The organism is Viridibacillus sp. d25.2 (genome assembly GCF_055456015.2).
The window spans coordinates 2,825,489-2,883,159 of record NZ_CM196652.1 but is presented as its reverse complement, the minus strand read 5'-3'; the positions used below and the strand labels follow the sequence as shown (position 1 = coordinate 2,883,159).

Genomic DNA, 57,671 nt, shown 5'->3' with positions numbered 1-57,671 from the left:
AAGAGGTTTTAAATGGACTAGTGGTGACATGCCACTCTCTTTTCAATAAATTGATAAACATTATTTGTGAATTCCTCAGGAAAACATAAATATGTAGTGTAATTTTACAATTATTTTAACAAAAGTTGTTGTTTTGTGTAAAATTAATATGTATAATAACTTTTATATTATATAGGGGGTGAGTGTAATTGCATTCAAATAATTTAGAAAAGCGAGTAAATGAGCTAGAGCAAGAGGTTTCTATTTTAAAGCAAGAAATGGCTCAGCTAAAAAATCAAATCGTTTCACCAATCCAAAAAGTAGAAAAAGCTAAAATTATAAATTCAGAAAAAACTGCAATTAAGAAAGAAGTACTTGAAAGGACGTATGTCCAGAATGTAAAGGTGAATGAAACACCTCTTCAAAAACCTAGAAAAGAAAAGACTTTAGAAGAGATGCTAGTATGGTCATTACCGAAAGTTTTCATGATCATGATCGTATTTGGTGTTTTATGGGGACTAAAATTAATTAGTGATTATGGCATTCTTGCAAATGGCTTTAAAATTGCATTAGCGTATGTATTCTCCCTAGCCCTAGTTGGCCTGGCATACATTATGGAATATAAAAAGAAACGTCAAAAAGCGCTGTATATTACGCTATACGGCGGTGCGTTTATCATCGGTATTTTAACGACGGCGGCAGGGGCCATTTTGTATGATGTTCTACCATTACTTATCGCACTACTGGTTGCACTTCTATATATTACATACGGAATTGTCATAAGCTATATGAAAAAAAGTGAAGTGCTAACGATATTTGTAGTATTCACAACGTTACTTCTTCCATATTTACTAGAATATATGGCATTTGGTGAGACCATTATATTAGGCTTTATCGTCTTATTATTTGCAAGTATACAAATTGTTATTTGGAAGCATCATCAAAAAATTGCACTGTATACAGGGTTGTTTTTTTCACAAATGGCGGTTTTAATTGTTGGGTTTATGAATAATTATTCTGAATTTGTATTTGGTTGTACATTTTTAATTGTATTAGGTATCTTCATGTACAGCTGGATTCGTTTTTATGAGGCAGGTCAAAAGTCATCGACGTTATTTGAGGGTATAGTGTTTGGTATTAGTATGATTAGTTTATTTTTCATTAATTTAATAGCTGATGATTATAGTAGCTTGTTCTTACTGATTTACATGAGTGGTTTTATTGGTCTTGGAAGTTATGCTTATTTGAAAAAGAATAGTAGACTTGTTGATATTTTCTATACCGTGGCGTTAGTGGCTGCGATGAATTTCATCATTCAATTGGAATTAGCAACGAATTTGAAAGAATTCATTCTTCCATTTACTGCATTTATCAGTTTGCTTTTAGCACTTCGTTTACGTGCTAGCTTGATGAAAGTAACAAATTCTTTGTTATTTACAATTGTAGTTTTATTAGCCTTTTTAGACGGTTCAGTCATTCCATTCTGGAGTTTCTCAAATATCAATCAATTAGTCATTATTGTTTATATGTTCGTCTTATTTATATTTGCAATGCGTCCCAAAAATATATCAGGTCGTTTTGAAAAAGCTATGGATGAGATAGCAATATTAGAGATTGTGCCTATTTTAATTAGCTTATATGTATTTTCCTATATTGCAAAGTTAGATTATGAGTATTTCAATGTAGAAGGTGAATTACCATACTTATTATTAATTGTATTAGCTATTACAACTGTTGCAATCTTATTTATAAAGGAGAAATTTATCGGAAGATTTTTGCCGATAATATTCCTACTTAGTTTCTGTTTTTCCATGATTTTTGCTTTATTAGTAGAAGATTTGTCTGACCAAGTAGTAGTTTATAATTTTGTCTTTAGAATTGCTTATACTATTATCTTTAGTTACTTAATATATTCAATTTGTAAAGGGAAGAATTACTTTAGAAAATGGCAAGTGCAAATAAGAAATTTTGTTGAGCAAGTTATTTCTATCGGACTTGTTGTAAATATGATTGCAGTTATCACATTGATATCGCAAATTCATACAATACATTATTTTGGTGTAAGGTTTTTATATACAGGTCATACGATAATAATCCTCATCACAGCATGTGTTGCATTATGGCTTAGTGCACAGAGGAAGCAAAAATTCATTCGATCTACAGGATTCAGCTTGTTAGTCTTTGGTATTGCAAAATTAATCTTCTTTGACCTTTCTTATTTAGATTTACTTATTCGTGCAATCCTCTTCATCAGTATTGGTGGGTTTGGCTTATGGTTGTCGAATAAGTTATTACAGAAGGAAGATTTTGAGTAGGGAATTTGAATTTTTAAGCTAACTTCAGTAATATATTTATAACAAAAATCAGGCTAGCTCATGAAGAGGAAATCATGAGTTAGCTTTTTGTTTGTGTATCTTAATGTTCACGTGTTTACTATGTTTGTAGGATAAATTATTAATCTATTTCTAAAAAAATAATTTCATATGAATAAAGTTATGGTAAATTAATACTATATTTTGATATAATGATGTATAATTCTAGATAAAGATTGTTAGATAATAATCGATTAAATTCCACATATTTACTTATTTTATATTTTGAATATTAATAATTACCGAAATATATATAAATAAATAAGGAGCATTTTTTATAGCATTACATAAATCAAACTAAAGGTGTGAGAGTAAAGTTGGGGAAAATACTAGGGTTTATAAATTTCAAAACTGTAAGAGCTAAAATATCATTTGGCTTTATGATCGTTGTTATTATGATGACGGGGTATAACGTTTATAGTTATGTTATGCAGCAAAACTCAACAAAATCAACGAAGGAGATTGTAGAGTTTGAGTTAGAAATTTTAGCAGCAGAGGATAAGTTAGCTTCATCATTTGCAAATCGAATGGCAGCAGCAAGAGGATACATTATTTCTGGTGACAGTAAATATAAAGAAAAATTTAATGATTATACAGTTATCGCTGAAGAAAATGAAGCAATTGTTAAAGAATTAACATCTTCGATAGAGTTAGATGAAATAGTGGAAAAAGCAAGAGTGTGGCGTACATATGTAAAAGAAGATGTATTTGCAGAATACGATCGTGGGAATAAGATACTAGCTGCAGATAACTTGAAGTCTGTAGACGAACAAGCCAGTGAAATACAGAAAAACTATGAAGAGTTAGCAGCAACACGTGAAGTGGCAATTAAGAAAATAGGTAAAGAAATGATTGAAAATGGGGAGAAAAATCAATTAGTAAGTATTATTTCGTCTATAGTACTTACAATCATTTCATTATTCGTGGCTTATATTACTGCTCGCTTAATCGTAAAACCTATCAAGCTGGTAGCAAAACGTATGACAGATATATCACAGGGAGATATAAGTCAGCCAGAACTTCCAAAAACGACTAATGACGAGATTGGACAATTAATTGAATCTACAAATGCGATGAGCAATAATGTCCATGCAATTTTGAGTCACATTCAATCTGTGTCTCACCAAGTTGCATCAAATAGTGAAGAACTTGCACAATCCGCATTAGAAGTAAAAACGGGCAGTTCACAAATAGCAATAACTATGCAAGAGATTGCTGAAGGAACAGAATCCCAAGCAAGTAACGCTAGTGATTTAGCAACAGTTATAGAATCATTTAGTCAAAAAGTAAAAGAAGCAAATTATGAAGGCGATAAGATGAACAATCACTCTTCGAATGTTCAAAGTCTTACAAATGAAGGTAGCAGACTAATGATAGCTTCAACTGAACAAATGCGTAAAATTGACGATATCGTTCAAGCTTCAGTGCAAAAAGTAGAGGCCTTGGCAGAGCAATCTTTAGAAATTTCAAAATTAGTATCTGTCATTACAAGTATTGCAGATCAAACAAATTTACTTGCTCTAAATGCGGCGATTGAAGCAGCTCGTGCTGGAGAACAAGGAAAAGGATTTGCTGTAGTAGCTGATGAAGTACGAAAGTTAGCTGAACAAGTAACGTTTTCAGTAACAGACATTGCAGGTATTGTTCAAAAGATTCAACAAGATACAAAGAATGTGACGACATCATTACGTAGTGGGTATGAAGAAGTAATTCAAGGAACAGAGCAAATCGCTTCAACGGGTGAAACGTTCAACAATATATCAACTGCTATTGATAATATGGTTGATAATATGTCTGTCATTACAAATAATTTAAGTGATATATCACAAACAACTTTACAAATTAATCATTCAGTCGACGAAATTGCATCTATCTCTCAGGAATCTGCAGCAGGGGTCGAAGAAACAACTGCAACTGTGCAGCAAACAACAAGTTCGATGGAGGAAATTTCAAATAGTTCAGATCATCTTGCTGAACTTGCAGAAGAACTCAATTTCCAAGTTCGGAAATTTAAATTATAATATGCTTAAAAACCAGGTTCTCAATGGAGAACCTGGTTTTTTAAATATATATATAAGACCGTTGATTTCCGCTACGGTAGACGCTTTCCGCGGGCGGGCGCCAAGCCGCTTCGTCGCTACGCTCCTGCAGGGTCTTGGACTGTCCCGCTTTTCCCGCAGGAGTCGCCACCTCCGCTCCAATCAACTACAAATGTAATAAAAACAAATATTTTGAGGCGATGAAAAATGATGACGAGACCCTTTCAGAATGTAGACAAAGTCGAAGAAATACGAATTTATCTACAGTCTTTTTTCTTTTATAAAAAGATAAGACCGTTGATTTCCACTACTGTGGACAAATTCCGCGGGCGGGCGCCAAGCCGCTTCGTCGCTACGCTCCTGCAGGGTCTTGGACTGTCCCGCTTTTCCCGCAGGAGTCGTCACCTCCGCTCCAATCAACTACACATGTAATAAAAACAATCTCTTGAAGCGATGGAAAATGATGACGAGATTCTTTCAGACTGTAGACAAAGTCGAAGAAATCCGAATTTATCTATAGTCTTTTTTCTTTTATAAAAAATAGATAAGGCAGTTGATTTCCGCTACGCTAGACGCTTTCCGCGGGCGGGCGCCAAGTCGCTTCGTCGCTACGCTCCTGCAGGGTCTTGGACTGTCCCACTTTTCACGCAGGAGTCGCCACCTCCGCTCCAATCAACTACACATGTAATAATAACAAATATTTTGAGGCGATGAAAAATGATGACGAGATCCTTTCAGACTGTAGACAAAGTCGAAGAAATCCGAATTTATCTACAGTCTTTTTTCTTGGCTGTTTTCTTAAAGATTGTTGCTTTTAATTACTTAATTGAACAATAGTCAATGACCGAGTTCAATTAACCTGCCCCACTGCCGTAATTTTGCAAGTTGAAATTGCAAATCTAAATATATCAGAATTTATTTGTAAAGTACCTAGCACTATGCCAAGACCTGTTTGTTCCACGTTAAAATTAGTTGCAGTATCACCATCAATTACTAAAAGATTCACTGTAGAACCGATAAGTGTACCCAGCAATTGTCTAATTGGTCGTTCACGACAATCACATTCGCACCCAGAACCAACAGGTGGCAACAAGTTAATTGTAGGTCCCGGCGTCAAAAATCCTACCCCTATAACATCAGAAATATTTACCGCATAGGTTGTTGCCCCATCTGTAACAGTAACTAAAAAATCATTCACTTTAGTAATAGTGAATAAAAAAAAGAAAGGCGGTGCATTTACCTGGTCTACAATGGTGGCAAGAATTACAGTTTGCCCAACAAGTTGTTTTAAGACGGACTGAATCGGGGAAACACAACAGTCACAAATACTCAAAGAGGGGGCGGCTGGAGGACAACAACTATTAAGTGCTTTGTACTTAACCGGTGGACACCATTCGTTAGGTTTCATTCTAATAATTTTCTTTTTTTTGGACATAAATCCACCTCCACATTCTTATATAATATGTTTTTTTAGAAGTATGAGATGAGCGTAATGCCTAATCAGGTTCTTGTTGAACGAACCTGCAACGTTAGTTGAATAGCAATAATCTTTTCGAAAACAGCCTTTTTCTTTTATAAAAAATAGATAAGACCGTTGATTTCCGCTACGCGCTACGGTAGACGCTTTTCGCGTGCGGGCGTCAAGCCGCTACGTCGCTACGCTCCTGCAGGGACTTGGACTGTCCCGCTTTTCCCAGCAGGAGTCGCCACCTCCGCCCGAATCAACTACACATGTAATAAAAACACATCTTTTGAGGTAATGGAAAATGATGACGAGGGAAAAATCCTGAAAGAGATCAAATTGAAATGATTGCTTTAGATCAGCTAGTACCTCATGAACATCTTGTGAAAAAAATGGAGTCTGCGATTAACTCAGAGTACTGCGGACCTAGAAAGTGGATATTATGTGGAAGATGAACGTACAAACACTTTGCATATTCTTTTCACACTGCAGCCGACAGAGAAGGATAATCTATCGTAACACTAGGAAACGTGCATGATAGTTATATACTCCGGTTCTCAATGGAGAAGCTGATTTTTATTATGAGAATAAGTGTGAAGCTAAGTTGTTAGAATGTTGATCCTTTATCATTTGAAATTTCATGAGAAAAATAATTTTAAGTAAACGGTAAGGTACATTAAAACACTCCTTCAAAAAAGCCGCTGATGTGAATATGAAATGAAGTCTCGATGATTATAAAAAGGTTGCGACGTTTATAAAAAAGATGAACCGAAAACTTTCTGTGATTTTCGGTTCTTTCATAATGGAGTTAATGAGTCAGGTTAGTTCAAGTCAAGAAAGAATCTTTTATGATTCAGAAAATAAACCCTTTTAAGCGAAGTAGAGCAAGAAATTGTGGATAGTGATGATTAACTGCTAAACTAATTTTATAGTATTCTATTTTTAATGACGTTTATTGAAAGGTTTAATCGGTAATTGCTAAAATAAAGAATATTATCCAATAAATCATTTAATTGCTCTTCTGTTTTTGCACTTGCTTTTAACAAATAACAGCCTTCCCCCGAAATCTTATGGGCTTCTAAAACATCATTCCTATTCTTTAGAAAATCTTTAAAACTAGTATGATTGGTTGTTTTCATAAAAACTGTTATAAAAGCTAGAAAAGTATGATTACCTAGTTTCATCTCATCAATAATGATGGAATAGGATTTAATAACTTCATTTTCTTCTAACTTTTACGGGGGTTTTTTGTGGTATGACAGGGTGAGGAGTGACATTTTGGAAATTGGCGCTACTGAGAAGAAGATTATCACTACTCGGAGGGGGATAGGCACTACTGAGAAGAAGACTATCGCTACTCAAAGAGAGATTGGCGCTACTGAGAAGAAGATTATCGCTACTCGGAGGGAGATAGGCACTACTGAGAAGAAGATTATCGCTACTCGGAGAGAGATTGGCGCTACTGAGAAGAAGATTATCGCTACTGAGAAGAAGATAGGCGCTACTCAGAGGGAGATTGGCGCTACTCAGAAAGATTATCGCTACTCGGAGAAATCAGAAAGACTATCGCTACTCGGAGGATGATTGGCGCTACTGAGAAGAAGACTATCGCTACTCAAAGAGAGATAGGCGCTACTCAGAAAGACTATCACTTTCAACAACTTGAAATCACAACATTCATTTGTATTCACAAATTAATTAATCTGTCTAACCTACAAAATGCCATGTGAGAAATGTTCTTCACATGGCATTAATTTAAATTATTTTATTCAATATGGATTTTATAATCTTCAGATTTAATCATTTTAAGATTCGTTGAGAAGATGCGTAGTAAGACTACATTTAAAACGGTTGGTATGACGAAAAACATTGCAATCATAACCGTAATATTCGATGTCGTCCAGCCATCAGGTGTTAAGTTGATATAGTTTAGTGGTCCAATAAGTCCAGATAGGCCAAACCCTGCGCTCATAGATGTACCTTGTACATTTAATATACCTGCAAGTGCTCCTAAAATTGCTGCTGTAATAAGCATTGGAAATGCTATTTTTGGTTTCATGAAGAAGTTTCGCATTTGAATTTTTGGTGAACCAAGTACATGAGCTAGTGCTGTACCCAATGAATTTGATTTGTAGCTAGCGATACATAGACCAATACCTGCTGAAACAATACCTAAATTGGCCGCACCAGCACCAATGCCAGATAGCATAATGACGGTAGCCACACCTACAGTTGAGAGTGGAGACAAAATAAGTACACAGAAAATAACAGCGATAGTTGCTCCCATTACAATAGGTTGAAGATCTGTTAATTGTTGAATCCCTAAACCAATAATGCCTGTTCCTGTTTGTACATAAGGTAAGATCAAGTACCCAAATAAACCAGGGAAGAAAATAGTTAAAGTTGGTAGTAAAAGAATTGTGTAATCTTTTAATTTTGCACCAATATATTTAACAAAAAGTACAGCTAAACCGGCTGTAACACCTGTGTTTAAAACGACACCAATCCCTTGTAATGTCATGACACTTTCATTTATTTGGACTACTCCACTACCAACAACTGCAGCTAAGCCGATACTAGCTGTCTGAATAGGTGTTAATTTAAATGTCATACCAACAGTAACACCAATCATTATTGGTAACATACTCATAACTAAAACGGATATATATAGTATTTGTTGTAAAGCTGGAAAATGGGGAATGAGTATTTTTAATAGTTCACCTACAAGGGCGTTTGGTATTAAGGATACAACAATCCCAATACTCATTCCTGTTAACAGCTTATTAAAGAAATCTTTCAATAAAATCCTCCTCTAGTAAAATCATGATGTAATAAGACTTTGTTACTGTAGTTTATCGCTTTAAAGTAACATAGTAAATAGAAAATTCAATATTGTTACTTAAATTGTTTTGGAAATATAGTCAAATAAGTTTTGTAAGAGGTTATATTTTGTGGGGATTTGGGAAACATAATACAACTACGGAAATACTTTTCATACCTTTTAAAAGGGGATAGAGTAATGAAGAAACTTCTCATGTTGTTTTGTATTTTGTTCGTTCTAAGTGGCTGTATGGAATCAAATAATGTAATTGAGTTAGGAAATGTAACAGAGAAAGGCAATGTAGTTGTAAAAAAATCAATTGAAACTGAACCGAAGTATAAAGAACTGATGGACATTTTTAATAATGGAACAAATTTAAAATTAAGCGATGATGAAGTGAATAGTCTACCTTATCAATATATACAATTTAAGGATAAAACGCAGAATCTAATTGTTGTGAATTATAATATGTGGTTAGATGAGGAAAATAAGCGCATTTTATATTCTGATTATGTAGCAAAAGTACCACTTTATTATGTAATTGAAGATGAAGAATACAACAAATTATTAGATGTATTTGAAAAAGATACACTGCAAACCTTTGCTGAGTAATATCAAGCTTTGATGACGGTAAAATTAAAAAAGTACATCACTTATATGAAGTGATGTACTTTTTTCGTCTGTTCAGGTACTTGTATATGACTTCGAAATGTTGATTTATTTAAGCGTCTGCAATAAAAAAAGGACAATATCCCTAAGTCATTCGACTTTTAAAGATACCGTCCTTTTTATTTTAGCGTGTTGTTTTAAGAGAGTTGTTACGTGTAGAAGTGCTGAGATGTTGAATTTGCTCTTCTAAGACAGTACTTGCTTTTCCAATAAATTGTGAAATGAGAGTAAGTTCATCAGGTGTATAAGAAGAAGCCAGTTCAAGCATTGCTTTATGAAGAGGTTCATACGTTTTACGTACTTCTTCTTTACATTCATACTCTGGAACTATGATGACTCTGCGACGATCTTTAGGATCATTTTGTCTGCGAACATAACCGATTTTTTCAAGACGGTCTATTAATGCGGTAATGCTACCAGTAGTAAGCCCGGTTTTTTTTGATAGTTCTCCAGCGGTAATAGGACCCGTTTCGCGTAGAATATCTAGAGATTTAAAATCCATATTATATAACCCAAGAGAGGCAGCTACATTTTGTTGATGTAATAAAGTTCGGGTGCCTAGTCCACGCATAAGTGAGGTGAAATGCTCTTGCGGATTTGCAGTTTGATCATTTTGCTGACTTGACAAAAAATAACCCTCCTTTTAAAATAATTAATACCTTGATGGTCAAGATATTAGATAAACAAGATATTTGATGAGTGTGTTATTATTCAAGTTCATTCTAATGGAGTCATTAATAATTTGTAAAGGGGTTTATAGATGGAAGCATCAAATAACAATATAAAGTTAGTTGTGACCGGCCTATTACTGGCGATTTTTATGTCAGCAATTGACAATACAATCGTAGCGACTGCTATGGGAACGATCGTATCGCAACTAGGTGGGATGGACAAGTTTGTCTGGGTTACGTCCGCTTATATGGTTACAACAATGGCAGGTATGCCGATTTTCGGGAAATTATCCGATATGTATGGCAGAAAGAGATTCTTTATTTTTGGTTTAACGGTATTCGTAATTGGTTCGGCACTTTGTGGAGTTGCTCAAACGATTGAGCAACTTAGTATTTACAGAGCTATTCAGGGAATTGGTGCCGGTGCTTTAATGCCAATCGCATTTACTATTGTATTTGACATTTTCCCACCCCAAAAACGTGGGAAAATGACTGGTCTTTTGGGCGCGGTATTCGGTATTGCTAGTGTTGTTGGACCGCTTTTAGGTGCGTATATTACTGATAATATTGGTTGGGAATGGGTATTTTATATTAACTTGCCAATCGGTATCGTTTCACTCTTATTAATTATGAAGAACTACAAGGAATCTCCAGTACATACGAAGCAAAAGATTGACTGGTGGGGAGCGGCAACGCTTGTGCTCGCAGTTATCAGCCTTATGTTTGCGCTAGAACTGGGTGGTAAAGAGTATGATTGGAACTCGGCACCGATTATTTCGTTGTTTGTCAGTTTCGCAGTTTTCTTTATTGTGTTCTTTTTCGTAGAGCTAAAAGCAGAAGAACCAATACTACCGTTCTTCCTATTTAAGCGTCGTTTATTTGCATCTTCGCAAATTTTAGCCTTTTTATATGGTGGTACCTTTATTATTTTAACAGTATATATTCCTATTTATGTGCAGGCTGTTTATGGGGCTTCAGCAACTAATGCAGGTCTAATCCTAATGCCTATGATGTTGGGTTCCGTTGCAGGAAGCGCATCTGGCGGTATTTTCTTAAGTAAAATAAGCTACCGTAACTTAATGATTATTTCTGTTATTTCGTATTTCGCAGGTATGTTCCTACTGAGTACACTAACACCAGATACTGCTCGAATTCTTCTTACGTTCTATATGATTCTGGTAGGTTTTGGGATGGGCTTCTCATTCTCATTGCTACCAACTGCTTCTCAGCATAATCTAGATGCACGTTATCGTGGTACTGCGAATTCAACTAACTCATTCCTTCGCACGCTAGGAATGACGATGGGGATTACGATTTTTGGTACGATTCAAAACAATGTATTTACTAGCAAACTAACTGAAGGTTTTAAAAGCATGGGTGAAAGTGCCAATTCAGCAATGTTTAATGTTGGTGATATAAGACAAATTTTTGAACCAAGTGTACGCGAGAAAATACCTGCTGAGATTCTTGAGGTCATTGTAAACGCAATGTCTAGCTCAGTTACGCATGTTTTTCTGCTCGCACTCATTCCAATTGTCATAGCAGTGGTTTTCGTTTTCATGATGGGGAATTCAAGAGTAATGGTTACAGATAACCAAGATAATACAAAAAATTAATCAAAGAAATAGTGCGATTTACATTTTGGAATATAGTCCTCCGCATACGTAATATTTTCTCGGCAATTACCGAGAGGCTGTATATGGTGAGGAGGATTTATATGAAAGGTGCCATTTTAATTAAAGGTGCTTGGGAAAACAATCTAAAAAATGTGTCACTTTCGATTTCAAAATAAAGGCTAGTTGTTCTAACAGGACCGTCTATCTGTAAAGTTATGGCGGTAAACTTGTAGTTAATCGCACGCCTAAGCAATTAGCCGAAGGACCAGCTCCTCATATAGGGAAGGGGTCGGGGGTTCAAATTCCTCCTGGGACGTAATAAATATACGGTGTGAACGTTGATAACCGATGGCTATTATACAGTTATCACATATTACAAAGATGGCACTTTAGAAATCACTGAATTGCTAGACAACACACAAGATGGCTTGGTAATTAATGCTATAGTAACTGATGAGTCAGGAAAATTTGATTTCAAAGTTGTTATTGAAAAAGATGTGTAAATGAACTATGTATCAGACATAACTGGCGAGTTAACGCAAAATGAAGAAGCAATTGAGCTCGACTAATGCAGTCGGGCTCTTTCTTTTTATCAATTCAAAAGGAGAATTTAAAATGAATAAATCAAAACTAAACAATCAATGCAAAGTTATGCTTATTCTCATGTTTATGATCTGCCAGATGCAAACAAGCGTTATTCCTTGCGGTATTTAGTGTAAATAAAATCCGACTCGGCTAATGAAAGTGGGGCTTCCTTATCGGGAACCCGAATTTTTGTATATGGAGTGAAATTAAAATTTTATAATCTGTTCTTCAACTGACAAAAGATTAGAAGAATAGCGTTTTATATTTTTAACAATAGATTAGTTTTTTGGAGAAAATTATTTTTATTAAAATAAAGTAAATTTTATTATCTTCAAAATTGGTATATTATGCTATATTTATATTCGTGAAAATTTAAAAAGTATACTAGGAGAAGATAATGGACAAATTCAATAATGCAGATTTTTTATCCTGGGCAAATGAAAAAGATCTTTTTTACAAAAGGTTTTCATTAATTGCTGATAGAATTCAAGGCTTTGTAATCGATTATGTGTTAAATAGTGTTGACAGGGCAAAAGAAGTTGCTGTACGTCTAGAAGATGTTATGAAAAATTGTGATGAAATCACATATGATGAGTCAGGTGCAGCTGAAGCATATGCAATACTACATTTTTTAGATAGATATCATCGCTTCCAGTTAATTTACAAAAAAATGATAGAATTAAATGTAATCTCTATTCGTAAAATATTAAATAATATGGATGTTGGGACAGGGCCAGCTCCAGCTCTTTTTGCTCTGTCTGATATTTACACCTTAATTAGGGATTATTGTATTGAGAAAAATTTAGAAACACCTGAACAAATAGAAAACCAATATGTTGAGAAGAGTGACGGATTTAGAAATTGGTTACACCATTTTACAGAATACGCCAATTATATTGATAAGGAAAACGTATTTTACAATGTTCCGTATCATCACGGCAAATTTAATGATTTTAAGGGAATAGATTTTAATAAAGTTAATTTTTACTGGGATTACAATGATGATGGTGATCAATATTTTACTCAATCAATAGATAAAACTAGAAATAATCTTGTTATATTTAGTAACTTCTTAACGAATAATGATACCGTTAATAATTTTTCAAAGGAATTGTATAATTCAGCATTATTCTTAAGAAATAAGGGGATATTGTTGGTTGTTGGAGCAAGGAGTAGCTCAGATAAATACAAGGGAGTTTATACAAACCTTGATAATATTATTACAAAAGGAAAATTTACTAACAATAGATTTATTGGTAGTTGTAAAAGAATAAAATTAGAAAACCACACAATGTCTTATCGCTATAATACTCTAGAAGGAGAAAGAATAAAGCTCTTTTTAAAGGAAGTCCTTAGTAAGTTTGATGAATTAGGTGTCATTAATCAAATTCCAGAAAGTGTATTAGAACGGTTACAGAAAGCTGTGAAAGAGGAATATGATTATGAAGTAATATGGGAGATACATTTATATCAACGGTTTTCAAGATTTCGTCAGAGATCAAACTTCAAATATGAATGAAAATATAATCCATATTTGCTTAAAACATAATGTATTATATTCCTTTAACAAGTTGTAGTTCATAAAAAAATCATCAAAAATATTTTACATTTAAAGTTTCAACAATCGGGAGAAAGCTTTAAAGGAGATTATAAATCTTTCTTCCTAAACTGCGGAAACTTTTAGTGGAAAAAGAAACAAGCTAAAATCAAGTATAGTGTGTTTCTTTTAGTAAATTATTGTTGCTATACAAACCTTATATATAATATTGAATTTATTATATATAAGGTTGACTTAGAGAACGAATTTTAATCAATCAGGCGAACTGTTGTGAAAATGTCTTTTAAGTTTGGTTTAGACAAAAAATTTAATTAAGAGCTTTTGCTATTAAAATGGAACAATATAAGGAGGAAGAATTATTAAAATGACAATTCTTTTTCACATAGTTTAAAAAAATTTGAGAATATGGAAGGCTTAATGAAGCAAGAAGTAATAAATCAATTAAGTAGTTATGAACTCTTTTTGCTCCATATGTTTGGATATTTACATGATTGTGCGATGGCGTTGCCATCATGGGAACATAATCTTTTAGTGATGACAGAGGGAAGAGAAGGTTTTACGAGAAATAACATAAGAAATTCGTTAGCTAATGATGGAAAAAAGCCATTCAAGTTATCTAAAGCGATAGATATTATTAAAGAAAATGCTGAAGATTTATATGGAGATTTTAAAAATAGTAAATAATTTGTCCGATTGAAGGAGGACTTGATACCTGATTGAAGGCGCTCCAATGCTTGTTCTAACATATCATGGACTAGTTTATACACTGGGCGATTCATTACCGTGTAGGCAATGATTTCACTATTGCAGAGATCAAGTACCGGTGATAAATAGCGTTTCTCACCAAATAGATGGAACTCTGTCACGTCTGTTACCCATTTCTCGTTCATTTTCTCCGCTGTAAAATCGCGTTGTAATATGTTTGGAATAATTTTCCGAACGTTTTTACGAAAGGTAAAAACAGACGCAATTGATGCGTATCAGTTGTGTGTGCTTTATTACTAAGAAGATTTTGAACCTCATAAAAACAGAGGAATCCAACTGCTGAACCTTAGAAATCTTTCAAGACAACAGGAGATTGTGACGAATATGTATGTGGAAGCTAAGCTGCAGTTTCACACTATTTTAGATCAAGTATTTCCAGAATACCGTAAGGTTTTTGGTGATCTTTATTGGGTTTTTGGTGATCTTTATTCGAAGGTTTCTTTATTGATGTTAAAGAAATATCCTACTTCAGAAGATGTAATAGCAGCTGGGGAAAGTAAGCTAGCGGAGTGTGTGATGGAGTTTTGTCCAAGGCGATCTAGTCTATGGGCGTTGAATAAGGCAAAAAAATTAATGGATTCCGCATCTCGAAACCCATTTCAAAAAGTGGTATATCATAGTAACTTAATCAATCTCCAAATGTATATTGAGCTGCTTTTTCAGTACCAAGGACACCTTTCAGAGTTAGAAACTCGTATAGTGACCTTGGCAAATGAATTGGAAGATTACAAGTTTGTCCAATCGATTCCAGGAATAGGAGAAAAAATCGCTGCCACGATAATCTCTGAGATTGGTGAAATTGATCGGTTTAGTCATCCCAAAAAACTGGTTGCCTTTGCAGAAATAGATCCCAGTGTTCACTCATCAGGAAAGTTTACTGCCACAACCAATCGTATTACTAAACGAGGTTCAAGTAGATTACGCCATGCTTGTATCTTGCCGTATTGTGCGGTATCAGAAGTTCACGAAACAAAAAGCTGAAAGAATTCTATGATAAGAAGAAATCAGAAGGAAAGCCTGCCAAAATAGCGATAGTAGCTTGCATAAACAAACTATTTCATTGGATTTATGCTTTATTAAATAGATAAGTCAACCTTCCAAAAGGTTTTTGGATGGCTATTTATCATGCTCAAAATAGTATAACATAAGGTTAATTAGAGTTTTAGAGAAAAATATTGACATCCTATTAGCTGGTTTAGTGGAATAAGGAGATTTAAAATAATGAATCTTTTTTATATGCAGTAAAATCAAGGGTTTAGAGTGATTTATAATCAAATTTTATTCTAAACCAACAGGTAAAGGTTAGACAGTTCTTCTCGGAACTGAAGAATTAAATGATGAGATAACGCCCTGAAGAGTTCTCTCTTAGTCGAATGGCACTGGATATTGTAAGAATGATAGTGTTATAAGCTCGGTGAAAAGGCGTGCGAATTTAGTTGATTTCGAGTGAAAAAGTTGCTTTATTGGAAGTGGAAAGAGCTGGTCATAGCTTGTCGACATTGATTTTAGAGCAAGGAAGCCTCACAATTTTAATAAAATTGTGTAGAGTTATTATTAAGGGAATTGGTGAAGGAAAATAATAGTTGGTTAAGTACATCACTAGAAAACATAGGTTTAAAAATTCTGAAATTCTAAGAGTGAAGCATAGCAATGTTAGCTATATTAATCGAGCATCTAATATTTGTTTGAAACTAGTTTCTGATTAATATAGTTGCATAAAAAGGAAGTAAGAAGAATTTTACTTCCTTTAAATTGTGTATTAAATACTTGCTTCTATATTAGGCAGTAAACTTTTGTATCGAGAGTGTAAATATTCAATACCCTCTTCATTATTTATAACTTCAAGCTCTAATTTCTTTTGTAAAAATTGATATTTCCCTTTTACTTCTTGTATAATTTGATTCCATTCCTGAACCCAAATTTCTATATTTTCAGATTCATAAACTAAACCATAGGCCCTTCCTGTTTGTTTCATCTTTTTCTTTGCAAAGTCATCTAGTTTAATTCCTAATAGAATAAACTTCCATTTTGTTTTTTCCTTATCAAAATGAGTGTTATCTTCTACTGCAAAGGCATAAGATTCAATTTGCTGAAGTTCTTTTTGCCCAATATTACAAGAAGGTCTTTTGAGTTCTATTACTAAATTTTCATAACGATCAGAATCGCCAATTATCACCTGCCTAGACAGCCCAATATCTGGAATGTCATTTAAACCTTTTATATTTTTAAAATCAATTTCTTTAGCTATTTCGTCTCTATCTAATATATTTAAATGTTGCTTTAATACATTCTTTAATGTTATATCGTCATAGCTATATTGATATTGATCACCAAAAATCCAAAGTTCATTTAAAAGTATCTTGTGTAACTGGCTTCTTTCTTTGAGTACTTTTTGGTATTGTTCACTATAAAGAATTTGCTCTAGACCATTAATGAATTTAATTCTATCTGAAATTAACTTGGTAGTATTAATTATAGAAGAAAGAGTTGTTTTTTCCAATAACTCGGCTAATTCATCTTGTTGCTCGGTAGCTAAATTCAAAACTTCTTTTAAAATAGTATTTATACTTGTTGGGTTTCTTTCTAGTGCTTCTTTTAACAATCTATAAGTAACTTTTTTTGAATCATCATTCATTTTATTGAAGTTAGGCATATATTCATTAATTTTATATGCACATATATCGAAAACTTGTCGTTCAGCCTTTTCTAATTCTGTTTTAGGTTTTCCTTCATATGGATATATTTTAGAATCCTTAATTTTTTCGACTTCATAAGAAGCTTCAGCAGCTAACTTTTCTCTAGTAATATCTTTTAGAATCTGATCTACTTCAGACATTAATAAAATATAGTCTTCATTAAAATTACAGGAGAGTATGCTGTTACTATTCCAAAATTCATCAAAAATATCACATTTTAAGTAAGCACTATGTGAACAATTGTTGAGTTTTAGTTTAGTTGTTCCTTTTAAGTAAGCATTAGAGTTTACGCCATTATAAAATAAATCTTTATACTTTCCTTTTTGCCATACAATAAAATTCAAAGTTGCTTCTAAATTTTGTTCATTTTCTTTTTTTATTTCGATTTTATAAGGTGTTGTGCTATCAATAATATCATTAGGATCTATATTAAAGCCATCTACGGAAAGCTTGATACTAGGATTTGCTAAAAGGTAAGGGCTAAATATTTCTGTAATATTATCAACAGTACTATTTAAATCTAGAAAGTCGTCTACTTTTTCGATATATAGGTCTTCAATTATAACTTTTACACCACAATTTATATTCGGGGAGACTTCTTCTGAAGAAATATACAAAGATTTTAGAGAAGTACGTCTACCTTCAAGATTAAATTTGTAAATACTGTCTTCTTTTTTTGAATAAGTGCTATGCCATTCAACACGTTCTCCTAATACAAATCCAGAAAACCTCCCTTGTCCTTCTTTTCCTTGATAAATTCGCCCACTAGGGCTGTATTTTTTTTTAACCTTATGTGAATCTCCCAGTTGGCCGAAATCATTATTTATTGTATTATAATTAATCCCATGTCCATTATCACTTACAGTAATTCTTTCAATACCTTCTAATTCATTTCTTGTGAAATTTATTTTAACTTCTGTTGCGTCTGCATCTAATGCATTCCATATTATTTCGCTTAGTGCTTTTATAGGTGTTACTTTCAATAGCTTTTTCATATGATCATTCGTCAATTGAACTTCTAGACTTGTTGCATTTACCATATAGTACCCTCCAAATAAAAAGTTGCTTAATTTAATGATATCCATATAATTGTTCAGATACTATAACTCTTATTTGCTATTAGTTGTACGTATTTGATTTATATAAGTTTAGACTAGTTCTTCCTGAGTTGATTTTTTCGTTTCCGTATTTCTTTAATATTCATTCCAACAATAGTAACTAATTGGTCCCACTTAAGGTGCAGTTTCATCACAGGTCTTGCAAATCCTTAAAAGGGATTTTTTGACGCATACTAAATGCTGCATCGATATACTCTGAAAGAATGAAGGTTATTCTATTAACAATGATTGTGTTATCTAACTTCCTCTTATTGCTAATTTCATCATTTAAAGCAGCGAACAACACGACATCAATTTATGAAGAAACTCGTATTCAGCTAAACCTCTTTTACAAACACTGCTGATACAGTTTTATTTAATGACTCATTAAAGCCGAATGTTATTTATCTGCAAGAAGAATTTTTATGGAGAAATGTAATCGGTAATTTAAAGAAGGAAACATTAATAAAATTAGAGAAAGAAAATATTATTACACACTTTTAAAAATGTCCCGCTTAAGAAAAATTCTTAAGTGGGTACTTTTAATTAAACAGAATATTGTTTATAGTACCATCGTTATATAGACAAAATGAAGAAGCAGTGTAAATTAACGTTTACACTCTAATTTTATATTGCTCTTTTCTATAAACTCGTCTATTATTGAAAGTATATAAAACGTATGAGTAAATAGAATAGAGGATTATTATGGGAAGAATCATAGGTTATTGTCGAGTTAGTACAGAAGATCAGAATCTAGATATGCAGGAGCAAGCTATTGAACGCTATGCTAAAGAAAAGGGACTAGAACTTATTTTATATGTTGAAAAAATATCAAGTCGTAAAGAAGAAAGAGTAGAACTTGAACATGCGATGAAAGCCGCAACTAATGGAGATCTATTTGTTGTGTATAAATTAGACCGTTTAGCTAGAAGCACAAAAGAGCTATTTAAATTAACAGGGGAACTAAATGAGAAGGGTGTTGAGTTTGTTTCAATTAATGATGCATTTGATACAACTACTCCAACAGGTAAAGCGATGTTTGGCATGTTAGCTGTGTTCGCAGAATTTGAAAGAGATATTATACAGCAGAGAACTAAAGCAGGATTAGAAAGTGCAAGGAAGCGTGGGAGAGTTGGTGGACGACCAGCCATTGATGAAAAGATAAAGAAACGTATTCGAGCTTTATTTGAAGCAGGGGAAAGTGCGAAAGATATTGCTAAAGAATATGGAATAGGGAAAAGCACTATTTACAAAATTTTAAAAAATTACGATATTTAAACTTCTTGTAGGTGTTATGATAAATGAGAACACTATTTAAAAAGAGGTGAAAAGCTAATTGAATATTAAAGAGCAATTATCAAATCATTTATAGAGCGTGTGAAAATTCAAAAGCGTCATACGCTGTTTCTATTAGTAAGTTTGATTCAAAGGATGAACAAATCCCAAGCCCTTTTTTTGAGTCTACAGGAGCATTAAATAGGGCGGTGTATTCGATATTTGAGTATAACTATAAGAGGTCATATCACTGCCAGCCTATCGCACAGAAATAGGCTTAAGAAACGAAACGATAAGATTTAGGAGAGATGGATATTTTAAGGGGATTAATGACAGGCGGGAGTGGGAATAGTTGAAATTATATATTGATATAAATAACATTACCGATGCACCTATTGATAGTGACATACTAAAGGACACAATTAATAATAATTTAGTTAATGAATTACTATTTAGTAAGCCTACTACTTATCTTGTATCTGGATATAGAGGAGCAGGGAAAACTTCTTATATTAAGGCTTTAAAAAAACAATTAAAAAATAAAAGTGATAATATTCTTTATGTACATATTAATGTAGGGAAATATTCTAATTTCTCTACTTTTTTGAGAGCCTTAATCCGAGAATTATATTGGGAAATAGAGGGTAGCGATGCAAAAGAAAAAATTAGGGAAAATAACCCGAAATTAATATATGATATAGATTTAATTTTCGATAGAACATTTAATAATCTTGAATTTAAACAAAATAATAAGAATTTAATCGAAAACGAAACAAGCAAAAGTTTGAAAATAGATTTATCACAGTTTATTACTCGTCTACTAATAGGCGGGGTAGGTATAACTGCCATTTTGGGCTATCTGAAAAATGGTAATGTGTATATTTATGTGTTGCTTTTAATTGCATGTGGTTTTTTACTATTTAATTTTGAGAAGAAAAAAATTAATAAAAATAGCTACTTGACAGAGATTAATAGAGCGAATATATACGATGATGAGATTGCGGAGCATCAGCTTAATAAAATAATAAATGAGTTAAATAAAGCTGGATATAGAATTACATTTGTAATAGATGAGTTGGATAAGATTGAAAAAGAAGATGAAATAAATAATTTGATTGGTGAATTGAAACCCATAATGTTATCTGGAAATGCTAATTTTATACTAATATCAGGACAAAGATTATATTATAAATATCAATTAGCAGATACAATTGATGATGATATTCTTTCGAGCTTATTTTCAAGAATAGTACACGTTCCTCTTATTTCTGTAGATGATTTAGTGACATATTTTGAAAGATTGTTAATAAATAATCCTGATAAAGATACTTATTTAATACACTCATACCTCAAGTCCAAGATTTTATTATCACATAGAATTTTGAGGAAATTTATCAATTTAATTAGGCAGGATATGAAGATTGAGAATAATGGTGACTGTTATTTAAATATTTTAGAAAGTAAAAAAGCTATATATGAAACAGATGCTAAATTGATTAATATATTGGATGAAATCGAGGATAAATCTATAGATCCCGATTATTACGAAGATGGAATTAAAGATTTAATTATATCTCAATTATATATAGCAATAAAAAGTATGAAAAAGTTAAGACCTTTAGATTTTCAACTCTCTGATATTATAAACAGTGAAGATCTAAAACAGTCCGATTATACATATCAATATTTTAAGCATATTAGTAAATTCATTAATATACTGCTAGAAAATATGGTGAAAGGAAATTTGCTTGAAAAAATTGTTATTGATGAAGATGCAGAAATTTATAAATATAAATGGAAAGAAGAAGTTATTTTAGAAAGATCTTTAGACGAAATGGAATATATGGGGGAATTTATCTTCATTGAAGTTATGATTAGAGATATTGTTGATGGTTTAATTGAGAATCATATTATTAGTCACTTTAAAAATATCTCCAATAAAACGGTGTTGCCACTTAATGAGAATATAAAAATATTAAAAGAAAATAAAGTAATGAGTGATGGGATCATAGAGGAATTAAAACCATTACAGTATGTAAGAAATAATATAGCTCATGGTAAAAAAATAAATAAATTAGAAGAAATAAGGTCTTACTTCGCTGGGAATAACCTGCGTAAGATGAAATATGAAATTTTTGAAGAATTTTTCTATTTCCTCTTACAGGATGTTAGTCATGACTATAAAGTAATCAGAGAATATGAAGTTTTTGACTTTTCAATAGAAAATACAGCTGTAGAAATCAAAATATTTAAAGATGTCAGAGCGTTTCGGTCCATTTTGCGTAAGATTGAAGAAAAATTCAATTCTCTACACGTAAAATATAATCGACTAGTAGTAATAGGTTTATACCAAAATGCTAAAATGGATGAACTTGAGAAAGCCGAAAGATTGGTAAATGAAATGAATATTAGTAATAATATAAATGTTAAAATAATAAATGGAATAGATGTAAAAGAATTGGTGAATCTAATAAAAGAAGATATTATTAATGATATTAATCAATTGACCTTTAGTAATATAGGTAAAGTTTAATGTATAGATTAATAAATTGTTAAAGTAATGTATATGTAAATATTGGATCTCCGAGCCAAGTTCGTAAATATTTTATACTCTAGATGATAAAGCCTCCTATGTTACAACATCTTGGAGTGTAGACGCTGGAGAATCGAAGTTTTTAGTTGGTGGTACGACTATTGTCGCCTCAACAGAGCTTTAATACATAGGTTGGTAGGTAACTTCACAAAAAGCTATAATTTGTTTATAACGGTAATAATTAAGAAATATCGAGAAGTGGTATTCCTATACAGAATTATGAATGAACGGCTCTGTTACACGTTATGCACTCCAAATTACAGCGATGTTCTTGACTACAGGAGTTGTAGTTGAAGACCTTCCTGAACCAGCTGGTGCTGAAATGGGCTGCATATTCAGATATAGTGTGCATAGGCGGGGGTAAATAACACATTAACATCCTCTCTTTCCTAGCTAAAGGGCGGTAGTAGATGTATCCACACGTCATGAAAGTTTATAAAGACGATTTGCGTTAGAAAACATTATTATGGACGGCAGAGGCAAGATTAAACCCTTAGCCTCAATCAAACTGAATCTAAAAAATGGAAGAAATAGATTGGAGGACATATGTCAGGGATTAAATTCTATTCTGAGTATGATATGGCTTGTGGTTGGGAACTAGAAAAAATAATAGAAAAAGTTAATAATGAGGTTATTGATACTGAATGGGATATCACTGATTTGTTAGAATTTCATAATGTTTTAAAATATATAAACATTGAAAGGTTTAGTGACCATATCGTTAAAGAGACAAGTATTGACATAAAAGCTTATGAGAAAAAAATAAAACAAAAAACCGGTACCTTCATGGGCTTTTACAAGGATGTCTTCCTCAATCTATATGATGAAATTGTCTTTAATACCAAAGATGATTTTTTTGAAGTTCTTGAAGTTTACAGGTTATATCAAAAAATTGAAATTAATGATTTTAGACGATTTCTTGAAAAGAGAAATATACATATTTATATAGTACTCAAGTTTAAGAGATTGACTGAGTATTTTAATGAAGCAGTTAAAGATGTGTTATTATCTGACTCTAGGAATGTAGAGACAATTCTATCAAAATATCTAAAAGAAGAGGATTTATATTTGCCACCATCTTTGAAAGTAACAGATATATTAAATTTGATTGATGAATATATTGATTCACCGCTAGTTAATATAAATGTATTGAGACAAATCATTGACTTACCAACAAATAAGGGGTTAATTATACCTGATAAAATCAAATTGCATGCCAAGAGGAAAGCTAAAGAAGAGGAAGAGAAAATTTTTAATAACGGAACGGGTTTTGAATCGGGAGTAATAATTTCTTATCCGCAGGAACAAGAAGAAGCTATATTAGTTACTATGGATGTTAGAACAGCAGGCATCAAGATAAGTCGAAAGTGGATTGAAAAAAATATTGATTATCCTACACTTTGGAATAATTTTATTTATCTATTTGGATTTGTTGATGGGGAGATGAGATTAGCAATAGATTCTAAAAGAAGTGAAAGCGGTACTCTAGAGACAGTATTTACACCACAAGCAGAATATTTGTATTCCAAAACATCCTCTTTTTATTTCAAAGAAATGTTGTCTAATGCTGAGATATATAGTTATGTTAATGTGTTAAATGTTCTTGGTGTAAGATTGGAAGAAATGATTGAATGGTTTTTTTGTGCATATGTGAAAGAAGAATTTCAAATTAATGATTTCATCGTTAAAATGCCTTCGAGTGAAGCATCATATTTCGAAAAGTGTAGAACCATTCTTCCTGAGATAGATAGAATTTTTAAACAGTATAATACACTGATTGAAGATGGGATGATAGACCAGGAATTAATTCAAATGTCATCTTCAAGTTTTAAAAATAAAGATATTAAGTCATTTAATAGAAAGAAGTATGTTTACTCTTCTAGTGACTGGTATAAAACGGCTTCATTTTTATTTTTCTCTGACCAGAGTAGCATATTCTATTTACCAAATAAAGAAGAGAAATATGAGGATTTTTTCAACTTGATGATTTCTGAAAAATTAACTAGAAGTGATTTTCAAGAGTATCAACTGAGAAGTATGCAATGGTTATTCGATAATAACTTAATCTGTGAAAGTAACACGGGGCACTTAGAGTTTGTTGACCAAAGAGTCATATATGTTCTTAAGGAACTATATTATAAAGAAGTAATTAGTTATTGGAATTGTCCTGAGGATATACAAGTATTGATAGAGGAGTTAAGTACTCGTAATCTTGTTGATTTTGAAAACAGCCTGTTTTCAAGAAATGAACAAGATTATATTGACTATTATCTCAATAAATCAAAATTCACCAATGGTCATGATATTCGAAATAGATACTTACATGGAACAAATACTAATGACGAGAAACAATACGAGTTAGATTACTACTTGATTCTTAAATTGTTTGTCATAATAGTCGTGAAAATAAATGATGATTTATGTATTAAAGAAGATAAATGCCGATAAATGGTTGTTTTTTAGCGCCAGTGTTTAGGGGATAGCGCGCAATGAGTAATAATTGAAAAAATCGTAATTTTTGAAATTTAATGCCTGGTGACTTTGTTAGCTGAGTTCTACCGCGAGAAGTGGTTAGTGAAAAATGAATATGAGCAATACATCATTATATTAGTGTTTCTAACAACAGCAGTAGCGATAGTTATTAAAATAAATCTATTATTTGAGTCTATATTTTGGATTCTTTTTTCATTATGCAACTATATGGTATATACTAGTCCACAGAAGGTCATTGAACCAAGATCGTAAATATGTAATACTCCCTAGCGAGTAAAACCGTAAAATAAATTAGTATGGAAATGGCACAAACGCTTATTGCTCTAGACTTCGGCCGCGAACCTAATAGACAATCTACACGCGTAGATGCTTAAGTGTTAGGGCCTTTGGACGCGGGTTCGACTACCTTTGAAGTCAAAGGTTGAGATCTTAAGGTAAGCACATACTACGATGATTTTGTTCAGCAAGTAGCAACTAAAGTAAATGATTATTGGATATTTATTTATGTGTGGGGAATTTATAAAAATTTACTTGGAACATTCTTGTAGTAAATTTTAATTTAAAGAGCTAATAATTCAATTACGCAGCATGTTTAAAGGTAGAATAAATATTCATTCGTTTTTCTCTACACATTTTCTACACATCATAAATGAAAATCTAGTAATATCAATGCTTTAGCAGGATACTAGATTCCCTCCTGGGACGTAATAAGGTTCAGATAGATAAAGTTTGAACCAACTAAAAAGCACTGCAAATCCTTTGGTATCGAGGGTTTGAAGTGTTTTTTTCTTTTCGTAAAGAAGTTTATGAAAACTTAAAGATTTATAAAAAACAAATTAAGACAAATAAATTCACCTCATAGGAAAATGAAAGAAAACGAAAGAAAACAAGTGGAATATGAAGGGATTTACATTTCCTAAATTAGGTTATTTGTCATATCATAGATTAAAAGGAGATGATTCTATGGGCACGAAGCACTAAGAGAATTTGAAAGATTTAAAAAATAGATCAAGTATTAGCACTTGCTAACAAGGCTCATACAATTCCAGGAGATATTATTAAGGACTTAGTAGCGCCCAAAAAATTATTGCTGCTAACAGCTGTTGCAGGAGGTGGAGCAGTGAGTGCAAGTTTATCTGGGACGGGGGGTGTTGGTGCTGGAGTAGCAGGAGGTACGCGGGTTCCACTCCCACCGCCAACATATATAGTTTTTCCTTTGGGATTAATATGAATGTAAATTCTCTTTCTACACATTTTCTACACACCTTAAGCCGGAAAATCAATAATATCACCGTTTCTAGCGGTTTTCCAATTCCCTCCTGAGGACATATCAAGGATCATATAGAATAGGTTTGAAGCGCTAAGATGACGAATGATATATATATCTATTTGAGAATGGGTTAACTTCTGTTAAAGCCATATGATGCAAGTAGTAAGAAACTTGATCAAACAGCATTGAGTACGCTTGAATCAATTGCTAACATTCCAACGAGCATGAAGGATTATAAGATCGATGATATGACGGTTTCATAATTTTATGAAAAATTGGTGGCACATATTACGGTTACTAAATAAAATTGATAACTTGCGTACAGATGAAGTAGATACTAGTGGTTAGATATTTTCATGCTAAATAGAAACTAAGAGGTGAAATGAAGGTATAAATCACGAGGTATCTTTTAACATAAAAAGCACTTCAAGAGCCAGATATTTGGCTTTTGAAGCACCTTTTTAATGAGTATAACTTTCTATTACTTTTACTTGAAAATCTGTTTCTTAAGATGATGTTCCATATGTTCGTAATAATCTTGAATGAGCCACTCTAATGTTTTAAGTTCATTATTTCCTATGTCACATAGATAGGAGCGTTTTTCATCAGGAATATTATTAATAATCGTGATGATCTGCTTATTTAAAGCGTAAAATAGAGTTATTATTTCTTCGATAGGAGTATCTTGATAATTCTGGATAGCAACCCATTTATCTTGATGATAAGTGGGAATGACAAATGGCTTTTTTTCATACTGAATTTTAATGAATCGTTCAATATTAATAATAGCTGAATCACACAGATGCCCTAATATTTCTTTTTTCGACCATTTAGTTGATGAAGATTTTTTAGACACATCTACTTCAGACATTCGTTTAAATTCTTTCGGAACATAATAAATCCAATAATTGATACCATCTATCACATTATTCACCTCAATCATCCTCCATAATAAAATCTTTCTATGTATATTCAATAGTATGATGGATATTCCTAAGTGTGAATTTTTCTTTTTCGTAATGTGATAGTATTCTAACCACGGACTTATTAGCTATTTATAGTTGTTTCTTCCTTTATAGCTATACCACTCTCTCGCATTCCTGCAATCAAATCTTCAATCGAAGCAGCAATCATGCCGTTTTGTTTGATTAAACCAATGACAAAAAGATTGCGGTAAGCAAACTGGTTTTCTGTTCCATCTGCGATTAAAGCATCGATTTTTTTTGTATTATCTCTACCTTGTTGGCGTGTATCAGAGTATAGTGCGAAAATAGGGCGGTCTAGCATCGAAAATGCACCAATTTCAGCAGCAACACCAGAGTCAATTTCAACACCATCAATGACAGCGATTAAGAAATCACTTGCTTTTAGAGCCTCAATATCTGCACCTGCAATTGCTAAACTATTCGCATAAGACGACTTATCATTGATTGCCATATTTTCTTGAGGTACATATAAATCCACACCTGGTACTGCCTCGCGTACTGCCTTTGCAACCATTTCATTTACTAAGCGGTCGCCTAATCCAAATAGTCCATTTGCTAAATAACCTTTTGTAGTCATTGTAATACCTCCAATAAATCATTTCATTCTTATGTAGTATATCAAATTTGTATATTGTAAGTAGATTAGGATAAAAGCAAAAAGAATATATAAGGCTATTCAGTGAACCCTATTTAGAAAAAGAGCTATCTGTACTACAATTATGTAAGCGCTTAGTATTTGGAAAAAGGGGATAGCACAATGTCTACTCAACTTGAAACAATTCTTGTAAGCAATGATATAGCGGAAATTCAACATCAATTACGCATTTATTTAATGAATCATCCACAAGACAATGACGGTGAATTAGCAAAAGCTGTCGCTAAAATCAATGAACAACAGTTAGCTGTTTGGATGGCCCATGATGGCAAAATTCTAATAGAAGACAAAACAAAATGGAATCAAAGCTATTTAGCAGATCAGCAAATTGAATTACATAATAATTTTTCAGAAAAACGCTTTTTGCATATGATGACAGTAGCGAACTTCTTAGCAAGTGATCCATCAAATGAGGCGCCTCCAGAACCGTTTAAATTGTACGGTGCATCTATGGGGACGATTATGACAGTGGGTGTCATTATTTTCTGTATCATTGCTATTACAATGGTCGTTTTCATACGGAATCAATATATTTAATTAAATTTCGTAAGGATTATTGAAAGTCATATTTCTTCAAAATGAAAGTTATCAGTTTTATTTTGATAAATAAAAAATGATCAATATTTTATTAGAGTTTGATAAGAACGGCCTCTTAGAATATTTTGGATTTAAGAGGCCTTTTGGTTTGATCTGACCAAATAAAGTTAGACAAGAAGTTTCGGCAGCTTCCAAGACCTGAGTTCGGTATTCGACTGGACTTAGGTCTTTTAATTTTGCCTTCAAAATTACTTGCTTTGTTTTTGTTTGTAATTTTCCCTGCATTTGAACTAAAGTGTTCAACTTTTTTAGATAGGCATCCTCCATTAAATATTAAACGTAGTAGCGACATCAATTAAGGATAATCCCGTTTCGTACAAATAATTAAGTACATTCATAATATGCTCTTTGTTTAGTTTGTCTTCACCTTAATTGTAAAGGAGATTAGCTTGTTTTCAGAATACACCTCAATTACCAAATTTAAATATAATGTATAAATAATGTATAATTAGTAGAGGAATAAGTCTATTTTATTTTTTTGTTGGGGAGAGGGTAATAATGCCTTGGACACTATTAGGAAATGAAATAAAAAAGATAAGAACATCCAGAAAGATATCACAAATTCGTTTAGCTGAAGGGATTTGTCACCAATCTGAAATTAGCCGTATAGAATCAGGAAAGACCTTGCCAAATTCAGATATATTATATGGTATCGCAAAAAAATTAAATCTTAATTTAGATTATTGGTTAAAACTCATTGTATCGGAAGAATCAAAAGAACAAAAAAAATTTAGAGATAAGTTAGAACGGATAACAGAAAGGAAAAATTACGAAAAATTATATGAGATTACGAAAAAAGAGTTATATAAAAACTATGATATTGAATTTCAACAGTATCTACTATGGAAAAATAATATAGCAGCCTTTGAGTTGAGAAAAATGAGTTTCGAAGAGTTTAATGAAAACTTAAATGAGATTCTCAATATGAATTATATAAGTACTGAATTCCATCAGGAAATCCATATATTAAACGCTTTAGCAATCTCTAATGTTAAATTCGGAAATATAGAAATAGCTATTCAATATTTTCAACGGATACTAAAAATGGATTATCTTGATTATAGTTCAGAGATTTATATAAAAGTAACATATAATTACTCTAAACTTTTGTACGACATAGAGGATTATACTCAGGCATTAAATGTGACTAATACAGCTATTGAAAGGTCAATTGAACAAAAATCGATGATTTTATTGGGACAACTCTATTACCAAAGGGGTGAATGTAAGGAGAAGTTACTTTATCAATACAATAGTATTGCAGAAGATTTTGAAACCGCTTTAATAATGTTTAGAATCCAAAATTTGTCATTGTATATTAATATATTATTTAAAAATAAATCTGAATATTTAAAATTTGACAACCAACTTAAAAATTAGGTATCCACTATCATTTCTCTTTGTGATTGAGGATGTAAAATATGTTTTTGTAGATTGCCATTCCTTTTAGTTCCTATGATGCTAAAAGGAATGGTAGTCCGAGTTATGGTGACTATTGAAGAGATTTAGATAGCAAGAGAAATTAAAAAATGAACGAATCACCTCATTCTATTGAAGTAAGTACATCATAGTAATCTTTTACTCTAAACCTCAAATAATTCTCCATGTAAATTCTTTTTCTATTACCTGTTTTGATTTATATATTCATACGGAAGATCTGATCCAAAATTTGGTGCCATTAAAAAACAGCTTAGTGAAACTATCATGAAAATTATCGAAATATACTTCTTCATAATATAAATATACACCTCCTTATCGTAATTCTATCATCCATTTAATCAACATACTTATGCAATCATGCATATTATAAATTAGTTATTGAGTTTAATAATCTACTAAACTTATACTAAAAAAAAGCCATTAGGCATTACACACACTTACTTGTAAATTTATTACTTAATAGTATTATATTTGATTTAAAAAGGATGTAAATTTTTATGTTGATTCTTATCACTGCGCAATAAACTTATTTGAGAATCGATTACATAAAGGAGGTGAAAGACATGAAAAAAATCAAAGTTAAAGTATTACCAAAAGTAGGTCTACCAGCTAACCGTGCATGTACATGATTTGATAATTGAAATTACATAAAGGAGGTGAAAGACATGAAAAAAATCAAAGTTAAAGTATTACCAAAAGTAGGTTTACCAGCTAACCGTGCATGTACATGATCTTTTTTGTAGGAAAAGAGTCCACTCTAAGGGGGTGCTGCACCCCAAAAGTTAGAGTAATAAATCTAACTTTTGGGGTGTTTTTGTATGGCGAAATATAGCCAAGGTTTTAAATTAAAGATTGTTCAAGAGTATTTAAAAGGGAATCTGGGATACCTATTATTAGCGCAAAAATATGGTATTCCATCTCCAACTCCAATCAAACGTTGGGTTAGAGCATATAAAATTTTTGGAGAAGAAGGTTTACAACGGAAAACAAAGCATGAAGAATATCCTGTTCAATTCAAATTAGATGTATTAAACTTTATGAAACAAACAGGTGCTTCTTACCAAGATACAGCAATTCGATTTAACATGAATGATCCTAGTTTAATCGCAACTTGGAACAGTAAGTTTTTAAAAGAAGGAGTAGAAGGCCTGAAACATGCGAAGGGAAGGCCATCTATGTCTAAAAAATCAGAAGCTACAGTGAAAAAAACAATGTCTCGTGAGGAGCAGTTAGAACGTGAAAATGAACTACTTCGTCTAGAGGTTGCGTATTTAAAAAAGTTGAAGGCTTTTCGAGAGAACCCGGATGCCTTCCTCGAAAAGCACAAGCAGCAATCGCCTTTGAACTCAAAAAAGAAGGGTTCCGATTAAAATACATCTTTAAACAAGTCGATATTCCAGAAGCAACGTATCACTATCACATCAAGCAAATGAAGGATGAAGATCCAGATCAAGCGTGGAAAACGTTGATTTTAGAGACTTTTGAGCAACATGAAGGGCGATATGGATATCGTCGCATTCATGCGGAATTAAAGGGACAAGGACATAAAATCAATCATAAAAAAGTACAACGAATCATGAGTGAATTGAATTTAAAATGCGTGAAATTCGTGCGTAAATCTCGCTATAAATCGTATAAGGGTACTGTAGGGAAAGTCGCGAGGAATCGATTAAACCGCCGTTTCCATACAACGTACTTCTTACAAAAACTCGTGACAGACGTAACAGAATTCAAATGTACAAACAACGAAAAACTCTATTTAAGTCCGATTATGGATTTATATAACGGTGAAATACTGAGCTTTAGTATGTCTAAACGCCCTACACTTGATTTCGTAATAGACTCATTGAAACAAGCACTCCCAATTATTCAAGAACATGCCCTATACCGTACAACGATTCACTCGGATCAGGGCTGGCACTATCAACATCATTTATGGGTGAAAAAATTAAAGCGAAACAAGATTTTCCAAAGCATGTCTCGTAAAGCAACCTGTGCAGACAATGCGACCATGGAGAACTTCTTTGGCTTACTCAAACAAGAAATGTATTACGGAGAAGAATTAATCTCCTATGAAGCGTTAAAGAAGAAAATAGAGAAGTATATCTATTACTATAATAACGATCGAATTAAACAAAAATTGGCCAGCATGAGCCCGGTAAAATACCGAACTCATGCCAGCCAATTAGCTGCATAAATAAAACTCTAACTTTAAGGGGTCACTACCATTATTAAAAAAAATGTAGAAAGGAAGAGATAATTATATGTATAAGATTAGTAAGAATTCTATAGTTGAAGTACATAATATTGAAACATACCCAAGTGAAAAGGATTCTATTACTATTCGACGTATTGGTACTTCAGATTACTTATCACTAGATGTAGACACCCTTAATATCTATCATTCCTTTTCTCAGGATAAGACAATAGCCGAAGTAACATCTATGTATAGTGCTAATGATTATCAGGTAGATGACATAATAGAGTTTGTTGAAGTTTTAGTTGATGCAGGCTATGTAAAAAGTATTAATGGTCATCTTATATCAGAAAGTTTACTTGATAGTCCCAAATTAAATGTTAAGCATAGTAAAATTTTTCAGATATTATTTAGTAAGGTTGCCTGGGTATTTTATCTGTTAACCATGTTTGTTAATTTGTTTTTGTTTTCTACATTCGAAAATATACGACCAAAGGGTTCTGATTTCTTTGTTAGTAATTCTGGAATTGCATCAATAGCTATTATAATTATAAGTACATGGATAGTGATATTTTTTCATGAATATGGACATATATGTGCTGCCAAAAGTGCTGGAATTGGGGCTAAAGTTAAATGGGGATATAGACTAGTTTTTCTAGTCCTTGAAACTGAAGTAACTGATATCTGGTCGGTTCCTAGAAGAAAAAGATATGGAATTTACTTAGCAGGTTTAGCATGGACAAGTGTATTGATATTATTGTGTTTAATTATGCAGTTTTACTTTTCAAATGAGATTTTAATTAAAATACTTAAGTTTTCAGTTTTAATGCAACTACAGACCACAGTGTTCCAAGCACTATTATTCTTGCGTACAGATTTATATTATGTACTAACCAATTTTTTAGAAATTGATGATCTTGATGAATCGATGAAATTTATTTTTAAGAATATATTTACTTTAAGAATAGGGAAAATAAGAAGTAAATTAAATAGTTTACCAAATAAAGAGAAGAAACTCGTTAAAATATACAGTCTTTTGAGCTTTATGGGGATAATAATTTCGTTATATTTATTTTTCGTAATCGACATACCTATCGCATATTATTCTGTCAAACAAACTCTTGAAAAAACTTTAAGAGATCCTCTATTTTCTATGTCATATTGGGACGGCATTGCGATGGGAACTCTAACGCTGTGTCCAATAGTTATTTTAGTTGTATATGTATCGTTAGATTTAAGAAAAAAAATGAAAGCGAGAAAAATAGAAAAGTTAGAGGCTATTACTAAAAACGGGGAAGTTGCTTGATGATAGACGCTAAATAATATATGTTGCTGAAACACAATAGTTAGGAGTGTTAGCATGGATTTGAAAAAAGGATTCATTTTTGTGTTTTTTATTTTAGTATCAATTTCTTCCACATTAGTAGCTTTAAGTTTATATCTAAGAGCTATTCTTAATTAATAATAGGGGTGAATAATATTATATTAAAAAATGAACTTTTTTATTTAAGAAGTAAGGAATACAGCTTACCTGAAAGTTTTAATTATGAAGATTTAATTGGAGAGATGTTAGTTAATATTGGATCTACAGATAGCGAATTAAGAGATGATCTAATTTATATGACTTTATCACACTTGATACTTGAAGATTTTCTTTCTAATGATGAACTTCAAAGTATGTTAAAGACCATTTTGGATAATCGACATCTTTTTCATAATATTGGGGAATCAAATACGGACTCAGTGTTTACAAGGTCATTTTCCATGCTGGTTATTCCACTAATACTTATGGTTAATCAAAAAAACAATTTCCTAAACTATGAAGATATTTTAGAAATTAAAGACAAGCTAGTATGGTACCTTCAGCATGAGAAGGATTGGCGAGGTTTTGTTCCGGGTAAAGGGTGGGCACATGCTCTGGCTCATACTGCTGATGCAATAAATGAGTTAGCTAAATATAATTTACCTATAGAAGTACAATTAGAAATTCTAGGTGCCATTAAAGGTGTCATATGTATAAAAGAAACAGTATACACCAATTTAGAAGATGAAAGACTGATAACAGCTGTAATAACAATATTGAAAAAAGGTTCAATTGACATAAAAGTAGTTGAGAATTGGGTTACAGATTTCACCCATTGGAAAAAAACTGAATTATGGCATGAGGAGTACAAGATTATAACTAATGTTAAAAATTTTTTGGGCAGTCTTTACTTTCGTTTAGAGCAAGAAATCGATCAGCAAATTGTTGCTGAAATTGTAAAAGAAAAATTGACTGAGATGATGAACATATATACTTAATTCATTTAAAGGAGAGAACGCTTATGAAGCCAAAATTCAAAGATTTTTACCCAGTTATCTTGGTTGACTCTCATACAATTCAAATTGGAGATGAACCGAATAACGCATATGAGATACAAGATCCAGATGGGATATTAACAAAGGTTATTCCTTTATTGAATGGTGAGTTAGATACAAACCGAATTTTAGACTTACTTGAAGAACCGTCCTTAAGCTTATCTGAACTTGAAAGTATTATTGAAACATTAGATGAAATTGGTTTAATAGATGATAGTTCTAAGGAAACTTTACAAGAGCTAGAAGAATGGCAATATAAGAGATATAATAATAATCTTAACTTTTTCAATATTTTTAGTAATTTAGACCGAACTAAGTCATCTTACCAAAAAGAACTTATAGAGACTAAGGTTTTGGTTTTAGGTATGGGAGGGTTAGGTAGTAACCTTCTAATGCAGCTATCTGGGCTAGGTGTAGGACATATAAAATTTCTTGATTGTGATGAAGTAGAATTGAAAAATTTAAATCGTCAGGTTTTATATTCTGAGAAATATATAGGACAGAGGAAAACTAAGGTAGGTTTTGAACGGTTAAGTGATTTTAACACATCCATTGATTATGAAATGATTGATAAAAGAATAACTTCACCTGAAGATCTAGAAAACATTATTACTGGAGATTTAGATTTTGTGTTTTGTGCAGCTGATAATCCACCATTAATAATAAATTCTTGGGTAAATGAACTATGTATTAAAAATAGCGTTCCTTTTATTTCAGGAGGAGTTGGCTTAACTTGTGGTAGTTTTTATACAATTATGCCATCAGAAACAGCTTGCTTAGAGTGTTATTATACTTTTATCAAAGAGAATTTCGGACAAGTTCTAGATGCTTACGATAATCCGAACATCGATTATAATGCTGCCATTCTTCCTAATATTAGTCTTATAGCATCGATGATTACAACTGAATTTTTGAGGATCCACCTTAAAATAGCAGAACCCATATCATTAGGAAAAAAAGCGATAGTTAACTTCTTAACTTCAGAAACAACATTTGAGACTCCTTGGATTAAAAACAACCAATGTAAGATTTGCTCAACAGAAAAATCAATGTTATCTAATTAGTTCATTTCGGATTAGTTCCTTATCCAGCTTCTGATATGGAAACCTGTGTAGTATAAACCTCAGCTAACAATCATTAATGCAAAAAAATTATAAAATGAGTTGGTAGTTACTAGTTGCGATAGATATGAGGGGAAGAAAGAGAATTGCATCACTGGTCATAAAGCATGTTTAGAACGATCTACGTTTGATCTGACACAATAAAGTAGACAAGAAGTTTAGGCAGCTTTCAAGACCTGAGTTCGTTATTCGACTGGACTTAGGTCTTTTAATTTTGCCTTCATTCGTTTGTGAGTGTAATAGTAAATGTATACTTCTAATTCTCTTTAAATTGCTCGATACTTTCAAACCCCTTAGTTCAAAAATTACTTGCGCTTTGATTTTGATTACAGGGCTTCTGTACAATTTTCTTTCGCCAATGCCGTATTAATCCACCACGTCACCAATAAACCAAATTTCACCCTCATGATAATAGTCCTCATCTGAAATCTGTTCATTAAATCCTAGGATTTGTAAATTTGAGGGAACGGACAAACCCATTTCTCTTTGTAAATCACGTTCATCGGATAGAAGTGTCCATTTTTGCTGTTCGTCATTCCTATCAAAGAATCCTTTGTAATGTTCCTCGCCTTTAAATACAATTATTTGAGAACTAAATAATCGTGGCCAATTGATAGCAGCAACAACCCTTAAAGTTTGCTCGGATTTAGGTTTAATACTGATCAAATGCTCAACTTGAGTAATCAAAGTTTGCATGCAAAGTCGTTTAATGCCAATGGGAGTCATATTTGAGTCAATGAATGCCTCACTAACAGGTAAATGCAAATGCCAATAACCACGATAATAATCTGTTGGAAATTCCATTGTTTCTTCTTCAATCTGTTTAATCATACTATTTATTTTTCGCTTTAATCCTCTAGCCTTTTTTGCTCGCATTGTAACTCTCCTAAATAGGGTACTTTACTATTTTAGTATAAAAGAAGAGGCTGATTTTATTTTAAATATCGACGCGCAGACACTAGTTCATTTTGATAAGGCTGAGTTTGTAATAAGCGAATTTCTAAACTTCGATTATAGTTAGGTGAATGGATTATTTGTCCTTTACCAATATACATAGCAACGTGATGGATTTTACCTTTGCCATTATTATTGGCAAAAAATAATAGATCACCAGGTTTTAAATTCTTTAAAGAAACGGGCTTGCCTTTCACTGCTTGAACTGATGAATCACGTGGGATTAATATACCATGTTGTTTGTAAATACTATAAACAAATCCAGAACAATCAAAACCGTAAGCTGAAATGCCACCCCACAAATAAGGAAGACCGAGAAATTCTTTACCTGTTGTAATGATGTCCTTTGCAGTAGGATTTGGGATGCTAGAATAATTACGATATTTAAGAGCTGTTGCTTTTTTAATATAACGATGCTTACCTGTTGGTGTTTGGATTTTATACCATTTTTTTGTTTCATCTATGATTGGTAGAATTGTATTGAAGCTAATTTGCAAAGATTTCTTCCTGTTTTTAGTCGAAGGGTATAGATTTGCTACTTTTTCTTTTACGATAACAATCTTGCAATTAGAAGTGTCCTTTTTTGATTTGATAATGTGCGAAGCAGGAACCCATCCTCTATAACCTTGCTTGCTTTTTGGAGAAAACTGATCAATAACAGCAATTTTCAGCCAACCCTTTTGTTTCGCTATTAATTTCACCTCTTGGCCATATAAAGCTTGGGTATCAATACGTCCTAATGTATCGAGTTTTTGGTAATAAGATAAGCTTTGGTTCCATAAGCTTACATTAGCGTTTTTCTGTAATATAAGCTTATCCATAGGGCGTACTTGAACAGGTGATGTCCATAAAGTAGTAACGGGAACGTTAACAAGGTATTTTGTTTTATTTACTCCATTAATACAAGTCTTACTTTTGTCTAGTGTGACAGCATTAGCTTCTTTTAATTGAGATGGTATAAAGCCATAGAAGAAGATAAAACAAATAATTGCAAATAGGTGTTTTTTCAAAATAGTGCCCCCTTGTCGTTATAAAAATAAATCTTTTTTCCTGGATTATATCATTAAAATGTAAATTTAATAAGCTGTTAATCTTGCTTGTTGCAATTTTGCTATTTAAAAGCCTTTTAACCTATTAAATGTTACAATGAAAGAACATATATACGTATTGAGGGGGTAGATGAATGTTTGAAGAAGCACAACATTTGCTAGGGAAATATTTTGGTTATGACGAATTTCGCGAGGGACAAGCACAAATTGTTTCGAATGTTTTAGAGAGAAAATCGAGCTTATGTGTGATGCCAACAGGTGGAGGGAAGTCAATTTGTTACCAAATTCCAGCCCTGTTACTAGAAGGCACGACAATAGTTGTTTCACCTCTTATTTCCCTTATGCAAGATCAAGTAGACACACTACTTGAAGCAGGTATTTCTGCGGCATTTATTAATAGTACATTGTCTGTAAGTGAATTACGTGAAACAATGGAAAACTTACATGAAGGAAGATATCAGCTTTTATATATTGCGCCTGAACGACTTGAATCGCCTCAGTTTTTGTCTGAGCTAAAGAATATACAAGTGCCATTAATTGCTGTAGACGAAGCTCATTGTATTTCACAATGGGGACACGATTTCCGTCCAAGCTATCGTGCTATTAATCGATTAATGACTATTTTTGAAGAGAAACCCGTTGTTTTAGCACTAACAGCGACTGCAACACCGGAAGTAAGGGAAGATATTTGCCGCATTTTACAAATAACTGATGCTAACACGGTTATTACTGGATTTGCCCGTAGTAATCTTTCCTTTTCAGTAGTTCTAGGACAAGACAAAGACCGCTATATTAAAGATTTCGTAAAGAAAAACGTTAATGAAGTCGGGATCATTTACGCTGCAACAAGAAAAGCTGTAGACCATGTATATGATGTGTTGATGAAAGCAGGAATGTCCGTGGCGAAATACCATGCAGGTTTGCCAGAAGCTTTCCGTCAACTGGAGCAAACACGTTTCTTAAAAGACGAAGCGCAAGTAATGGTCGCGACAAATGCCTTTGGTATGGGTATCGATAAATCCAATGTAAGGTACGTTATTCATTATCAATTGCCAAAGAATATGGAAAGTTATTATCAGGAAGCAGGGAGAGCAGGTCGTGACGGATTGCCAAGTGAATGTGTTGTTTTGTATGCCTCACAAGATGTACAAACTCAACGCTTTTTAATTGATCAATCACAAGACCGTGAACGAATTCCTGGAGAACTCGCTAAATTGCAAGGAATGGCGGATTATTGCCATACAGAGCAATGCTTACAGCAGTATATTGTGAAGTATTTCGGTGAGGAAAACGCTGAAGTTTGCGGGAAGTGTGCAAATTGTAAAGATGATAGAGAAATTTTTGATGTTACAGAAGATGTTCAAAAGGTACTTAGTTGTGTGATCCGAATGGGGCAGAAATTCGGTAAAACAATGATTGCTCAAGTGTTAATTGGATCACAAAATCAAAAAGTCATCAGCTTTGGTTTAAATAGGCTTTCCACATATGGCATTATGAAAAACATGACAGTTAAAGAAGTATCCAACTTTATAGAGTTCATGATCGCTGAAGATTTACTATCTGTGAAACAGGGGAACATGCCGACCATTTTTGTTCCAGAAAAAGGTAAGGATGTACTCCTAGGCAAAGTAAAAGTGCAACGCAAAGGTGTTGTTGTCACAAGACAAATTGCAGAAAATGATCCATTATTTGAAGAACTACGTACAATTCGGAAACAACTTGCAGATGAAGCGAATGTACCTCCATTTGTTATCTTCTCGGATAAGTCATTGCAAGATATGTGTGCAAAACGACCAAAAACAGCAGATGAATTTTTAGAAGTAAACGGTGTAGGGGCAAACAAGTTAGAGAAATATGGCGCTGCTTTTATAGATGTAATTATAAAATTTGAAGTAAATGTATAACGATTTGGAGAAGGAAGTGTCCTAAAGAGCATATACGTAATATACAAAACAATTAATGGAGAACGTACATGAAATACGTATTGGTGATACAGTACATCAAGTATCTTGGTTATCTTATGTTGCTTATAAAGAAGTGTGGAATGACATGGGCAGCGTTAAAAAGTTGAGGGTTATGACGTTGATGAATTCATCTAAACGAGAAAACTGGAGAAAATACTAAAGGTTGGTGAATTTTATTGAAGATTCTTGAAACTGATCGACTTATACTTCGCCTGCAAACAACCGACGATGCGGCGTTTATCCTTGAGCTTCTGAACGATCCTTCCTGGTTGCGGTTCATAGGCGATCGCTATGTGAGAACACTGGATGACGCAAGGGCCTATATTTTGAATGGACCTGATCGCATGTTTGAGCAATTCGGTTTCTGTCTTTATTTGGTGGAACGAAAGGAGGATCATGCCCCAATAGGAATTTGCGGTCTGGTAAAAAGAGATTCCCTGAAAGATGTGGATATTGGATTTGCCTTTCTACCAAAGTATTGGTCAAAAGGCTACGCCTATGAAGCAGCCTCCGCAGTAATGTCATATGGAGAAGACACATTAGGACTAACTCGCATTGTGGCAATCACGGCTCAAGAGAATCAAGCTTCAACCAGTCTGCTAGAAAAATTAGGATTTCGATTTGAGAGATTGATTCAACTGGCCAATGACTCCGAAGAGCTTAAGCTTTTGGTATTTGATAAAACAGAAAACCACATCAAAAAACAGTGGGAATCATCAGAAACAAAAGTGATTCTAGATCGATTAACCGCCTCCTTTTTTGATGCGTTTACCAATGAAAATGGAAAAAAACTGAATGTACGCGCTCTCTCCGAATTATTTATTCCAGAGGCAATGATCATTAAAAATACAGATTGTGCTCCTATAATATACAGCCTTAAGCAGTTTATCGAACCCAGAGAGAAGTTATTAAGTGAAGGAAACTTGATGAATTTCAAGGAAGAGGAAGTGTACGAAATCACAGAGATTTTCGGAAATATCGCGCATCGTTTTAGCTTGTATCGAAAAATAGGTGTGTTGTCTGGCGAAGCATTTGATACAATGGGCATGAAAACGATGCAGTTCATTCGTACGCCCGGTGGTTGGAAGATAAGCTCAATTGCTTGGGATGATGAAAAAAGTGGCTTAACCATTCCGAAAAGGTATTTAAAATAATAACCAAGAAGAAGACTCTCCTCACTGGAGAGTCTTCTTCTAATTGCTCCAAAACATGCGGAGACATATATTGTTGCAACTCTTTAGAAAGCAATTCTAGTTATCAGAAAGTGTTAAAGAAGAAACGGAGGATTTCTGTATTCAATCTTTAAAAATCATGTCGTTGATTTGACGTGGTTAGAATTTATGAAGCATTACAAAAAGACACTGTCGTACTTATCTCAACGGGTGTGATTGAACAGCAGGGGTAAGGAAAGTATTTCACGATTAATCATAGTAAGGAGCAGTTAATAAGATGATTTGTAATAAAGTTCGATAATTATAAAAAAAATGATAAAAAAATCGCTCTTGTTTTTATCTTGCTAATCTTTTTTTCTTTGTTTATAATAAAAAGAGACCGATTGGTTTTTTGTAGGAGGCTATCATGCGCAAAGGTGAATTAACAAAACAAATGATTCTCGAACGCTCTTCTGCTCTTTTTAATATAAAAGGGTATAGTGGTTCCTCGATTTCTGATATTATGCAGGAGACGGGATTAGAAAAAGGAGGGATTTATCGCCATTTTAAAAGTAAAGATGATTTAGCTATTCAAGCATTCCAGTATGCTACTTCAAAAATGGCTGAGCGTTATGTCGAAGAGATAAAAAATGCATCCAATACAATTGATAAGTTAAAAGCATTTATTTCAGTTCTTAAATCTCTTGTCCATAAAGAGCCATTTCCCGGAGGGTGCCCCATCATGAACGTAATGTTAGAAGCAGATGATTACCATCCTCTTTTGGCAGAACAAGCACGGATAGCAATGAATCAATTATTTGGAATGATTGAATGGATTATTACAAATGGAGTTGAACAAGGAGAGTTAAAACCAGATACTCAGGCAAAGCAGATCACTATAGTCTGGATCTCTTCTCTTGAAGGCGCACTTGCCTTGTCTCGCTTATATCAAGATATGATCTATCTTGATACCGTATCTTCCCAGCTTCTTATTGAGCTAAAAAGACAATCCACGGCCAATTGAGCCGTTCTTTTTATCGCAAAAAAGAGACTGAACGGTTTCTTTTTAGGGACTTAAGATGCAACCATGAAAAGGAGGTAATTCAAGTGTGAATCCGTTATTGAAGGTAAGAAGCTTAATCAATAGAGGAGTGAGAATTGAATATGAAAGAAGTTGAAACGATTGTAATTGGCTCTGGCCCTGGGGGATATGTCGCTGCTATACGAGCTGCTCAATTAGGAAAAAAGGTAACAATTATTGAAAAAGGTGATATTGGAGGAGTATGTTTAAATGTTGGATGTATTCCTTCAAAAGCTCTAATTACCGCTGCCCATCGATACGAAACAGCAATACATTCTGATGATATCGGTATTACTACAGAAAATGTTAAAATTGACTTTTCTAAAGTCCAAGAATGGAAAGGAAAAGTTGTAAAAAAATTAAATAGCAATGTACAAAGTCTTTTAAAAGGAAACAAAGTGAATATTGTAAAAGGTGAAGCATCCTTTATTGATGAAAATACATTACGTGTCATAGATGAAAAGTCAGCTCAAACTTACACATTTGAAAACGCTATTCTTGCTACGGGCTCTCGTCCTGTTGAAATTCCAACATTTAAATACTCAAAACGTGTAATTAATTCAACTGGTGCACTAAATCTACCTGAGATACCTAATAAATTAGTGATAATTGGAGGTGGAGTTATTGGTGTTGAACTAGGTACTGCTTACACTAATTTCGGGACTGAAGTAACCATACTTGAAGGCAACGAAGAATTATTTGCTGGAAGCTTTGAAGAACAAATGTCTTCACTTGTATCTCGTAACTTAAAGAAAAAAGGTGCAAATATTGTAACAAATGCTTTGGCAAAAGATGTAGAAGAAAACGAAGAACGTGTAATTGTAAAATATCAAGCTAAGGGTGAGGTAAAAACTATTGAAGCTGATTATGTTCTCGTAACTGTCGGTCGCCGTCCAAATATAGATAAAATCGGATTAGAAAAAGTTGGCGTTGAAATGACTAATCGTGGTCTTGTTAAAATTGATAAACAATGCCGTACAAATGTATCTAACATTTATGCAATTGGTGATATCGTCGATGGTCCACAATTAGCACATAAAGCATCATATGAAGGGAAAATAGCTGCTGAAGCAATTGCTGGTCATCCTTCTGAAATAGATAATCTTGGAATTCCTGCAGTTGTATTCTCTGAACCAGAGTTAGCTACTGTTGGTTATAATGAGAAACAGGCGAAAGAGGAAGGAATTGATGTAGTTGCTGCTAAATTTCCGTTTGCAGCTAATGGACGTGCTCTAGCATTAAATAATGTTGATGGGTTTTTAAAACTTGTAAGTCGAAAAGAAGATGGTTTAATAATTGGTGGCCAAATCGCTGGTCCAAATGCGTCTGACATTATTGCTGAGATTGGTCTTGCAATTGAAACAGGAATGACTGCGGAAGATATTGCATTGACGATTCATGCACATCCGACATTAGGTGAGATTACTATGGATGCTGCTGAAGCATTACTATATAAATTAAAATAGATTTATATATAGCAAAATTTTTGATAGTTTTTCTGTCTTATTGAGATCAATAAATATGTAAAAAGTAAACTTTAATAATAAGCTTCTAATTAAAAGAAAAGAAATTGTTTTTTTTATATAAAAAGAGACTGTTCGGTTTCTTTTTGTAGGGAGAACTATTCATTTATTAGATATTACAAAAAATGAAATCATGAAAACCAAATGAGAGGAGAATACGTATGGATCAATTTGCGAATTCAACATTGGAAGGTAACAACTTTAGTGCGGTTCAAGTAGGCAAGTGGGGTGATCTTCTCCAGTATAAAAATACAAAACCATTTAAAGCTCCTGGAAAGGTGTTTCTAAAAGATAACTTACAATGTACAGGGATGGAAGTTTCCCTTAATGTTTTTCCTCCTGGCATATCGATGCCTTTCTATCATAAACATAAAGAAAATGAGGAGCTATATATCTTCGTCAAGGGGAAAGGGCAATTTATGATTGATGATGAAATTCTTGAAATAAAAGAGGGTACTGTGGTTAGGGTTGCGCAAGAAGGGGAAAGAATCTGGCGTAATAATTCAAGTGAGCCCCTTTATTTTATCTGTATTCAAGCTAAGGCGAATACTATGAAGGAAAGTAACGTTGAGGATGGCATAATGTTAGATAAATCCATTGAATGGGATAAGAAATAGGCATATATGATGCATGCATTAAAAGGAGTGAATAAAAATTAGCGTTAAATGAAAATAAAAAGTAACGATGAATATTTTAAATAGACCTTATTTTGAACAATCTTTATTCAAAATGAGGTCTATTTATTTCTATCAAATCCAGCGTTAGCGGTATCTTTTTGATCAAACTTTTTCCAAATCCAACAATCGCTTTAAGACAAATTCAACTTAAAGAGTTACAATTTACAATTGGACGTTTACCAACGAATTCTAAGGGCATGAATGTTTAAAGTGCTTTGAAGGTATGCAATATATCTCGATAGATGATAACCGCTTTATTATAAATGTCTCAACTTTATTATTCGTTAACATAAAGAAACAAGAATCGATTTGTCTATAAATATTATTAAGCATAAAGTAGCTAAACAAACTTTTTTTAAAAAATCTCTCTCTTTACCTAAATGGGAATATATTATATCATTATATTATATTGAAATAATATATTAAGTAGAGAGGTTATATTGAATCAAAAAGATTATTAGGAGCATTTTAACGCTTACATTATTAAGTAATAATATTAATAAGTACGCATTTGCTCAAGAAGAAATACTATTATTCTTTAAATATAGTATAAATAACTAAAGATAGGAGATAATGATGAAGAAATATAAATGGTTTTACATAATCGGTGGTATTTTAATTGTGATTGCAGCAGCAGGCTATTTTTTACCACGCCTCCTTCTTAACATTGCGTATTCCCCTCTTTTAGAGGAGAAAGAAGTGCCACTCGTAGAAAATTTACCCAAAGCAACTGACTCATTAGAGATGAAAAATGGCAAATATTTATTAGCCTTTTCGGAATCAAAAAGTTACAGTAATTCCGATACAGGAGGTTTTTACGTTATTGATGAGGCAGGTCGTTTTTTATCGCAAAGCGTAAAGCAAGATTTATCGGGCCCAATCGGTATGACGACAGCCCACGATAAAGCGTATGTCGTTAATAACCGCTCTCTACAGCGTACATCAATCGACTTGAAAACAGGTAAGATTGAGTCAATTGATATGAGTAAACAATCGAGTAATTCCTTTTCACTTTATTCGAATAATAATTATGTTATTTATGACATTGCAGGGAGTCTAAATAACGGTCAAAAGCTTGTATATTGGCGACAAAATAAACCGAATGACAAGAAATCCTTTGTTATTCCACATGGTTTTACTCATTCCATGCATGTTGAAAAGGATGACGCATACATTACGACGGCTGATCCGGATGCGATTACGTATATCCATCACGTCGACTTAAAAAACAATAAGGTCATTTCCTCAAAAAAATTAGATTTAGAGGATGAGGAGTATTCACAAACTGGTTTACCAAGCAATCCGGCACTAGCATACTACAAAGGATATCTGTATTATACAGTTAATCAAATGAAGACTGTATCGGATAATGATGATACAATTATAAATACAGGGAAGCTTGTGAAAATTGACCCTAAAACTTTAAAAACCGTCAAAAAAGTTTCGATTGGTGATGAAAATTTTAATCCAGACTCACTAGCGGTTGTCGATGATCAAATTGTTATTTTAAGTGACTATTCAGAAGCGTATGTGATGAATGATCAAGAACAGATGAAAAAACTTACTTTCAAAATACCACAGGATCAACGTTCAGCTCTAAAACAAAAAAGTACATTTACGGGACAAATAACCATTAAAGGGGATAAAGCGTACATTTTTACTATGTATGATCTTCGCAATAATGATAGTGATGATGCTATTGAACGTGGTGAAATAAATGCTTTTAACTTAACAAATGGTGAGCACCTATCAAGAACGGTCGTTAAAATGCCTTTATCCACCTACTTAACGATGACCTTCGCTGTCATTCAATAGATAGAGTTATTAGAAAAATAACCATTTTGCTAATAGGTCAATAATCGCTACATAAGATTTTGTTTCTATTATATAATCAACAGCCAGCAAATCGCGTTTCAACACTGCGGTTTGCTGGCTATGTTATTTTGAAGGGGAAATATATTTGCTTCTTGATCGATCTCGGCAACTATGTATAAATAATAAAGTCATTTATTTTCAACTTTCAGCCGATTCCATTTGTATCTTTTAATCGCCCAAATAATAATATTCCCCAAAGTAAAATAATAAATAAATCCAAAATCTGTAGCCATTTAGAATCAATGCCTAAAACTACATAAAGCACAAAGCAAATAATCATCAAGGTTAATACGATACCTAGCAATATTTGCTGCTTTACACTCATTTTAATCCTATCTGTATGGTTTTCTTTGTTCATTTTAAATACCTCCGGAAATTGCTCATTCATCAAATATTCAATTACCAAATTATACATATAAATATTATAAACGATATTCAAAGAGCCCGATACTCGAACTTGTGAGTGAAGGGCTTTTTGAAACATCTTTATTATCTTTTAAACAACTATATTATTCTTGAAACAAAATTGTTAATAGTAAATAGCAATTCATTTTTATGTTTTTATGAAAGAGTTCCAATATAAATAGGAATAATTTGCTGTCAATTAATAGACAAATTATGTGCTAAAATTGAGTTACCATAGTAGAAGTAAGATGTCTGACGTTATAAAATATATATAGACATTACATAAATAGCCCATACACATCTTTGGCGTGGGTGGTGCATTTAATATAATAAAAAGGAGTTTTTCTATGATGGAACAAAAAATCTTATTTTACGTTGAAAAACTTCAAGAAGAAGTAATGCACTCGGTTGCTTCTGGAGCAAATTCAAATTTATACAGATATGCATGTGAAATGCTAGAAAGAGAGCCGGTAGAAAATAAGAAAGCAATTTGCCAAGCATATGAAGTTGTAAAACACTCTCTAGTTGGCAAAAAACACTGCCTATTGCAAGGGCATTTTATATAGATTAAAACAGATTCTTTCAGTATGGAGAATCTGTTTTTTATTGTATGTATCGGTAACAAATCAAAAGAAATAATTTCGTAGTAAAAGAAATTGAGTTAAAAATACAGCCAAAAATCAATAATTTAAATTTGATCTCTTTCAGGATTATATTTTTTCGTTATCATTTTCCATCACCTCAAAAGATTTGCTTATATAACATGTGTAGTTGATTGGAGCGGAGGTTGCTACTCCTGCGGAAAATGCGGGATAGTCCAAGAACCTGCAAGAGCGTAGAGATGAAACGGCTTGGCGCTCGCCCGCGGAAAGCGTTCACCGTAGAGGAAATCAACGGTCTTATCTATTTATTTTTAAAAATAAAAAGACTGTAGACACTAACTTTGATTAGGAGAACGGGGATTAAATGTTAACCCCTCTCTCTCTGCAATTTCCACTATTGAAGGTTACATATATAATCCCCACTCTTATTTTGTTTGGTTTCGCAAAGAATATAAGTGGATGAATATACTGGGGAAAGTATTTAAGATGTTAAAAATATTACATGTGTAGTTGATTGGAGCGGAGGTGGCGACTCCTGCGGGAAAAGCGGACAGTCCAAGACCCTGCAGGAGCATAGCGACGAAGCGACTTGGCGCCCGCCCGCGGAAAGCGTCCACCGTAGCGGAAATCAACGGTCTTATCTATTATGTTTTTTAAAATAAAAGGCTGTAGATAAATCCGAACTTCTTCGATTTTGTCTTCAGACTGATGTGAGCTCTTCTTTAACAAGAAGAGCTCGTTTTTTGTTTTTTTCACCAATGGAGTAATTAATATGAAAAACATTATAAATACGCTTAATAATCACTGATTTTATAATAATTATTTTCATGGTGTTAAAATCATTTTTCCTTGCATAAGCTTTGTTAAGAAATTATTTTATAAAATTTCTCACATATTCAAGATTATTCATTTCGAAATCTTTCATCTTTATATTAGATATTAGTCTATGAATTAGTGAGAACAAGGGGGATGAGTTAATGCTGCAAAGGAATGGATGGAAAGTTCTGTTGTTAGTCGTTTTTTGCACCATTTTTATGGTTGCATGTTCTGATGACAAGAAAGAAACAAATAGTAGTGAAGGTAAAGGGGCGAAAGAGCCATCTACTGAAAAGAAAGAAGAACTAGTTGTCGCAGTAAATGAAAACTTCATTTCAATGGATCCTCATAATACTGGGGATACAAATTCTAACTCGGTGCAAGCAGCTATGACAGAAGGGCTACTTGGCTTCGATTCTGAAGGTCAGATTATTAATGTGCTTGCGGAAGATTATTCGGTCAGTAAGGATGCACTTGAATATACATTTAAGTTAAAACAAGGCATCAAATTTCATGATGGTGAGGACTTTAATGCAGAAGCAGTTAAAGTGAATTTTGAGAGAATCATGAAAGATGAGAGCTTACGATTATATTCACGTGGTTTTAGTTTGATAAAGAAAATTGATGTGACAAGTGACTATGAAATTAAAGTTACTTTAAAAGAACCATATAGTCCAATGCTCACTCGCTTTGCAGTAGCGAAAATATTAAGTCCTAAATTAGTGAAAGAACATGTAGCTGATATCCCTAAAAGCCCTGTAGGAACAGGTGCATATAAATTTGTTGAATGGGTTCAAGGTGATCATTTAATAATTGAACGTTTTGATGATTATTGGGGAAAAGGAGATCGCGTCAAGAAAATTATTTTCAAGCCGGTACCAGAAAATGGTTCGCGTGTGGCGATGTTAAAAACGGGGGAAGCAGGAGTTATCTACCCTGTGCCATCTCAAAATATTGCCCAAGTGGAAGGCGATAAGAACATTCAAGTATTTAAAATCCCATCAACAATTGCGCGTTATGTATCGATTAATACGTATAAAAAACCATTTAATGATCCAAAAGTGCGTCAAGCATTTAACTATGCAGTCGACAAAGATGCATTTATCAAAGTAGTGAATTTTGGCTTAGGATTACCGCTAGATTCAATCATTTCTTCAAAAACGATTTATTACAAACAACAAGAGGCTTATTCACAAAATATTGAAAAAGCAAAAAGACTATTAAAAGAAGCTGGTTATCCAGATGGCTTTGAAACAGAGATTTGGGGTAATACAAACTCTGACACGATGAAAGGTATGCAATTCATCCAACAACAGTTAAAACAAATTGGTGTAAAAGTAGAAATTAAGTCGATGGAAGAAGGCACTCTTTCTGATGAAATTTATGGTGCGCAAACGCCAGATGATGCAAAACTACAAATGTGGTATGTAAGTTGGTCTTCCTATGCTTCAGATATTACAAATGCAACAAAACCATTATTCCATAGTGGATCTTTCCCGCCAAATGGTGCGAATACAGCTTATTACAACAACAAAGAAGTAGATAAATGGATGAATGAAGCAAATTCAATATCAGATAAAGCAAAACAAGAAGAACTATATGGCGAAATTCAAGAAACTGTATATAAAGATGCGCCTTGGATATTCCTTGGTGTTGATGAAATTGTATATGGTGTTCGTTCAGATGTAGGTGGAGTTGTTGTCGATCCAACAGGTGGGTTGAACGTGAAAGATGCTGTTTTTAAATAATTCCTAACATATTGCTCGTAAGAAGCTGAAATTTTTTCGGCTTCTTACTTTCCAAAAGGTAATGATTTTAAGGCTAAACTACACATATAAAATTTTCTCGTATCCACCTTTTGAAGGAGGGAGTATATTTGCTTCGATATATCATAAAACGAGTGTTAGAAATGTTACCAATACTTATTGTAGTTTCGATACTATCATTCATGTTTATTCATTTTATTCCTGGTGATCCAGCACGATTGGTTGCTGGTAAGGATGCGACTATAGCAGATGTCCAGAATGTTCGTGAAGAATTAGGTTTAGATGATCCCATCTGGAAACAATACGTTTCTTATATGGGGAATTTATTGCAAGGTAATTTAGGTACTTCTTTAAAGACGGGGTTACCAGTCTCCGATATGTTTACATCGCGCTTCATGCCATCTATCTATTTAACATTTTTAGCGATGATTTGGGCAACTATTGTTGGTTTGCTAATTGGAGCTTTGTCAGCCGTATTTAAAAACAAATGGCCGGATTATTTAGGGATGGTAACAGCAGTATCCGGTATTTCACTGCCTGGATTTTGGCTTGGATTACTATTAATTCAATTATTTTCTGTTCAACTAGGTATCCTCCCAACTGGTGGAGCGGAAGGTTTTAAGAGTTATATTCTTCCTTCATTAACGTTAGGTGCAGGTATTATGTCAATGATTGCTAGATTTACAAGGTCATCTTTATTGGAGACATTGCAGACAGACTATATACGAACGGGTCGTGCAAAAGGGTTGAAAGAATCAGTTGTCATTATCCAACATGCATTGAGGAATTCTCTAATACCAGTTGTAACGATTGCAGGCTTGCAATTTGGCTTCCTTTTAGGTGGGTCAGTTGTTGTTGAGACAGTTTTTAGTTTCCCAGGAATGGGCCGTTTACTCATTGATTCAATTGCATTTCGAGATTACCCCGTGATTCAGTCAGCGCTTCTCCTATTTGCGATTGAATTTATCATCGTCAATTTAATAGTAGATATTTTATACAGCGTTCTAAATCCGAAAATCCAAATTCAGTCCTAAAGGAGGGTATTTATGAAGAGCATTTCAATTGATAAAAATGAAAAAGCAGTGATAATGCAACCAAAATACTCTCCAATAAAAGAATCTTGGAAAAACTTTAGAAAGCAGAAAGTAGCATTCATCGCTAGTATTTTTGTTTTAATACTCATTGTCATAGCAATCCTGGGACCTTACATCACACCATTTGATCCTTATAAGCCAAATTATGATGCTTTGTTAGAACCTCCTAGCAAAACTCATATTGTAGGTACTGATGAATATGGCCGAGATATTTTAAGTAGATTAATCATGGGGACGAGAATTTCATTGAGTGTAAGTTTCGCATCTGTATTTTTAGGAGCGATTTTAGGAACCATTTTAGGCTTAATTAGTGGTTACTTTGGCGGTTGGTTGGATCGTCTAATTATGCGTTCAAGTGATGTCCTGTTTTCTTTTCCAGACTTACTTCTAGCAATTGCTATAGTAGCAATTTTAGGTCCAGGTTTAAATAATGTAATTATTGCAGTAACTGTTTTTGGAATACCTTCATTTGCAAGACTCGTGCGTGGTGCCACTTTAGAGGCCAAAGAAAACACGTATGTGGAAGCTGCAAAATCAATGGGTGCACCACATCATCGTATTATGTATAAGCATATTTTCCCTGAAACAGTGAGTAGTCTTATCATTTTCGTAACGATGCGAATTGGTACAGCAATATTAGCAGCTTCAAGTTTAAGTTTTCTAGGCTTAGGTGCTAGCCCTGAAACACCTGAGTGGGGAGTTATGTTAAGTACGGGGAGAGATTATTTAGGCACAGCTTCACATGTAGTAATTGTACCTGGGATAGCCATCTTTTTAACTGTTCTTGCATTTAATTTAATAGGTGATGGATTACGAGATGTATTAGATCCAAAAACGAAGAACGATTAAGGGGAATCGGGATATGACTAAAAAACTACTTCAGGTTGAAGAATTGCAAACGGAATTTACGAGGGAAAAGCAGAAAACGAGAATATTACATGGAGTCAATTTTCACATCAATGAAGGTGAAGTGTTAGGACTTGTTGGTGAATCTGGCTGTGGGAAAAGTTTGACATCATTATCCATCATGCGTTTGTTCCAAGGAACTACAGGTGAAATCACAAATGGTAATATCTATTTCAATGACTTAGATTTAGTCAATCTTTCCGACTATGAAATGCGAAAGTTAAGAGGTAAGCAAATGGCGATGATTTTCCAAGATCCGATGACTTCATTAAATCCAGTGATGAAAATAGGAAAGCAGCTCACTGAGCCTATCCGGGTACACTTAAAGTTAAGCAAGAGTGAAGCAAGAGAACATGCAATTGCTATGCTCACTAAAGTAGGAATTGCTCGCCCTGATGAAATTATTGATGAATATCCGCACCAACTTTCTGGAGGGATGAGACAACGTGTAATGATTGCCATGGCGATGTCTTGTAATCCAAACTTGCTTATAGCAGATGAGCCTACGACTGCTTTAGATGTAACTATTCAAGCGCAAATATTAGAGCTTATGAAAAAACTACAAAAGGATGAAAAAATGTCAATCCTTTTAATCACGCATGATTTAGGAGTAGTAGCTGAGATGTGTGACAGAGTAGTTGTCATGTATGCAGGGAAAGTTGTGGAAGAAGCATCTATTTACGATTTATTTGAAAACCCTAAGCATCCATATAGCAAAGGCTTAATCTCATCTGTTCCGAAACTAGGAGAGAAAAAAGATAAATTAGATTCGATAAAAGGAAATGTTCCAAATCCATCTAATATGCCAAAGGGTTGTAAATTTGCTCCTAGGTGTAATATGGCCTTACCTATTTGTAATGAGCAAGAACCTACTTGTAAAACACTAGAGAATGATAGGTTATGCAGTTGTTGGCTATATGAATTTGAAACGAGGTGAGGCGAATGTCTAATACAATATTGAAAGTAGAGAAGCTAAAAAAATCCTTCGAAATGTCAAATGGCTTATTTGAGAAGAAAAAAACTATTCAAGCAGTTAGTGATGTTTCATTTGAAATCCAAAAAGGTGAGACATTCAGCCTTGTTGGAGAAAGTGGTTGTGGTAAATCGACAACTGGCCGTCTAATCTCTAGATTATTAGAACCTACTGAAGGATCTATTTGGATAGATGGTATGGAAGTTTCCAATAAAAAAGAATCGCAATTAAAGAAGATGAGACAATCAGTTCAAATGATCTTCCAAGATCCTTATGCATCACTGAATCCACGCATGAAAGTGAAAGAAATAATTGCAGAACCACTGACTATCCATACAAACTTATCGACTAGTGAGCGTCAGAAACAGGTATTAGAAATCTTAGACGTTGTCGGGTTAAGTGAGTATCATGCTGAAAGATACGCACATGAATTTAGTGGTGGTCAAAGACAAAGGATTGGTATTGCACGTGCATTAATCATGAAGCCCCAGTTAATAATTGCAGACGAGCCAGTTTCAGCTCTGGATGTTTCTATTCAATCTCAAATATTGAATCTATTAAAAGATTTACAAAGAGAATATGGAATTTCTTATTTATTTATCTCACACGATTTAAGTGTTGTTGAACATATTAGTGACAATATAGGCGTCATGTACTTAGGAGGAATCGTAGAATCAGGTCCAAAAGAGACGGTTTTTGCAAATCCGCAACACCCGTATACAAAGGCATTATTATCTTCTGTACCCGTTGCGAATCCTCGATTAAGAAAAGAGAAGATCATATTAAAAGGTGATATACCAAGTCCGAAAAACCCTCCACCAGGGTGTACATTTCATACTAGATGTCCTTTTGTTAAGGATGTTTGTAAAAAAGTACAACCTAAAAGAAAGCGGCTTCAAGAAGAATATCATTTTGCATCTTGTCATTTGCTAGACCAATAAATTGAAGAGGTGATCCATATGAAAGTTGGTTTAAGTACGTATAGTTTAGTAAAGAAAATGAGAGAAGGTACCATGAATGTGTTAGATGTCATTCAATGGGTAGCTGATAATGGAGGAGAGCACGTCGAACTTGTCCCTTATGAGTTTACAGTAGTAGATAACCCAGAGCTTGCAGATCAAATTAAAGAAAAAGCGCAACAACTGGGCCTTGAATTATCAGCTTATTCCTTACCTGCAAATTTTGTTCAAGAGACTGAAGAGGCATTTTTTGCAGAGGTAGAGCGATTGAAGCAACATGTTGATATTGTAAATCGAATGGGCATTAAAATTATGCGTCATGATGTTACAGCCTTTACACTACCAAAAGAGCATATGACTATACATTATTTTAATGAACACTTCGATAAATTAGTAAAAGGAAGCCAGTTACTCGCAGATTATGCAGCTCAATTTGGCATTACTACAACGATTGAAAACCATGGTTTTAATGTTCAAACGAGTGATCGCGTTCAACAAATCATTCATGCTGTGAATAGACCGAATTTTAAAACAACATTAGATGTAGGGAATTTCCTATGTATAGATGAAGAACCTTTAGTAGGTGTAAAGAAAAATATTCCATACGCGGCAACAGTGCATTTTAAAGATTTTTATACTAGGCCGTACTTTGAAAATCCAGGGGCAGGCGAATGGTTTAGAACAGTAAATGATAATTATATACGTGGTGCAATTGTAGGGCATGGTGATATTAATATTCGTCAAATAATAAAAACTGTAAAGTCTTCTGGATATGATGGTTATTTGACAGTCGAATTTGAAGGAATGGAAGATTGCGAAATTGGCTCGAAAATAGGGATGGATAATGTCAAACGATTATGGCTTGAGGCAAATTGCTAACAGATGAACCTCATAAAAAGGAGCGGAAATCATGTCGAAAATAAATGTTTGTGTTATTGGGACGGGTACAATTTCTGACCATCATTTTAAAGCGTATGCAAATAATCCAGACGTTACGATATATGGTGTCTATGATTATGTATTTGACCGAGCGAAGAAAAAAGCTGAACAATACGACGCGAAAAAAGTATTTAGTAGTTTAGAAGAGCTATTTTCAGACACGAATGTTGACGCAGTAAGCATCTGTACATGGAATAAAACGCATGCCGAAATTGCCATTGAAGCATTAAAAAATGATTTACACATCTTAGTCGAAAAGCCTTTATGTATGACAGTAGAGGAAGCCTATGCGATTCAAGAAGAAGCAAACAAGCATAACAAAGTATTTCAGGTAGGGTTTGTGAGACGATTTGGTACGAATACTAAAGTATTAAAGTCCTTTATTGATGCTGGTAAACTAGGGGAAATCTATTACGCTAAGGCTACTTATACGAGACGACTAGGAAATCCAGGTGGTTGGTTTGTAGATATCAATAAATCCGGAGGGGGCCCTTTAATTGATATCGGGGTTCACATCATCGATATTTGCTGGTATTTGATGGGCAGACCAAAAGTGAAATCAATCACGGGCAATACGTATAACCATTTAGGCAATCGAAAAAACATAAAAAATCTAAGCTTTTATAAAACAGCGGACTATGATCAAACAGAAAATACAGTAGAAGATTTAGCAAATGCACTAATTACCTTTGAAAATGGGGCCTCATTATTAGTTGACGTATCATATACATTACATGCTAAAGAGGATGAACTAGGCGTGAAATTATTTGGCACAAAAGGAGGAGCAGAACTAGAGCCAGAGCTTGTCATAATTAGTGAGGAGAACGATACAATTTTGAATATGCAACCTCAAATTGATCACTTAAGTTTCGACTTTCAAAATGCTTTTCAAAATGAAATCAACTCATTTATTGAAAGCTGTGTAACAGGAACTGCTTCTCAAGCACCTGTGGAAGATGGAGTAGAAATTATGAAAATTTTAGAAGGTATTTATAAAGCGGCAGAAACAAAAAGCGAGGTGCGCTATTAGAATGACATCAACCTTACAATTAACCAATAAAATTGGCATAATAGTTGATAGCTTTGGATTACCTCTTTATGAAGGGTTAAAAAAGCAAAAGAAATTGGAGCAGATGGTGTTCAAATCTATGCCGTATCCGGTGATATGACACCAGAGAATATGTCTACTTCAAGCCGAAAAGAATTGAGAGACTATTTAACATCTATAGATTTAGAAATCTCCGCATTATGCGGTGACCTTGGGGGACATGGCTTTCAAAACAAACAAGAAAATGCGCTCAAAGTTGAACGCTCAAAAAGAATATTAGATATGGCAGTCGAACTTGGTACCAATATTGTGACAACACATATTGGTATTATTCCAAAAGATCCAAATTGTGAAATTTACAATGCATTACAACAAGCTTGTGAGGAACTAGGACAATACGCGAAAAGTCTAAATGCTTACTTTGCTATTGAAACGGGACCTGAAAAAGCTGAGACTTTAAAGCAGTTTTTAAATAGTCTAAGTACCAATGGTGTGTCAGTAAATTTTGGCCCAGCCAATATGGTAATGGTAACAGGGGATGATCCGGTTACAGGGGTGGAAATTTTAAAAGACTATATAGTTCATACCCATGTGAAAGATGGCGTGCAGTTAAAAAAGACGGACCCAAGAGATGTTTATGGCTTTGTAGGATACGGAGAAGGGGTAGATCATCGTAAAATTGCTGAAATGGTAGCTGCGGGCGAATTTTTCAGAGAGCTTCCTTTAGGTAAGGGAGATGTGGACTTTGACCGCTATTTTAAAGCACTACAAGCAATTAACTACACAGGCTACTTAACTATAGAAAGAGAAGTAAAGAATGCTCCTGAAGCTGATATCTCTCAAGCTGTAGAATTTATTCGCGAATATAAGCTATAAAGTGATTTTTCTAGTAATTTCCATTAATATGAACATAAGGAATGTTTCTCGCGAATTTTACTTATGAACAGGGAAGTGTATCTTATGGAAAAACAAGACCAATTATTGATGAAAAAACAAAATAGACTATTAGTTTTAGAGTTAATAAGAGCAATGTCACCAATTTCTCGCATACAACTTTCCAAAGTAACGAAAATGAGTCCAACTTCAATTACCCGAATTGTTCAAGAGCTTCAAGAAGAAGGTTTTGTTCGAGAATCGCTTATTGAATCAACAAGTATTGGAAGAAAACCGACATTGTTAGAATTATGTCCAGACGTTTTATATACAGTAGGTGTAGAAATAGATCGACGAATAGTAAGAGTTGGTTTAGTAGATTTCCTAGGGGAACTAGTAGACTTTAAAGTTTTCCAGAGAAAATCACAGGAAAGTTATAATGATACTTTAAATAATATCCATGAAAAAACAATACAAATCATCAACGAAAATCATATTCAGATGAAGAAAGTAATCGGTCTAGGGGTAGGATTATCAGGCTCTATTGATTATGAAAAAGGTGTCGTTAAGATTTCTGAACAACTACAGTGGGAGAACATCGCATTAGCTTCAGATTTAAGGAGATTAACGTCCCACAATATCATCATTGACAACGAGCTTAAGATGAAAATTATAGCTGAAAATACAATAGGGCAATCAATAGATTCTGATAATTGTATTTTACTAGGCATTGGATCAGGTGTTGGTGCGGCTATATTACTGCATGGCGAAGTACATCGAGGTTCTTCAAATAACGCTGGAGAAATTGGTCATACAGTGATTGATCCTAATGGCTTAATATGCCATTGTGGAAAAGTAGGTTGCTTATCAACGTATATTTCTGAAAGTGCCATTATAGCTGATGCCAATAAAGTAAAACCAATCAATTCGATAGAAGAAGTGTATGATGCGTATCGTTTAAATGAAAATTGGGCGTGTAATATTATGGACCGAGTTACTACGTATATTGCACTTGCTGTTAGTAATATCGCTTGTTTGTATGAGCCTGAATATATTATTTTAAGTGGTCATTTAATCGATGAGTTGCCTGGAATAGGGAAATTTATAGAAGAAAAATGTGACCGTTATATATGGCAATCCATTCGTCTTAATCTTAAAATTGTATATTCACAGCTTGGTAGTGAAGGAGTCGTAAGAGGAGCAGCAATACAAGCTCAAAAGGTCTTACTAGATTTATAAGTTTAACTTCTTTCAGCAGAAGTCTCCCACCTCTATAGGTGGTGAGATGAATACCTTTGTAAGGTGGGTGATTGCTAATGACTTATGATATTTTGATAAAAGAATATCGAGCGAATGTTCTTGAAAATACACATACAGGTATCATTTGCGGGGTAAACGATCAACTGCAAACAGTTTTTAATATCGGTGATACGGAGCAATATGTTTTTTTACGTTCTGCAGCTAAACCGATACAAGCAATTCCAGTATTTATGACGAATATTATCGAAAAATATCAATTAACTGAACGAGAAATTGCTTTATTTATGGCTTCTCAACGAGGAGAATCTTACCAAATAGAAGCATTAGAAAGCATGCTAGCGAAATTACCTGTAGAAGAGGAGGAGCTATATTGTGCTCCCTCTTATCCTTTAAATAAATGCTCACAACAGCAGGTCATTAGAGAAGGTAAAGTAAAGCGCA

Annotated in this window: 40 protein-coding genes and 8 pseudogenes (1 of these 48 cut by a window edge); 37 read left to right on the top strand and 11 right to left on the bottom strand. The window is 33.5% G+C overall.

The window, feature by feature from the left end; translation table 11 throughout:
* Window positions 1–188 precede the first annotated feature (188 nt).
* Window positions 189–2,294 carry a bZIP transcription factor gene (locus ACZLO7_RS14260; protein WP_464939172.1) on the top strand — a complete coding sequence of 702 codons (2,106 nt, stop codon included), beginning with the start codon at window positions 189–191 and terminating at the stop codon, window positions 2,292–2,294.
* 374 nt (window positions 2,295–2,668) lie between these two features.
* Window positions 2,669–4,372: a methyl-accepting chemotaxis protein gene (locus tag ACZLO7_RS14255; protein ID WP_464939173.1), complete on the top strand. Its 1,704-nt coding sequence runs from the start codon at window positions 2,669–2,671 to the stop codon at window positions 4,370–4,372.
* Window positions 4,373–5,240: 868 nt separating this feature from the next.
* On the opposite strand, the pseudogene ACZLO7_RS14250 reads toward ACZLO7_RS14255, so the two are convergent.
* Window positions 5,241–5,717: pseudogene (locus ACZLO7_RS14250) on the bottom strand (hypothetical protein); the annotation flags it as partial.
* A gap of 549 nt (window positions 5,718–6,266) precedes the next feature.
* On the opposite strand from ACZLO7_RS14250, the pseudogene ACZLO7_RS14245 reads away from it, so the two are divergent.
* Window positions 6,267–6,424, top strand: a pseudogene (locus tag ACZLO7_RS14245) (IS5/IS1182 family transposase); the annotation flags it as partial.
* 354 nt (window positions 6,425–6,778) lie between these two features.
* On the opposite strand, the gene ACZLO7_RS14240 reads toward ACZLO7_RS14245, so the two are convergent.
* Window positions 6,779–7,036, bottom strand: coding sequence for an Lrp/AsnC ligand binding domain-containing protein (locus ACZLO7_RS14240; RefSeq protein ID WP_464941167.1), 258 nt, complete (start codon window positions 7,034–7,036; stop codon window positions 6,779–6,781).
* 79 nt (window positions 7,037–7,115) lie between these two features.
* On the opposite strand from ACZLO7_RS14240, the gene ACZLO7_RS14235 reads away from it, so the two are divergent.
* The gene (locus ACZLO7_RS14235; RefSeq protein ID WP_464941168.1) at window positions 7,116–7,436 is read left to right on the top strand and encodes a hypothetical protein; all 321 of its coding nucleotides are present in this window, start codon (window positions 7,116–7,118) and stop codon (window positions 7,434–7,436) included.
* A gap of 181 nt (window positions 7,437–7,617) precedes the next feature.
* On the opposite strand, the gene ACZLO7_RS14230 is transcribed toward ACZLO7_RS14235, so the two are convergent.
* Entirely contained in the window at window positions 7,618–8,652 is a 1,035-nt protein-coding gene (locus tag ACZLO7_RS14230) for a PTS sugar transporter subunit IIC (protein WP_464941169.1), read from the bottom strand.
* A gap of 219 nt (window positions 8,653–8,871) precedes the next feature.
* Between ACZLO7_RS14230 and ACZLO7_RS14225 the strand changes: the two genes are divergently transcribed.
* Window positions 8,872–9,285, top strand: coding sequence for a membrane lipoprotein lipid attachment site-containing protein (locus ACZLO7_RS14225; protein ID WP_464941170.1), 414 nt, complete (start codon window positions 8,872–8,874; stop codon window positions 9,283–9,285).
* Between the two features lie 181 nt (window positions 9,286–9,466).
* Here ACZLO7_RS14225 and ACZLO7_RS14220 read toward each other — a convergent pair whose 3' ends face one another.
* Window positions 9,467–9,913: a MarR family winged helix-turn-helix transcriptional regulator gene (locus tag ACZLO7_RS14220; protein ID WP_464941182.1), complete on the bottom strand. Its 447-nt coding sequence runs from the start codon at window positions 9,911–9,913 to the stop codon at window positions 9,467–9,469.
* A gap of 189 nt (window positions 9,914–10,102) precedes the next feature.
* Between ACZLO7_RS14220 and ACZLO7_RS14215 the strand changes: the two genes are divergently transcribed.
* From ACZLO7_RS14215 to ACZLO7_RS14200, 4 genes and pseudogenes are all read left to right on the top strand, one after another.
* Window positions 10,103–11,629 (top strand): MDR family MFS transporter, encoded by a 1,527-nt coding sequence (locus ACZLO7_RS14215; RefSeq protein WP_464941171.1) that lies wholly within the window; start codon window positions 10,103–10,105, stop codon window positions 11,627–11,629.
* A gap of 338 nt (window positions 11,630–11,967) precedes the next feature.
* On the top strand, window positions 11,968–12,132 hold the full coding sequence (locus tag ACZLO7_RS14210; RefSeq protein ID WP_464941172.1) for a hypothetical protein: 165 nt from the start codon (window positions 11,968–11,970) through the stop codon (window positions 12,130–12,132).
* Between the two features lie 479 nt (window positions 12,133–12,611).
* Window positions 12,612–13,733, top strand: coding sequence for a hypothetical protein (locus tag ACZLO7_RS14205; RefSeq protein ID WP_464941173.1), 1,122 nt, complete (start codon window positions 12,612–12,614; stop codon window positions 13,731–13,733).
* A gap of 429 nt (window positions 13,734–14,162) precedes the next feature.
* Window positions 14,163–14,456 (top strand): annotated as a pseudogene (locus ACZLO7_RS14200) (HD domain-containing protein); the annotation flags it as partial.
* A 35-nt stretch (window positions 14,457–14,491) separates the two neighbouring features.
* Here the strand turns inward: ACZLO7_RS14200 and ACZLO7_RS14195 are convergent.
* A pseudogene (locus ACZLO7_RS14195) lies at window positions 14,492–14,713 on the bottom strand (DDE-type integrase/transposase/recombinase); the annotation flags it as partial.
* A gap of 4 nt (window positions 14,714–14,717) precedes the next feature.
* On the opposite strand from ACZLO7_RS14195, the pseudogene ACZLO7_RS14190 reads away from it, so the two are divergent.
* Window positions 14,718–15,680 (top strand): annotated as a pseudogene (locus ACZLO7_RS14190) (IS110 family RNA-guided transposase); the annotation flags it as partial.
* Window positions 15,681–16,296: 616 nt separating this feature from the next.
* Here ACZLO7_RS14190 and ACZLO7_RS14185 read toward each other — a convergent pair.
* Window positions 16,297–18,273 (bottom strand): ATP-binding protein, encoded by a 1,977-nt coding sequence (locus tag ACZLO7_RS14185; RefSeq protein ID WP_464941174.1) that lies wholly within the window; start codon window positions 18,271–18,273, stop codon window positions 16,297–16,299.
* Window positions 18,274–19,035: 762 nt separating this feature from the next.
* On the opposite strand from ACZLO7_RS14185, the gene ACZLO7_RS14180 reads away from it, so the two are divergent.
* The 3 genes from ACZLO7_RS14180 to ACZLO7_RS14170 all read left to right on the top strand — a co-directional run bounded on the left by ACZLO7_RS14180 (window position 19,036) and on the right by ACZLO7_RS14170 (window position 24,646).
* Window positions 19,036–19,608 carry a recombinase family protein gene (locus tag ACZLO7_RS14180; RefSeq protein ID WP_464941175.1) on the top strand — a complete coding sequence of 191 codons (573 nt, stop codon included), beginning with the start codon at window positions 19,036–19,038 and terminating at the stop codon, window positions 19,606–19,608.
* 349 nt (window positions 19,609–19,957) lie between these two features.
* On the top strand, window positions 19,958–22,138 hold the full coding sequence (locus ACZLO7_RS14175) for a P-loop NTPase fold protein (RefSeq protein WP_464941176.1): 2,181 nt from the start codon (window positions 19,958–19,960) through the stop codon (window positions 22,136–22,138).
* A 606-nt stretch (window positions 22,139–22,744) separates the two neighbouring features.
* Entirely contained in the window at window positions 22,745–24,646 is a 1,902-nt protein-coding gene (locus tag ACZLO7_RS14170; RefSeq protein ID WP_464941177.1) for a hypothetical protein, read from the top strand.
* Window positions 24,647–26,448: 1,802 nt separating this feature from the next.
* Here the strand turns inward: ACZLO7_RS14170 and ACZLO7_RS14165 are convergent.
* Together ACZLO7_RS14165 and ACZLO7_RS14160 are read right to left on the bottom strand one after the other, a co-directional pair.
* Window positions 26,449–26,904: a DinB family protein gene (locus tag ACZLO7_RS14165; RefSeq protein WP_511261341.1), complete on the bottom strand. Its 456-nt coding sequence runs from the start codon at window positions 26,902–26,904 to the stop codon at window positions 26,449–26,451.
* Window positions 26,905–27,008: 104 nt separating this feature from the next.
* Window positions 27,009–27,524: a nucleoside 2-deoxyribosyltransferase gene (locus ACZLO7_RS14160; RefSeq protein WP_464941179.1), complete on the bottom strand. Its 516-nt coding sequence runs from the start codon at window positions 27,522–27,524 to the stop codon at window positions 27,009–27,011.
* Between the two features lie 180 nt (window positions 27,525–27,704).
* On the opposite strand from ACZLO7_RS14160, the gene ACZLO7_RS14155 reads away from it, so the two are divergent.
* From ACZLO7_RS14155 to ACZLO7_RS14125, 7 genes and pseudogenes are all read left to right on the top strand, one after another.
* Window positions 27,705–28,139 (top strand): hypothetical protein, encoded by a 435-nt coding sequence (locus ACZLO7_RS14155; protein ID WP_464941180.1) that lies wholly within the window; start codon window positions 27,705–27,707, stop codon window positions 28,137–28,139.
* A gap of 558 nt (window positions 28,140–28,697) precedes the next feature.
* A complete protein-coding gene (locus ACZLO7_RS14150; RefSeq protein ID WP_464941181.1) occupies window positions 28,698–29,579 on the top strand; it encodes a helix-turn-helix domain-containing protein in 882 nt (293 codons plus the stop codon).
* An 878-nt stretch (window positions 29,580–30,457) separates the two neighbouring features.
* Complete coding sequence (locus ACZLO7_RS14145; protein ID WP_464941449.1) at window positions 30,458–31,009, top strand: helix-turn-helix domain-containing protein; 552 nt, start codon at window positions 30,458–30,460, stop codon at window positions 31,007–31,009.
* Window positions 30,970–31,836: pseudogene (locus tag ACZLO7_RS14140) on the top strand (IS3 family transposase); the annotation flags it as partial. The gene ACZLO7_RS14145 and the pseudogene ACZLO7_RS14140, both read left to right, overlap by 40 nt.
* A gap of 67 nt (window positions 31,837–31,903) precedes the next feature.
* Window positions 31,904–33,142, top strand: coding sequence for a hypothetical protein (locus ACZLO7_RS14135; RefSeq protein WP_464939941.1), 1,239 nt, complete (start codon window positions 31,904–31,906; stop codon window positions 33,140–33,142).
* Window positions 33,143–33,306: 164 nt separating this feature from the next.
* On the top strand, window positions 33,307–34,137 hold the full coding sequence (locus tag ACZLO7_RS14130) for a DUF2785 domain-containing protein (RefSeq protein ID WP_464939942.1): 831 nt from the start codon (window positions 33,307–33,309) through the stop codon (window positions 34,135–34,137).
* A gap of 23 nt (window positions 34,138–34,160) precedes the next feature.
* Window positions 34,161–35,258 carry a ThiF family adenylyltransferase gene (locus ACZLO7_RS14125; protein WP_464939943.1) on the top strand — a complete coding sequence of 366 codons (1,098 nt, stop codon included), beginning with the start codon at window positions 34,161–34,163 and terminating at the stop codon, window positions 35,256–35,258.
* A gap of 423 nt (window positions 35,259–35,681) precedes the next feature.
* Here the strand turns inward: ACZLO7_RS14125 and ACZLO7_RS14120 are convergent, their stop codons facing one another.
* Both ACZLO7_RS14120 and ACZLO7_RS14115 read right to left on the bottom strand, forming a co-directional pair.
* Window positions 35,682–36,191 (bottom strand): DUF3916 domain-containing protein, encoded by a 510-nt coding sequence (locus ACZLO7_RS14120; protein WP_464939944.1) that lies wholly within the window; start codon window positions 36,189–36,191, stop codon window positions 35,682–35,684.
* 56 nt (window positions 36,192–36,247) lie between these two features.
* Window positions 36,248–37,279: a C40 family peptidase gene (locus ACZLO7_RS14115; RefSeq protein ID WP_464939945.1), complete on the bottom strand. Its 1,032-nt coding sequence runs from the start codon at window positions 37,277–37,279 to the stop codon at window positions 36,248–36,250.
* 173 nt (window positions 37,280–37,452) lie between these two features.
* Between ACZLO7_RS14115 and recQ the strand changes: the two genes are divergently transcribed.
* The 6 genes and pseudogenes from recQ to ACZLO7_RS14085 all read left to right on the top strand — a co-directional run bounded on the left by recQ (window position 37,453) and on the right by ACZLO7_RS14085 (window position 45,529).
* The gene (gene recQ / locus ACZLO7_RS14110; protein WP_464939946.1) at window positions 37,453–39,222 is read left to right on the top strand and encodes a DNA helicase RecQ; all 1,770 of its coding nucleotides are present in this window, start codon (window positions 37,453–37,455) and stop codon (window positions 39,220–39,222) included.
* A 236-nt stretch (window positions 39,223–39,458) separates the two neighbouring features.
* A pseudogene (locus ACZLO7_RS14105) lies at window positions 39,459–39,965 on the top strand (GNAT family N-acetyltransferase); the annotation flags it as partial.
* An 895-nt stretch (window positions 39,966–40,860) separates the two neighbouring features.
* A complete protein-coding gene (locus ACZLO7_RS14100) occupies window positions 40,861–41,457 on the top strand; it encodes a TetR/AcrR family transcriptional regulator (RefSeq protein WP_464939947.1) in 597 nt (198 codons plus the stop codon).
* A 140-nt stretch (window positions 41,458–41,597) separates the two neighbouring features.
* On the top strand, window positions 41,598–42,980 hold the full coding sequence (gene lpdA / locus ACZLO7_RS14095) for a dihydrolipoyl dehydrogenase (RefSeq protein WP_464939948.1): 1,383 nt from the start codon (window positions 41,598–41,600) through the stop codon (window positions 42,978–42,980).
* Window positions 42,981–43,198: 218 nt separating this feature from the next.
* The gene (locus ACZLO7_RS14090; protein ID WP_464939949.1) at window positions 43,199–43,654 is read left to right on the top strand and encodes a cupin domain-containing protein; all 456 of its coding nucleotides are present in this window, start codon (window positions 43,199–43,201) and stop codon (window positions 43,652–43,654) included.
* 633 nt (window positions 43,655–44,287) lie between these two features.
* Window positions 44,288–45,529: a hypothetical protein gene (locus ACZLO7_RS14085; RefSeq protein WP_464939950.1), complete on the top strand. Its 1,242-nt coding sequence runs from the start codon at window positions 44,288–44,290 to the stop codon at window positions 45,527–45,529.
* 205 nt (window positions 45,530–45,734) lie between these two features.
* Here ACZLO7_RS14085 and ACZLO7_RS14080 read toward each other — a convergent pair whose 3' ends face one another.
* On the bottom strand, window positions 45,735–45,947 hold the full coding sequence (locus ACZLO7_RS14080; RefSeq protein WP_464939951.1) for a hypothetical protein: 213 nt from the start codon (window positions 45,945–45,947) through the stop codon (window positions 45,735–45,737).
* 394 nt (window positions 45,948–46,341) lie between these two features.
* On the opposite strand from ACZLO7_RS14080, the gene ACZLO7_RS14075 reads away from it, so the two are divergent.
* From ACZLO7_RS14075 to ACZLO7_RS14025, 11 genes and pseudogenes are all read left to right on the top strand, one after another.
* Entirely contained in the window at window positions 46,342–46,560 is a 219-nt protein-coding gene (locus ACZLO7_RS14075; RefSeq protein ID WP_464939952.1) for a hypothetical protein, read from the top strand.
* 1,013 nt (window positions 46,561–47,573) lie between these two features.
* Window positions 47,574–49,160, top strand: a complete 1,587-nt coding sequence (locus tag ACZLO7_RS14070; protein WP_464939953.1) for a glutathione ABC transporter substrate-binding protein — start codon at window positions 47,574–47,576, stop codon at window positions 49,158–49,160.
* Between the two features lie 128 nt (window positions 49,161–49,288).
* On the top strand, window positions 49,289–50,212 hold the full coding sequence (gene nikB / locus ACZLO7_RS14065; protein ID WP_464939954.1) for a nickel ABC transporter permease: 924 nt from the start codon (window positions 49,289–49,291) through the stop codon (window positions 50,210–50,212).
* Window positions 50,213–50,266: 54 nt separating this feature from the next.
* Window positions 50,267–51,121: an ABC transporter permease gene (locus ACZLO7_RS14060; RefSeq protein ID WP_464940000.1), complete on the top strand. Its 855-nt coding sequence runs from the start codon at window positions 50,267–50,269 to the stop codon at window positions 51,119–51,121.
* A gap of 13 nt (window positions 51,122–51,134) precedes the next feature.
* On the top strand, window positions 51,135–52,115 hold the full coding sequence (locus ACZLO7_RS14055) for an ABC transporter ATP-binding protein (RefSeq protein WP_464939955.1): 981 nt from the start codon (window positions 51,135–51,137) through the stop codon (window positions 52,113–52,115).
* Between the two features lie 5 nt (window positions 52,116–52,120).
* Window positions 52,121–53,092, top strand: coding sequence for an ABC transporter ATP-binding protein (locus ACZLO7_RS14050; protein WP_464939956.1), 972 nt, complete (start codon window positions 52,121–52,123; stop codon window positions 53,090–53,092).
* 18 nt (window positions 53,093–53,110) lie between these two features.
* Window positions 53,111–53,989 (top strand): sugar phosphate isomerase/epimerase family protein, encoded by an 879-nt coding sequence (locus ACZLO7_RS14045; RefSeq protein WP_464939957.1) that lies wholly within the window; start codon window positions 53,111–53,113, stop codon window positions 53,987–53,989.
* Window positions 53,990–54,020: 31 nt separating this feature from the next.
* Complete coding sequence (locus ACZLO7_RS14040; protein WP_464939958.1) at window positions 54,021–55,079, top strand: Gfo/Idh/MocA family protein; 1,059 nt, start codon at window positions 54,021–54,023, stop codon at window positions 55,077–55,079.
* Between the two features lies 1 nt (window position 55,080).
* A pseudogene (locus ACZLO7_RS14035) lies at window positions 55,081–55,973 on the top strand (sugar phosphate isomerase/epimerase family protein).
* An 84-nt stretch (window positions 55,974–56,057) separates the two neighbouring features.
* Window positions 56,058–57,209 carry an ROK family transcriptional regulator gene (locus ACZLO7_RS14030; RefSeq protein WP_464939959.1) on the top strand — a complete coding sequence of 384 codons (1,152 nt, stop codon included), beginning with the start codon at window positions 56,058–56,060 and terminating at the stop codon, window positions 57,207–57,209.
* 77 nt (window positions 57,210–57,286) lie between these two features.
* Window positions 57,287–57,671: the beginning of an asparaginase gene (locus ACZLO7_RS14025; RefSeq protein WP_464939960.1), read on the top strand. 632 nt of this gene lie beyond the right edge of the window; only the first 385 of its 1,017 coding nucleotides appear in the window; the start codon lies at window positions 57,287–57,289; its stop codon lies off the right edge, out of view.

Coding starts and splice junctions, on each gene's coding strand:
- ACZLO7_RS14240 (WP_464941167.1), bottom strand. CDS start 7,036: ATGAAACTAGGTAATCATACTTTTCTAGCTTTTATAACAGTTTTTATG.
- ACZLO7_RS14225 (WP_464941170.1), top strand. CDS start 8,872: ATGAAGAAACTTCTCATGTTGTTTTGTATTTTGTTCGTTCTAAGTGGC.
- ACZLO7_RS14220 (WP_464941182.1), bottom strand. CDS start 9,913: ATGCGTGGACTAGGCACCCGAACTTTATTACATCAACAAAATGTAGCT.
- ACZLO7_RS14215 (WP_464941171.1), top strand. CDS start 10,103: ATGGAAGCATCAAATAACAATATAAAGTTAGTTGTGACCGGCCTATTA.
- ACZLO7_RS14205 (WP_464941173.1), top strand. CDS start 12,612: ATGGACAAATTCAATAATGCAGATTTTTTATCCTGGGCAAATGAAAAA.
- ACZLO7_RS14185 (WP_464941174.1), bottom strand. CDS start 18,273: ATGGTAAATGCAACAAGTCTAGAAGTTCAATTGACGAATGATCATATG.
- ACZLO7_RS14180 (WP_464941175.1), top strand. CDS start 19,036: ATGGGAAGAATCATAGGTTATTGTCGAGTTAGTACAGAAGATCAGAAT.
- ACZLO7_RS14170 (WP_464941177.1), top strand. CDS start 22,745: ATGTCAGGGATTAAATTCTATTCTGAGTATGATATGGCTTGTGGTTGG.
- ACZLO7_RS14165 (WP_511261341.1), bottom strand. CDS start 26,904: ATGATTGAGGTGAATAATGTGATAGATGGTATCAATTATTGGATTTAT.
- ACZLO7_RS14160 (WP_464941179.1), bottom strand. CDS start 27,524: ATGACTACAAAAGGTTATTTAGCAAATGGACTATTTGGATTAGGCGAC.
- ACZLO7_RS14155 (WP_464941180.1), top strand. CDS start 27,705: ATGTCTACTCAACTTGAAACAATTCTTGTAAGCAATGATATAGCGGAA.
- ACZLO7_RS14150 (WP_464941181.1), top strand. CDS start 28,698: ATGCCTTGGACACTATTAGGAAATGAAATAAAAAAGATAAGAACATCC.
- ACZLO7_RS14145 (WP_464941449.1), top strand. CDS start 30,458: ATGGCGAAATATAGCCAAGGTTTTAAATTAAAGATTGTTCAAGAGTAT.
- ACZLO7_RS14135 (WP_464939941.1), top strand. CDS start 31,904: ATGTATAAGATTAGTAAGAATTCTATAGTTGAAGTACATAATATTGAA.
- ACZLO7_RS14125 (WP_464939943.1), top strand. CDS start 34,161: ATGAAGCCAAAATTCAAAGATTTTTACCCAGTTATCTTGGTTGACTCT.
- ACZLO7_RS14120 (WP_464939944.1), bottom strand. CDS start 36,191: ATGCGAGCAAAAAAGGCTAGAGGATTAAAGCGAAAAATAAATAGTATG.
- recQ (WP_464939946.1), top strand. CDS start 37,453: ATGTTTGAAGAAGCACAACATTTGCTAGGGAAATATTTTGGTTATGAC.
- ACZLO7_RS14100 (WP_464939947.1), top strand. CDS start 40,861: ATGCGCAAAGGTGAATTAACAAAACAAATGATTCTCGAACGCTCTTCT.
- lpdA (WP_464939948.1), top strand. CDS start 41,598: ATGAAAGAAGTTGAAACGATTGTAATTGGCTCTGGCCCTGGGGGATAT.
- ACZLO7_RS14090 (WP_464939949.1), top strand. CDS start 43,199: ATGGATCAATTTGCGAATTCAACATTGGAAGGTAACAACTTTAGTGCG.
- ACZLO7_RS14085 (WP_464939950.1), top strand. CDS start 44,288: ATGATGAAGAAATATAAATGGTTTTACATAATCGGTGGTATTTTAATT.
- ACZLO7_RS14080 (WP_464939951.1), bottom strand. CDS start 45,947: ATGAACAAAGAAAACCATACAGATAGGATTAAAATGAGTGTAAAGCAG.
- ACZLO7_RS14075 (WP_464939952.1), top strand. CDS start 46,342: ATGATGGAACAAAAAATCTTATTTTACGTTGAAAAACTTCAAGAAGAA.
- ACZLO7_RS14070 (WP_464939953.1), top strand. CDS start 47,574: ATGCTGCAAAGGAATGGATGGAAAGTTCTGTTGTTAGTCGTTTTTTGC.
- ACZLO7_RS14060 (WP_464940000.1), top strand. CDS start 50,267: ATGCAACCAAAATACTCTCCAATAAAAGAATCTTGGAAAAACTTTAGA.
- ACZLO7_RS14055 (WP_464939955.1), top strand. CDS start 51,135: ATGACTAAAAAACTACTTCAGGTTGAAGAATTGCAAACGGAATTTACG.
- ACZLO7_RS14050 (WP_464939956.1), top strand. CDS start 52,121: ATGTCTAATACAATATTGAAAGTAGAGAAGCTAAAAAAATCCTTCGAA.
- ACZLO7_RS14045 (WP_464939957.1), top strand. CDS start 53,111: ATGAAAGTTGGTTTAAGTACGTATAGTTTAGTAAAGAAAATGAGAGAA.
- ACZLO7_RS14040 (WP_464939958.1), top strand. CDS start 54,021: ATGTCGAAAATAAATGTTTGTGTTATTGGGACGGGTACAATTTCTGAC.
- ACZLO7_RS14030 (WP_464939959.1), top strand. CDS start 56,058: ATGGAAAAACAAGACCAATTATTGATGAAAAAACAAAATAGACTATTA.